Genomic DNA, 56,333 nt, shown 5'->3' on the forward strand with positions numbered 1-56,333 from the left:
AGGGTCACCAAAGCGCTTCGAGACAAAAAACTTTCCCCGCCGCCACAGTGCCATCCCTGCCGGAGCGAAGCGCAGAGCGGGGACCCAGTCACGCACGTGCGACACGAGATCCCGGATCGGCTCGCGCCGTCCGGGATGACACCGTGAAAAAGGTTTTTATCTGGAAGGCTTTGGTGCAGGCTGTGACTGCCCCAAAGGCCAAACTCACTTGTTGGTGGGCGATTTGACGCGACAAATCGCCCGAATACACTGGATGAAGCGGTTGGGTGACCAGAAGGGNTCATCCAGACCAGCCGAACTGGCGACTGGGGCCCTGAAAGGATTTTGCGTCGTGCCCAGCTTGGCCGCTCGCAACGCCCGCTTAGGTATCCTCGCGCAAAAGTCCTTGGACAAAACCGCCCATCCAAGGTTGGCGGGCGCGGCGCATGCGTTCGGCAGCGAGAATGGTCTTGAGGTGGGCATAGCTCTGTTCGAGGTCTTCATTGACCAGCACATAGTCGAAATTCTCCCAGCGGCTGATCTCACCATAGGCATTGGTCATGCGCTTTTTAATCACTTCAGGGCTATCCTGCCCGCGCAAGATGAGGCGGCGCTTCAGCTCAGCCATGCTGGGTGGTAGGATGAAGACTTTGACAACATCTTCCGGCGCAGAGGTGCGCAATTGCAGCGCGCCTTGCCAATCGACATCAAACATCAGATCAAGCCCAGACTGCAGCGTAGCAAAGGCGCTTTCGCGCGGGCTGCCGTAATAATGGTCGTGGACTTCGGCCCATTCCAAAAAGCCATCTTGGGCGCGATGGGCGCGAAACTGGTCTTTATCGACAAAATGATAATGTACCCCGTCGGTTTCGCCGGGGCGGGGCGCGCGGGTTGTCCAAGAGACCGATAAGGCGATGTCGGCATCTTCTTCGACTAAGCGGCGCGACAAGGTGGTCTTGCCAGCGCCAGAAGGGCTGACCAGGGCCAGCATCAAGCCACGACGCTGATGCAGATGGGTCTCACTCGACATTGGCTGCCTGTTCTTTCAATTGATCGACACTGGCCTTTAAATCAAGGCCCGCGCGGGTGAGTTCCAGTGCCGCAGCTTTGGCTGTTAATGTATTGGATTCGCGGTGGAATTCTTGAGCTAGAAAATCAAGCTTGCGGCCGATATCGCCACCTTGCTGCAGAAGCGCACGCGCTTGGCCGCTATGGGCGCGCAAGCGGTCCAATTCCTCACGCACATCGGCTTTGAGCGCCAGAGCAGCGGCCTCTTGCAACAAGCGCTGTTGGTCATAAGGCACATCGCCCAAAAGCTCTGCCGCGCGCTTTTGCACCCGGTCGGCAATGGCCACAACTTGGGCCTCTGCTGCGGCTTCGGCCCGAAGGGTGACCGTCTCAATACGTGTCAACAAGGCTTCAAATAAGGTAAAGAGCCCCTCGCCTTCGCGCTGACGGGCAGCCAAGAGGGCATCCAGCGCGCTTTCAAGACCAATGGCTAAAGCCGCTTCGCGTGCGGCCTTCACGTCATCTGGCTCGACAAAGTCGGCGCTTTCCAAAACCCCGCGCACTTGTAACAGACCGTCCCAACTGGGGCGGGCCACTTTGCCCTGCTCGATCAGGGCTTGGCCTTCTGCGAGATAAAGGGCGATCATCTCGTGATTGACGCGGACCATGGGGCCTATATTGGTGCTGTCGCGCTTGGTGGCGAGCGACACTTGGATCGAGCCGCGCTTAAACCGTTTGGCGCAGCCTTCGCGGATTTTGGTCTCAAAAGCCTCATAGCCGGGCGGCAGTTTGAACTTTACGTCCAGATTGCGACCATTGACGCTGCGGGCTTCCCAAGCCCACGCAACATCGCCTGCTTGGCCCTCCGCACGGCCAAAGCCTGTCATGCCCAGAAGCGGAACCTCCGGCTTCAATCGCCACCGCCTAAGAGACTTTGGCTCTTTTTTTCTTGCTCAGCCCGCCATGCGCGCCAGCGCTGCACATTGCGATTATGCTCTGCATAGGTCTCGGCAAAGACGTGGCCACCCGTGCCGTCGGCGACGAAGAAGATTTCGCGCGTGCGGGGCGGATTGAGGACGGCGGCAATCGCGTCCTTGCCCGGATTGGCAATCGGCGTCGGCGGCAGGCCTTGGATCACATAGGTGTTCCACGGATGGGGGTTTTCAATATCGCTGCGGAAAATCTTGCGGCGCAGCGGTGCCCCCTTGGTGATGCCATATATGATGGTGGGGTCAGATTGCAGCTTCATGCCCAGTCGCAACCGATTGACGAAGACGGCCGCCACACGGGGGCGCTCCTCAGCAATACCGGTTTCTTTTTCCACGATAGAGGCCAAAGTGATGGCTTCTTGCTTGGTAGAAATGGGGAGATCAGGGGCGCGCTTCAACCACAATTGGTCTATCAAGGCCTCATGGCTTTCCTGCATCCTTTTGACGACACTGGCGCGGGTATCGCCGCGCTGGATCGGATAGGTGTCGGGGTTTAAGGTGCCTTCGGGCGGCGGTGGCGGTAGCTTGCCAGTCAGAAACTTATTGGCTTCCAGACGGGCATAAATCTGGCTGACGCTCCAGCCCTCGGGCAGCACGACAACGCGCTTGACCCCTTCCCCGCTGGCCAAGATTTTGGCGATACGAGCGGGTGTCGCGCCGGAAGGAATTTCATATTCAGCGATTTTGAGATCGGCCGCTGAGCCCGTGATCTTAACGGCCAAGCGGAAGCCAAATGCAGACCGAACAAGGCCTTCCTGTTGGAGACGTGCACCCACCGTGCTGGCAGAATCACCTTCTTGCACAATGAAGAAGCTTGAGTCCCCCTCTTTGGCCTTCGGGCCCGGCCCCAACAGGAACAGGCCCGTGCCGATCACGAGGAAAATGGCGGCGAGCCCCAGCCCAACCCAAACACGCTGCCACATGGCCTTAGCTTGAGCCGCCTTTTTGCCACGCACTTTGGCGACAGGATCGGTCATTAGACCGCTTTCAGGACGAGTGCCGCATTGGTGCCGCCAAAGCCAAAGGAATTGGACAACACAGCCTTAGCCACGACTTTCTTTGCTTCCAACGGAACAAGATCAATCTTGGTCTCCACCGAAGGATTGCGCAGATTCAGGGTTGGCGGTGCGATCTGGTCACGCAGGGCCAAGAGCGAGAAAATCGCCTCCACACTCCCTGCCGCGCCCAAAAGGTGGCCAATCGCCGATTTGGTAGACGACATGGTCAAACCCTCGGCATCGGCCCCAAACAAACGCTCAACCGCACGCAATTCGATCTCGTCACCCAAAGGCGTCGAAGTGCCGTGCGCATTGACATAGCCAATGTCGGCCGCATTGAGGCCCGCATCTTTCAAGGCCGATCGCATGGCGCGGAAACCACCATTGCCGTCTTCAGAGGGGGCTGTGATATGATAGGCGTCGCCCGACATGCCATAGCCGGCCACTTCGGCATAAATCTTCGCGCCGCGTGCCTTGGCATGCTCATATTCTTCCAGCACCACAATGCCGGCACCTTCGCCCAAGACAAAGCCATCTCGGTCTGTGTCATAGGGACGCGACGCTGACAATGGGTCGTCGTTAAAGCCATTGGATAAAGCCCGGGCTGCAGCAAAGCCTGCAATGCCAATCTTACAGACGGCAGCTTCACAGCCTCCGGCAATCATCACATCGGCATCGCCATATTTGATGATACGGGCAGCATCGCCAATCGCATGGGCACCGGTCGCACAAGCCGTCACCACCGAGTGGTTTGGCCCGCGGAAGCCGTGTTTGATCGACACATGGCCTGAGGTCAGATTGATCAGGGCAGAGGGCACAAAGAAGGGACTGATCTTCCGGTGTCCTTCTTTCTCCAAAAGCAGCGCATTATCAGCAATGGTGGAAAGCCCGCCAATTCCCGAGCCGATCATGACGCCCGTGCGCTCTTGTTGTTCTTCGGTTTCAGCAACCCAGCCAGAATCGGCAATCGCCTCATTGGCAGCTGCAACCCCGTAAAGAATGAACTCATCGACACGCCGACGATCCCGCGCAGACATGGCGGTTTCAGGATCAAACGACCCTGCAACATCAACCCCGCCGCCGCCGCGCCCTGTCGTCCAAGGGACTTCACACGCATAGCGGACCGGCAGGTCAGACGCATCAAACGCAGTGATGGTGCCCGCCCCGTTTGCACCGGACAGCAGGCTTTTCCAAACGAAATCGGCCCCGACCCCAATTGGGGTGACGAGGCCGATTCCCGTCACGACAACGCGACGCATGCTCTGATCAGCCAGCGTTGGCCGAAATGAACTTCACCGCGTCGCCGACGGTTTGGATCTTTTCAGCAGCATCATCTGGGATCTCAACGCCAAACTCTTCTTCAAAAGCCATGACGAGTTCCACTGTGTCGAGGCTGTCTGCGCCCAGATCATCAATGAAGCTCGCATTTTCAACGACTTTATCCGCATCAGCGTCCAAGTGCTCAATTACGATCTTTTTTACGCGGTCGAAAACGTCAGACATTGTTGGTCCTCGAATCCTGCCGAAATCCCTTCGGCGTTGTTATAGTTACCGTTTTGCCAACATAGCGCCACGGGAGTTGAACGAATTAGCACCTTTGGCTTGAGGCCGCTAGCGCCAAAACAGTATCTAAATCATCGCCATTCCGCCATTTACGTGCAAGGTCTGCCCGGTAACATAGCTGGCTTGATCGGATGCTAGATAGACAACCGCCGCAGCAATGTCATCAGGCTGACCGAGGCGAGCGGCAGGAATAGACTTGGTAATGGCCTCTTTCTGCGCATCATTAAGCGCATCGGTCATAGGCGAGACAATGAAGCCAGGTGCGATGCAATTGGCAGTAATGCCGCGCGAAGCCAATTCTTGAGCGATGGATTTGGTGAAACCAATCATGCCCGCTTTTGAGGCTGCATAATTGGCCTGGCCGGGATTGCCCGTCACACCGACCACGGAAGTAATCGCAATGATCCGGCCTAATCGGCGCTTCATCATGCCCTTTGATGCTGCCCGTGCTAAGCGGAAGTAAGAGCCCAGATTGACGTCGAGAACGCGCTCAAAATCCTCATCCTTCATGCGCAAGAGCAAGCCGTCCTTGGTGATGCCCGCATTGGCCACCAGAATATCCAGACCGCCTAAAGCTTCTTCCGCCCGACCGATCAGGCCGTCGGTTTCATCGGGGTCTGACAAATTGCACGCCAGGGCCACACTGCCGGGCAGTTCTGCACGCAATGCGTCGAGCGCTTCTTGGCGGGTGCCAGACAAAGCAACTTGAGCGCCAGAAGCATGCAAAGCACGCGCAATCGCCCCGCCAATGCCGCCCGTCGCGCCGGTTACAAGCGCCTTTTTGCCTGTTAGATCAAACATTTGCGTTCCTTTTTTCGTCTTAGCTTAAAGAAGCGGCAAAGGCCGCAATTTCATCAGCCCCCGTCAGGGCGATGGACGTGGCCTCGGGCGCAATGCGCTTGGACATGCCGGTCAGCACACTGCCTGCACCTAATTCGACAAACTGAGTGGCCCCTTGGGCTGCAAACCAGCCAATCGATTCCCGCCAGCGGACGCGGCCTGTCACTTGTTCGACCAACAGCTGGGCAATGGTATCGGGGTCTTGGGTCGGTGCCACTGTCACATTGGACAAGACGGGCACTACGGGCTTGTTGATGGTGGTCGCACCCAGGGCTGCGGCCATTTCCTGTGCCGCTGGGGCCATGAGGGGGCAATGAAACGGTGCCGAGACCGATAAAGGAATGGCACGTGCGCCCATTTCTTTGGCCGCCGCAATCGCCGCATCCACGCCTTCTTTCGTGCCCGAGATGACGATATTGCCGGCATTATTGTCGTTGGCCACCACGCATACACCCACTTTAGAGCCAGCCTCAGCAGCAGCCTCTGCCAGAGCCAAATCCACTTTCGGGCCAATCAGGCTTGCCATAGCCCCCAAGCCCGGGGCCACCGCGCGCTGCATGGCCTGGCCGCGCAGGCGCAACAGGCGGGCTGCGTCGCCAATTGAAAAAGCCCCGGCAGCGGTTAGCGCCGAATATTCACCTAAGGAGTGTCCTGCCACAAAGGCTGCCTTGTCGACGCCAATGCCAAACTCTGTGCGCAGGACGGCCACCACAGCCATACTGACGGCCATCAAAGCTGGTTGGGCATTTTCAGTTAGCGTCAAGGTCTCAATCGGACCTTCTGCCATCAGACTTGAAAGCTTTTGCCCAAGCGCATCATCAATCTCTGCAAAGACCTGCTTTGCGGCGGGGAATGCTTCGGCAAGGGCAACACCCATACCGACGCTTTGGCTACCTTGGCCGGGAAATTGGAAAATCAGCATGCTTTGGCGTTAGCCTCGCAGGCCCGTTTAGGCAAGTGGGGCGAAACTTGCGTTAGGTTTGCCCAGCCAGTCCATCCCAAGCCAGCCAAGCCGCAATCGCCAAAAGTGCAGCCGTGAAAAAGAGGTTGAGATAGGTGCGGCGCTTGCCTGCACTCAGCCACGGGCGCAGGCCCCCCGCGGCCAGAACAATCGCCAGATGGACGCTGGTCGCCACCCCAATATGAGTAAGGCCCAACCACAGGCTTTGCAGCCACATGTGCTCGCCCCCCTCCTCTACAAAGCGCGGCAGGAGTGTAACATAAAACAGGGCAGCCTTTGGATTGAGAATATTGAGGGTTAGGCCGCGCATAAAATGCCGCCCCGCACGGGTGGAAGTATCTGCGCCCTTGCCTGTGCCCGCCTCACCACCCTGTTTGGCTTGTTTGGCTTGTTTGGCTTGTTTGGCCTGCTCGATCCAAGGTTCAAAAGCCAAATAGACCAGATACAGCACGCCCAACCAGCGCAAGCCCGCCAAAAGCTGGGGTTGGGCCGCCATGAGGGCACCAAGACCTGCAATCGCCGCGACCAGATAAAGGCATAAGCCCAGTGCGATCCCCAAGACCGCCTGCAACCCCGCTGCCCGACCCTTGTTGAGCGTCAACGTCGCCAGCCACGCCATATTGGGCCCGGGCGTCAGTTCCAACAGCGCCACGACAAGCAAAAACTCTATCCAATTGACTGTCACGTGGCCCGCTGCCTTTCTAAGTGCTTGGCGAACACCTTTGCTGTCCGAAATCCGTTGCGCAAGGCCAGATTATGTTACCTTACTGCGCGCCACCCCTTCCCTTTTCCACAGATAAATGCTTTACGCGCCGCTTCACTGATTGCGGTCCGCCCGCATGAGCGACTTCGTGTGCCTAATGAGCCTGTAAGCACGAGGAAGCTGCGACGCGGAACCATCAGGTGGTTTGGTCCCCGCTAAACCATTTGCCGCAATCGCCTGGGGCGCATCTAACGGAAATGGATTCTCATGCCGTTCTACGAACATATTATTATTTCGCGGCCAGATATCTCGCCGCAGCAAGTTGACGAGCTGGTTGAAGGCATCACCACTTTGATCACCGAAAAGGGTGGCAAGGTTGGTAAGGTCGAATATTGGGGCCTGCGCAACTTGGCTTACCGGATCAACAAAACCCGCAAGGGCCATTATTCGTTGATCAATATCGATGCTCCTGCCGCAGCTGTTCATGAAATGGAACGCCTGCAGCGTATCAACGAAAATGTCATGCGCTATATGACCATTGCCGTTGAAGAGCTCGAAGAAGGTCCTTCGCCTATTTTGGCCCGTCGTGAACGCGACGAAAAGAAGCAGCGCGCACGCACTGAAACCAATGGGATGGATTACTGATCATGACGTCCAAGTTCACCATCTCCAACCTGCCATCGCGTCGTCCATTTGCACGCCGCCGTAAGGTTTGTCCGTTCTCTGGCGATCAAGCGCCAAAGATCGACTTCAAAGACGTGAAGCTGTTGCAACGTTACTTGTCCGAAAAGGGCAAGATCGTGCCATCGCGCATCACGGCCGTCAGCCAAAAGAAGCAACGCGAACTCGCCAAGGCGATCAAGCGCGCCCGCGTCTTGGCTCTTCTTCCCTATCACGTCGTTTAAGGAGACGCCGACATGGACATTATCCTGCTCGAACGCGTCGGCCGCCTTGGCGGTATTGGCGACATCGTATCGGTAAAGCCAGGCTATGCGCGCAACTATTTGTTGCCGCAGAAGAAAGCCCTGCGCGCAACTGAATCCAACAAGAAATTGTTTGAACTGCAACGTGCGGCTCTTGAGACCCGCAACGCAGAAGCCCGTGCGGCAGCCGAAGCTGCTTCTGAAGGCTTGGCAGGTCAGGCATTCGTGCTGATCCGTGCGGCTGGCGAAAGCGGCCAATTGTATGGTTCGGTCGCCGCACGCGACATCGCAGAAGCCGCTAATGCAGCTGGCTTCCACGTAGCCCGCAACCAAGTTCAGCTCGACACGCCAATCAAGGCAATCGGCTATCAGACCGTGAAGATCCGTCTGCACCCTGAAGTCGAAGTTGAAGTCTTCATCAATGTGGCACGCACGCCAGATGAAGCCGAACGTCAAGCCAAGGGCGAAAACGTGATCAATTCGCAATTTGACGAAGATCGCGTCGCAGCAGCCGAACAGGCAGCCGAGATCGCTGAGAACGCGGTTCAATTGGACGGCTACGAAGCCTAAGCATCTGCCCTTTTGGTTTTGGATGAGTTGAAAGCCTCGCAGGTAGTTCTGCGGGGCTTTTTTCTTGGCCTATACTTGCCTACCCCCCAGAAAAAGCACCGGCTACCGCAAGTATAAGGAGAATTTAAGACAATGCCTCTATGTTCGGCGCATGAGCGATAAGCACGCATCCGCCGAGAAGATGGAAGCTGTTGAATTGGTGGCCGTTTACGCCCCGATGGCGCGTGCTTATGCCCTGATTTTAGGCCTTTATTACGTCCTGCTCACTGCGGGTCATCTCTTGGTTTTAAAGGGCACATTGGCTGTCGTGATGGCCTGCCTAGCTGCGACCAGCGGTGCCGTTATCCTAACTTTGCGCTTTACCCTCTTGAGTCAGGTAACGCGGCTGGCACAAATTGGCATTGCCGTATTTGTGGTCAATCTACTTGCCATCACCAATGTGGTTACTCACGCAAGCTATGCTGGCGATGAAATTCAATATGTCTATTTGCTGATGCTGGCCTTTGGCAGCGCGATTCTGGGCCCCACCATGAGGGTCGTGGCGGCCAGTCTGGCTTTGGTTGCCCTAGGTGCAGGCTTCCTAACCCTCACCGGCTCAGAAGCCATGATCGTGAACAAGGTTTTCACCGGCGTGACGGCCGTGGTGGGCAGTTTTGCGGCCTCGATCTTCCTTCATCGTACGGTCCGCAGCCAAGTTGATTTCCGCGTTCAGTCACAAGATTTGCTCGAAATCGTCGAGCGTGAGCGGTTGCGCGCTCAAACCTTGGCGGATGAAGCCGATTTCGCCAATCGGGCCAAGACCGACTTTTTGGCCAATATGAGCCATGAGTTGCGCACGCCGCTGAATGGCGTGGTTGGTATCGCCAATACCTTAGCCACCACCAAACTTGATCCCCATCAAAAAGAAATGGTGGACCTGATTGATGCGTCTGGCCGCACCTTGGCGCGTCTTTTGTCCGATATCCTCGACTTTTCCAAGATTGAAGCCGGCAAGGTTGAGATTGAACGCGCGCCCTTTGATTTACGCGCCGAACTTGATGCCTCTGCCCTCCTCCTGCAAACCCAAGCCGCAGACAAAAAGCTGCAGTTTGATGTCACTTATGGCGAGCATGCCAACGGATGGTTTTATGGCGATGCGACGCGGATCAAGCAGATCGTCGCCAATCTGGTATCCAATGCCGTGAAATTCACCGATCAAGGTGAAGTCCATGTCTTTATCAATTGGTCAGAAGCTTCAGAAATCCTTGAAATCAAGGTTGTTGATACGGGCATCGGCTTTGACAAGGAAACTGGACGGCGTCTGTTCCAGCGCTTCATCCAAGCCGATACGTCCATTACCCGGCGCTTTGGCGGCACGGGCCTTGGACTTGCGATTTGTCGCGGCCTGATTGAGGCCATGGGTGGGGGCATGAATTGGGAATCTGAGCCCGGCGAAGGCTCTACGTTCATCGTGCGTATTCCGCTGGAGCGCGAAGAGGCCCCAACGGGAGCAGTCTCGCCAGAACCCGCTCACGACATGGCGGGGGTTGATCACGAGGCCCCCTTGCGGATTTTGGCTGCGGAAGATCACCCCACCAATCAGAAGGTCTTGCGCTTGATCCTCGAGCCTCTGGGCGTTGATCTTACCCTGTGTGACGATGGTATGGCCGCCTTGAAAGCCTATCAGGCCGGCAGGTTTGATGTGGTCTTGATGGATATGCAAATGCCCGTGATGGACGGCCTCTCGGCAACTCGGGCGATCCGCGAGCATGAAACGGCCTATCATTTGCCAGCCACCCCCATTGTGATGGTGACCGCCAATGCGATGCGCCAGCACCGCGATCAAGCGATTGAAGCCGGCGCCAATAGCCATTTAGCCAAGCCTTTCACGCCCGCATCGCTGATGGAGGCGATTGAGGTGGCACTTGCCGAGGGCCAAGGTCCTGAAGTGCTCGATGCAGCCACGCCAAAAACGGTCGCAACGGCGCATTTGGCATAAGTATCCACAGGTGAAAAATTGCTGGGGATGTTCTAGCCTCGTTCTGCGTCGCACAGGTGATTCGCCGCGCGACACCTGAAAGAGTGCGACATGGCTGATGGAAACCTTACCCCGCTCGATCCCGCCCGTGTGCTGCGCACGGCCCCGCATAATTTAGACGCAGAACAAGCCTTGATTGGGGCTATTCTGGTGGACAACCAAGTCACCAGTCGAATTGGGGACATGCTGAAGCCGTCGCATTTCTATGACCCCGTGCATGGCCGGATCTATGACACCATCACCCGCATGATCCAAAAGGGCTCGCTGGCCGATGGCATCACCTTGCACGCCAAGTTTAGCCAAGACGGGGCCTTAAAGGATATTGGCGGCGCCGCCTATTTGGCGACCCTTGTGGATGCCGCGGCAGACCCTGCAGCGGCGGCTGATTATGGCAAGCTGATCTTTGACTTGGCGGTACGGCGCGATCTGATCCGCATTGGTTCTGAGATGATGGCGGATGCTACTGACCATGAAGATGGGATGGAGGGTGGTGCCCGCCTGATCGAGATTGCCGAAAAGAAGCTTTATACGCTGGCTGAAACCGGACAACTCAATCAGGGCTTCAAGAGTTTTGCGGCCTCTTTGGCTGCAACCATCGATATCACAGCGGCGGCCTTTAAGCGCGATGGTCAGTTGATCGGGGTGCCGACAGGCCTGAATGAAATCGATCGGATGTTGGGGGGCTTGCATAAGTCGGACTTGCTGATCCTTGCTGGCCGTCCATCGATGGGTAAAACCGCACTGGCTACCAATATCGCGTTTAATGCGGCCAAGCGCTATAAGCGCGAAGCGCGCCCTGACGGGTCGTTCCAAACCATTGATGGTGGCGTGGTTGCCTTTTATTCGCTGGAAATGTCGGCCGAACAGCTAACCATGCGTCTGCTTGCCGACTATACCGGCATTGGGTCAGACCGTATGCGGCGCGGCGATCTTGATAAAGACGAATATGCCAAGCTGCGCGAGGCGGCCATCGATCTGCAAAGCCTGCCGCTCTATATTGATGATACAGGGGGCTTGTCCATTTCAGCACTGGCAGCCCGGGCCCGACGCCTGCAGCGCCAGCATGGCCTTGATCTGATCGTGGTCGACTATCTGCAACTGGTGACCACCAGCGGTTCTAAGCGCTCGGACAATCGGGTGCAGGAAGTCAGTGAAATCACCCAAGGCCTCAAAGCCCTCGCCAAAGAGCTGCAAGTGCCGATCATCGCGTTGTCCCAGCTCTCACGCCAAGTGGAAAATCGGGAAGACAAGCGGCCACAATTGGCCGACTTGCGGGAATCAGGCTCGATCGAACAAGACGCGGACGTGGTGATGTTCGTCTATCGCCATGCCTATTATCTCGAACGCCAAGAACCTAAGCCCGGCACGACAGAGCATTTCCAATGGCAAGAAGAAGTCAGCGAGATGCGCAATATCGCCGAGGTCATTATCGGCAAACAGCGCCACGGCCCGATTGGCAAAGTCCGCGTTGGCTTCCAAGCAGAGCTGACCAAATTTACCAACCTGGAGTCCAGCGGACGGTATGAGAGCTTGGATGACTGATCCAGTCACTGCATTTCCACGCCAAAGCCACTTGCGGATTGATTTGGGGGCTCTGGCCCGCAATTGGGCCTTTTTTGCCGAACACGCACAGGGGGCTGAATGTGCGGCAGTGGTGAAAGCCAATGGCTATGGCTTGGGGCTGGCTGAAGTGGCGCAAAGTCTTGCCGATGCGGGGTGTAAAACTTTTTTCGTTGCCCACGCCTATGAGGGTGAAAGAGCCCGCCAAGCTTTGGGGCCAGATCCAGTCATCTATGTGCTTAATGGCGTGATGTCCGATGAAGTTACCGCCTTTCTGGCAACCGATTTGCGGCCGGTCCTCAATGATGTGGGTCAAGTGGAGCTGTGGGCTCAGGCCGGCCTCGGACAGCCTGCGGCCCTGCATATTGACACGGGCATGAACCGCTTGGGCCTCAGCGAGGAAGATTTAGATCGGGTGGAAGAGACCGTTTTCACGCTGAACCTCTCTCTCATCATGAGCCATTTGGCCTGTGCGTCTGACCCGCAACATCCCAAAAATGGCATGCAGCGGGAAGCTTTTGTCTCCCTTGCAGCCCGTCTCCCCCCTGCCCCTTTGTCGCTGGCGGCCTCGGCCGGCATCTTGTTGGACGGTGACTATTGCTTTGACTTGGTTCGCCCCGGCATTGGCCTTTATGGCGGCGGCCCGTTTGACCAAGACCCTGTGCCGCTAGAGCCTGTCGCCACGCTGGAAGCGCCCATCATCCAGTTACGCAGTGTGGGGCCGGGCGATACGATTGGCTATGGCGCAACCTGGCAAGCAGACCGTCGGCGCATGATTGCGACTGTCGCGCTGGGCTATGCGGACGGGTTCTTGCGCGCTGGGTCTAATCGGGGCTTTGCGATTTTGGGTGGAGCGGTGTGCCCCATTGTCGGACGGGTCTCGATGGACTTGATCACTTTGGATGTATCCGGTGCCGGAAGTGCGGCCAAGATCGGGGCAATGGCCCAATTTCTGGGCCGTGCCGCCCCTTTAGATGCCCAAGCCCAAGCCCTCGACACCATCCCCTATGAAATTCTGACCCGATTGGGAGATCGTTTTGAGCGCTCCTATCTGGAAGGCTGATTAGGCATGGCCAAATCCCAATCTGTCTTTGTCTGCCAGTCCTGTGGCGCGGTCCATGCCCGTTGGCAGGGCCGCTGCGAAGCCTGCGGGGCTTGGAACACCATTGTCGAAGAAGCCCGCGAAAGCCCGCAAGCCCTCAGCCCTTCGGCCCGGGCGCGCGGCAAAGGGCCAGGCCTCACGTTTCAAGCGCTAGACGGTGTCGCCCAAGCCCCTCCGCGGCTTGCAACCGGGATTGAAGAATTCGACCGCGTCTGTGGCGGGGGCTTGGTGGAGGCTTCGGCCATTCTGGTTGGGGGCGACCCCGGCATTGGCAAGTCAACCTTGCTGCTACAGGCAGTGGCAAATGCCGCCGCGCGCGGCATCAAATCGGTCTATGTTTCCGGCGAAGAAGCCATCGCGCAAATCCAGGACCGGGCCCGCCGGATGGGGATTGAGAAAGCCCCTGTGCAATTGGCGGCCGAAACCCGCCTTGAGACCATTTTGGAAGCCCTGAAGCACGAAAAGCCCCAACTCGCGATTATCGACTCGATCCAAACCGTATGGACCGAAACGCTGACCGCGGCACCCGGCACCGTCGCCCAAGTGCGCGCCTGTGCCCATGAATTGGTGCGCTATGCCAAAAAGGCCGGCACTGCGATTATCCTTGTTGGCCATGTAACCAAGGATGGCCAGATTGCGGGGCCACGTGTGGTCGAACATCTGGTCGATGCAGTCCTGCAGTTTGAGGGCGAACGGGGCCATCATTTCCGGATCTTACGCGGCCTGAAGAACCGCTTTGGTCCGACCGACGAAATTGGTGTGTTTGAGATGGGCGACGCGGGTCTGCGCGAAGTCACCAATCCGAGCCAGCTCTTTTTGGATAATCGCGGCCATGCCCGCCCCGGCAGCGTGGTTTTTGCTGGGATTGAAGGCACACGGCCGGTTCTGGTGGAAATCCAAGCCCTCGCCTCACCCACGGCATTTGGCGCACCAAGACGGGCCGTGGTTGGCTGGGATACCACACGCCTTGCAATGATCCTGGCTGTATTGGAAACACGTTGCGGCTTGGCCTTTGGCGGGCGCGATGTCTATCTGAATGTGGCCGGGGGCCTTAAAATCAGCGAGCCAGCAGCCGATCTTGCGGTGGCCGCCGCCCTCGTCTCGGCCCTCTTTGACCAAGCTTTGCCGGAAGATTGTGTGGTATTTGGTGAAATTGCGCTTTCAGGCGATGTGCGCCCTGTTAGCCGCGCCGATGCCCGCCTTAAAGAAGCCGAGAAGTTAGGCTTTACTCAGGCCTTCCTTCCGCGCGCGGCTTCGTCTAACACCACGGCAAAGGGTTCAAGCCAAGCCCGCCGACTCGTGGCAGGGCAGACAGGCGTAAAGCATCGTGTGATTGCCACCGCCGGCGATCTTGTGGCGACCATCACAGGGCAGGACTATCCCGAGACGCCTTAGTCTCTTTTGGAGCAGTGTGTATGAACGGATTTGATATCGTCATTCTTGCGATAGTGGCGATCTCAGCTCTTTTGGCCTTTGCACGCGGGTTTGTCCGCGAAGCCTTATCAATGGCGGCCATGTTCATTGCCATTCTCGCGGTCCTCTGGGGCTTTCCGGTTTTCCGCGAACCAATGCGTGGGCTTATTGAGACTGGATGGCTAGCGGATGCGGCAACAGTCGGCGGCATTTTTATCCTGATCTATATTGCCGTGCGCGTGATGACGGGTCGTATCCATGAATGGATCCATGATTCAGAGCCATTAGGGATTTTGGATCGAACTGCAGGCCTGCTTTTTGGTGTCGCGCGGGGTTTTGCCCTTGTCGGTGTTGCCTGTCTGGTCGTGACCTCCATCGCCCCGCCCAGCATGTTGCCGAAATCATTTCAGGAAGCGAAATTCTACCCGATGGTCATGCTAACAGCCGACGCACTCAAGCACTTGGCACCGCAGGCTGGACAAGCCGCAACCAATATGGCCCGAGGTGCCGCTGCCGCGGGTGAAGACCTAGCTCATTCCCGCAAAGGTGATACAGCAAATGTGCTGGATTCATCCGTAGACGGCGAGCCCGTAAAGGCTCAAAAGGCCCCCACTTGGACGTTGCGTCCACATAACTCAGTGACCCCTGACCCGGAGAGCGAAAAATGAACCCTCAGTGCAATGGGCAAGACGCGCAAGCCGGTGCATCCGGCGTCACGGGTGACATTGAAGTTTGGCTGGACCCATATGAAGATCGGCTGCGCGAAGAGTGCGGCGTCTTTGGGATTGCCCATAATGCCGAAGCGGCTGTTCTGACCGCTCTCGGCTTGCATGCCCTACAGCACCGGGGTCAGGAAGGCTGCGGCATTGTTACCTTTGATGGGGCGCTCTTCCATAACGAGCGTCACATGGGCCTTGTCGGCGACCACTTTACCGGCAATGATTTGATGAAGCGCCTGCCTGGCCAAAATGCCATTGGCCATGTGCGCTATGCCACCCAGGGCGGGACGATCCTGCGCAATATCCAGCCCCTATTTGCCGACCTTTCCGGTGGTGGCATTGGCGTCGCCCACAATGGTAATCTGACCAATGCCCGCAAATTGCGCGAGCAATTGGTTGAAAATGGCGCGATTTTCCAATCGACCTCTGACACCGAAGTTATCTTGCAACTGATTGCTCGCTCGCGCGCGCCGCGCATGATTGAGCGCTTTGTCGATGCCCTCCATCAGATCGAAGGGGCCTATGCCTTGGTGGCTTTGACCAATAAGAAGCTGATTGGCGCGCGTGACCCCTTGGGTATTCGCCCACTGGTTTTGGGTGACCTTAACGGCTCACCCGTCCTCGCATCTGAGACCTGTGCTTTGGATATGATTGGCGCGACTTTTGTGCGCGAGATCGAGAATGGCGAAGTCGTGGTCTGTTCTGAAAAGGGTGTGGAAAGCATCAAGCCATTTGGCCAACGGGCACAGCGTCCTTGCGTGTTTGAATTCGTTTATTTCTCGCGTCCGGACTCGGTTGTCGACGGCAAGTCCGTCTATGATGTGCGCAAGCGCATGGGCATGCGCTTGGCACAAGAGACCAAGATTGAGGCCGACGTCGTCGTACCTGTCCCAGATTCTGGTGTGCCGGCCGCTTTGGGTTATTCAGAAGCCTCTGGCATACCCTATGAATTGGGGATTATCCGCAATCATTATGTTGGCCGTACTTTTATTGAGCCGACCCAACAAATCCGCACCCTCGGCGTGCGCCGCAAGCATTCGGCTAATCGTGGTGTCTTAGAAGGCAAGCGCGTCGTGCTGGTGGATGATTCCATCGTACGGGGCACCACCTCACGCAAGATCGTCCAAATGGTGCGCGATGCAGGGGCAAAAGAAGTGCATTTGCGCTCGGCCTCCCCCGCCATTCAATGGCCAGACTTCTATGGCATCGACATGCCCGACCGCGACCAATTGATTGCTGGCCACAAGAGCGTGGCAGAAATGGCTGAGATTTTGGGGGTGGATTCCTTGGGTTTCCTCTCCGTTGATGGTCTTTATTGGGCCTTGGGAGAAGCGACCCGCAACCCCCATGCGCCGCGCTATTCCGATCATTGCTTCACTGGCGATTATCCAACCCGATTAGTCGATTTCGACCGCTCCCAATCGGATAAAGATCACCAATTGTCCTTCTTAGTCGAAGCCTAAGACTCCCACATAGCGAGAATAGTCATGACCGATACGAAAGTCGTCCTAGTAACCGGGGCAAGCCGGGGCATAGGCCGTGCTGCAGCCCTCGCCTGCGCCCGCGCAGGGATGCAAGTTATCGCCACGGGCCGTGCACAAAAGGCCTTAGAAGATTTGGATGACGACATTCGCAAGGCTGGCGGCTTGCCTGCCACCATCGTGCCGATGGATTTGACCGATTTTGACGCGATTGATCGCTTGGGCGGGGCCTTGTTCCAACGCTATGGTCGCTTGGACGGGATGATCCATGCGGCTGCCCATTTGGGGGAGTTGACGCCCGTCGCCCACGCCACTCCGCGTATGGGTGAGCAGATGATTGCTATCAATCTGACCGCAAGTTGGCGTTTGATCCGCTCGATGGAGCCCTTGTTGATCCAAGCCCCTGCAGCGCGCGTGATCTTCTTCACCTCAGGCGTCGCCCATCATCCGCGCGCCCATTGGGGCCTCTATGCGGCCACAAAAGCTGGCGTGGAAGCGCTGGCTAAATGCTGGGCCGATGAGATCGAGTTCAAGAAAGTTGTGGTCACAGTGCTCAATCCGGGTGGTGTGGCAACCATGATGCGCAAAAATGCTTTCCCTGGCGAGGATCAGGCCACCCTGCCCCAGCCCGAACATCTTTCCAGCATGATCTTGGAATTGATGAGCGAAAGCCATACCCAGACCGGGACGACGGTGCATTTCCGCGAGACAGAGCATTTCAAAGCTTGGCAGGCGGCCCACCCACAAAAGGACTAGGCCTAGCGGGGGCTGGGCTGGCCCAACATCCCCCGCCATGTTCCCGCCCAAGTCCCGCCATAGCGGGCGCGCCGCTTGGCATTAAGGGTCACAAGCGCGACCAGATATTTCACTCCATTGACCAAAAGGATTGTGGCGGGGCGATAGGCTAGGCCATATTTGCGCGAAATATAGGCCCGTGACCAAGCTTGGCAGGCGCGCATCAAAAAGGCGGTTTTCAAATTGGGCGTGCTGGACTTGCCACGCAAATGTATAACCACGGCTTCATGCACATAAAGGATCGGATAGCCCTGATCGACAACGCGGCGGCACAAATCATCATCTTCAAAAAATAGGAAAATATTGGGGTCAAAGCCGCCAAGGGTGTGAAACAATTCACGCCGGATCAGCATGCAGGCCCCAGACAACGCCGGCACACACGCATCGCCGCTGGGCACGATCTTGCCGCTGTGCTTGCTTTTCAGATACGTCGAGAGAATGGAACGCGGCTGGAAAAAGTAAGAGCCGTCTTCTTCATAAATTCGCGGGCCAAAAAGGCCTGCATGCGGATAAGTTTCAACAGCTTCTAAGAAGCGCTCAATCGCGTGATCTTGCACCATGGCATCTGGATTGATGAAGAGAAGCCAGTCGGTGGTTGCCGCCTCTGCCCCGCGATTATTCGCAACGCCAAAGCCCAAATTGGTTTCGCTTGCAAGGACGGTTGCCCCCTTGTCACGCGCGATTGTGCGGGTTTGGTCGCGGCTCGCATTATCGACAACTAAAGTGGCCACACCTTGCGCCTCTAGGGCCTCCACGCACGGGCCGATGACGGCCTGGCTATTATAGGTCACGATAATGGCCGTGATGCTGGCTGGACTCATAGCGCGCATAGTTTCGATGGAGGCAAGGCCATGGTGCAAATCCCGTTTCCGAGACCCAATTAGAGCTTGATTTCAGCCTGAATTAAAGGACTAGCGCGTCTTTTTATTGGCGCGTGAGGCATTCTTTCCCAGCTTCTTGCCACCAGTTGGGATGCGGGCCTTGGGGGCGAACGTCGCACTCTTGGGCTTAGCGGGCTTTGGCTTTTCAGCCGCCTTGGGCGCACGGTCAGACGATTGGGCATGTTTGGCTGCTGCTTCACGATTTTTGCGCGACAAGTTAGGCCGCCCGCTGTCATCGCCTGCATAGGGGTTTTTGGGCGCGCGCACCATAAAACGGATCGGCACCGCTGGCATATCAAACGCCTTGCGAATGCCATTGACCAGATAGCGCACATAGGTGTCGGGCAATTGTGCCGCCCGGCTAGCGAGCAAAACAAAGGTGGGCGGACGGGCCTTGATTTGGGCAATATAGCGCGGTTTCACCCGCCGCCCATCCACCGCAGGCGGTGGCTGTTTGGTGACGACTTCTTTCAGCCAGTCATTGAGGTCGCGCGTCTTGACCCGGGCATTCCAGTCCTCATGCACGTCCAGCACTGCCGGCATAAGCTTATCAAGGCCACGGCCCGAGAGGGACGAAATAGGCACCAGAGGCGCGCCCCGTGTTTGCGGCAAGACTTTATCCGCGCGCTCTTGCAAGCTTGCCAAGCGGGCTTGGGTATCTTCGACGCGGTCCCATTTGGCGAGCACATAGACAAGGCCACGGCCCTCGCGCGCCACCAAATCGGCAATCTGCAAATCTTGCTTTTCAAAGGCCTCGTCAGAATCCATCACCAAGAGGCAGATTTCGGCAAAGCGAATGGCGCGCAAGGTATCGGCAACCGACAGCGTCTCAAGTTTTTCTTGGACTTTCGCTTTGCGGCGCATACCGGCGGTATCGACCAAGCGCACGGGGCGGCCGTCCCACACCCAATCTACACCGATGGAATCCCGCGTAATTCCAGCTTCGGGGCCGGTCAACAAACGCTCTTCGCCGATCAGGGCGTTGACCAGCGTCGACTTGCCCGCATTGGGTCGACCGATAACAGCGATGCGCAACGGCAGATTGCTTTCATGCTCTGCCAGATCGCTCCAGCCTAACCCCGCAAAGTCATCCTCATCTTCGACAAATTCACCGGTCTGCGGAGCTTCGTCTTCGGCCTCATCTGCCTCGTCGAACTCATCTGCAACCACCGGCGCTGCGGCGCGATCGCCCATTAAAGTGAGAATGGCCGAATAAAGGTCAGACATCCCTTCGCCATGTTCGCCCGAAATGGGGATCGGCTCGCCAAGACCCAAGCCATAGGCTTCCAGCACACCGGCATCGGCCAATTTACCCTCTGCCTTGTTGGCAGCGAGGATGACGGGCTTGCCAGAGCGACGCAAAATATCTGCAAAGACCTCGTCTATGGGCGTGATCCCCGCACGCGCGTCGATCAAGAACAGACATAAGTCAGACTCATGAATACCCGCTTCCGTCTGAAGCCGCATGCGCGCTTCAAGGCTTTCATCGGCCGCGGTTTCAAAACCTGCCGTGTCGATCAGAGTCAGGTCTAAATCGCCCAGCCGCCCACTGGCTTCGCGACGGTCGCGGGTGACGCCTGGTGTGTCATCCACAATCGCAAGCTTGCGCCCTGCCAAACGATTGAACAGGGTGGACTTGCCAACATTGGGTCGCCCAACGACCGCGATTTTAAGAGGTGGGGCCACGACCTAGCGGAGCGCCACGACAACGCCGTCATGGGTGTAGAAATACAAAGTCCCATTGGCGACGGCAGGGGGTACAAAGATTGGCGCTTTCGCATCCCGGGTGAACAGGGTGGTGCCATCTTCAGGCTTTACCACTTCAATCCGACCGGCCGATGAGGCCAGAACCAAACGCCCGCCAACCATCACCGGGCCAGTCCAGGAAATCAGATTCTTTTTCTTCCTCTCATTGCGATAACTTGGCAATTGTCGGGTCCATTTGATCCCACCCGTCTTGACGTCCATGGCGACCAATTCACCGGTCGTGGAAACCACATAGACGAAGTCGCCCGCTACCCACGGCGTTTGGATAGACGCGATTGGCTTTTCCCAGACGCGTGTGCCAGTGCGCAATTCAATCGCAGCAAAAGTACCAGACTGGCTTGCCGCAAACACGATACCGCCTGAGACAACAGGGCGACCGGCAATATCATTGATGGTGGATAGCGAGTTCGATGAGCCTGCGCGCGTCAAAGCTTCTGACCACAGCCTGCGGCCATTGGCCGACAGATAGGCGATCACTTCACCCGAGGCAAAGGGGGCGACCAAGGTTTCCCCAACCAAGGCCGGGCTGGGGCTGGAGAGCATACGCGCAGATTCCGCAATCGCCGACTGGGTCCATTGGACGCGCCCGGTTGCAGCCTCGACCGCAAACAATTCGCTGTCATTGCTGGTTACAAAAACCCGGCCACCACCTGCCAAGGGTGAGGCATGGATGGGTGAGCCTGCATCTATGCGCCAAATCTCTTGGCCATTATCGGCATTGAGCGCGACAAGATTGCCAAATCCGGTTGCTGCATACAGACGGCCATCCCCAAATGCGATACCCCCGCCAATCGCGGTGCTTTCGTCGCGGCTAAAGAAGCGGCCACGCGCTTTCGAGACTGGCACGAGCGACTTGCGCCAAATCTCGCGCCCATTGGCCTGATCGACCGCATGCACGGTACTTTTGGAATCGAAGACAAACAGCTTACCGTCAGCAATGATGGGAGTTGCCGTGATGGCCCCGCGCGCGCCCGCGCCTTGACCAACCTTCTTGCGCCACACAATCGCCAATGGGCCAGACCCGGCAACATTTTGCGGCGCATTGCTGGCGACGCCACCGGCATTGGGCCAAGATGATAGGTCTTGCGCCTCAGGCACGGTAACAGCCACGCTTTCCAGCGCAGGGTCCTTGGTCAACTGCTCTTCCAGGCCCAAAACCGAAATACGTTCTTTATCCTCAGCAATCGCTGTCTGTGGCTTGTCAGAGCCAAAGGGCCACAGGTTCGAGGCGGTGTTTTGCAAAGAGGCGCAGCCCGAGACCAAGACCAGGGCGCTGGTCGTGGCAAGGCCAAGAGCGCGCAGACGGCGGGGCATAAAGGTCATAGACCATCTCCAGACTTGGGTTGTTCTGCAGGGGCAGGCGCGGCAGGTTCTGCGGCAGGAGCCGGGGCCGTACGGTTTTTCTCAATCTCTTTAATCTGGCGCTGTTGGGCTTCGGTGATCGCCTTTTGCCGCGCCATACTGGCCTGCCGCTCGCGCTCAATCTGGGCCAGAACTTCCGGTGACACCGCACCTCCGGCTTCTTGACCGGCTGGTAGCGGGGTTTCGATCACCCGTACATTGGGGGGAAGCTTGGTGCCGGGCGGCAATTTAACCCCGGGTGGCAAGCGAACAATGCGGGGATTTTCTGGCGTCCCTTCACCTTGGGCTTGACCTTGTGCAGCTTGGGCTTGTGCGGCTTGCATTTGCGCCATTTGCTCTGGCGTCATACCCCCTTGGCCTGCTTGCTCCGGGATGACCATTGGCGTCTTAGAAGCGGTTGCCGCCGCATCAATCACAGCCAAGGCTTGGCCAGCGCGAGCGCGCACGCCTTGTGGGGCTAATGGATCGAGTTGCAACAGCGCATAGGCAGCACGCGCCCCTGCTGCATCGCCTGAAGACCAAGCAACCGCGGCAGCCAGCTCGCGCGCAAGCGGCGCAAACGCGCCTTTGCGGTCAATAATCGGCTTCAGACGCGCGTTCAGCTGATCTTTTGTTTCGCTATCGGCAGCAATATAGGCGGCACGCAGGCGCGCCAGATCGGCCAGATCAGCATCCTTAATCTTCTTGGCCGCTTCTTCATAAGCGACACGGGCTTCTGCAGATTTAGATTGTTCTTGCAGCACAGCCGCCCGTTGGAGCATGGCTTGGGCCGCAAAACCAGCCGGCCCGGTCTTAGCAATTTCGCCCAAGCTTGCAGCCCCGCCGGTCAAATCACCCGCTTGCAGTTTGGCCATGGCCGCATCATAGGCAACGCCGGCCTTATCAATCGCCTTGGCCTGTTCGCTCTGCCAGAATTGCCAGCCCGCACTGCCAGCCAAACCCAAGACAATGGCCCCGATCACAAAGGGGGCTACCCGCTTTGCGAGATTTTCCGCGGTCTCTTTGCGCAGCTCTTCTTCGGCTTCGCGAAATAAATCAGACACGCTCTCTTCTCCATCGATTCTAAAGGCGTCTCAGACATGAGACTTCGTAAGATAACCTGTTGACGCTAAAGGTGGTGGTCGTACAGGGCAAGGTTTGGGCTCGCGCGAAACTGCGACGATTTGAGGGCAAAAGCATTTAAGGGGTGCGTTTTAGCACATAGGTCTCCGCTTCGGCAGGAAATGTCCGTTCGCGCACATCATGCGCATACCGGGCCGCAGCCTGATCAATGACGGTGCCGAGATCGGCATAACGGCGCACAAATTTCGGGGTCCAAGGAAACATGCCCAGCATGTCATCGGTGACGAGAATCTGACCGTCACATTGGGCTGAGGCACCAATTCCGATGGTTGGGGCCCGTACGAGCGAGCTAACCTCGGCAGCAATATCTTCAGCAACGCCTTCAACCACAATGGCAAAGGCCCCTGCCCGGTCTGCGGCTAATGCCTCGCGCAGCACGCGGTCGCGCTCTGCTTTGGTGCGGCCCTTGGCGCGAAAGCCGCCATCCACATTCATCGCTTGAGGGCGAAGACCCACGTGCCCCATCACGGGAATGCCGCGATCCACCAAGAAAGCAATCGTATCGGCAATGCCCTCGCCGCTTTCCACTTTCACCGCTTGGCAGCCGGTTTCCATCATGACGCGGCTGGCCGAGCGCCAAGCCACTTCATGGCTTTCCTCATAAGAACCAAAGGGCAAATCGACGACGACCAAAGCCTGATTAGAGCCCCGCATGACTGCACGGCCGTGCAGGATCATCATATCCAGCGTCACGCCCACCGTAGAATTCAGCCCATGGACAACCATGCCGAGACTATCGCCGACCAACAGCACATCGGCATGGGGGTCAAGCAAACGCGCCACGGGGGCGGTATAGGCTGTTAGACACACAACCGGCGCCTTGCCCTTGCTGCTGGCGATATCGCGCACGGTTTTGCGTTTGGTGGTTTCGGTTTGAGCACTCATGGCTGCGTCTCTACACCGAGGCGCGCGCAGGCTAAAGGCCCCGCGCCCAATCTGCTGCATTTGTCATGACGGCCAAAGGGCGCGCCCCGCCCGTCTTCTAGATATGGATCACGCGCCCATAGGCATCTAGCACCGCCTCATGCATCATTTCCGACAAGGTTGGATGCGGGAAGACGGTTTCCATCAATTGGGCCTCTGTTGTCTCTAAAGTCATGGCGATGCCATAGCCTTGGATCAATTCGGTCACTTCGGTGCCCACCATATGGGCCCCCAACAGCTCGCCCGTCTTCTTGTCAAATACGGTTTTGACCAAGCCTTCCGGCTCACCCAAAGCAATCGCCTTGCCATTGCCGCTGAAGGGGAATTTGCCGACGCGGACATCATAGCCTGCCGCTTTAGCCTTTTCTTCGGTCAAGCCAATGCTGGCCACTTGTGGGTTGGAATAGGTACAGCCTGGAATGCGGGCCACATTGAGTGTATGGGGGTGCAGGCCTGCAATGGCCTCTACACAAGACACACCCTCATGGCTCGCCTTATGCGCCAGCCAAGGTGCGCCAGTCAGATCGCCGATGGCATACAGGCCTTTGACATTTGTGCGCCCAAATGCGTCGGTCACGACATGGGTGCGGTCGATGGCGACGCCTAAATCTTCCAGACCCAGATTTTCCACATTGCCGACAATGCCCACCGCGAGAATGGCGCGATCTGCCTCGATGGTCTCCGCCTTGCCGCCGCTTTCGATCGTGGCGGTGACGGTAGTCGCGCCCGCCTTGAGCCCCTTCACCGAAGCGCCCGTAATCAAACGGATACCGCGCTTTTGGAAGGCCTTGGCAGCAAAGCCTGAAATCTCGGCATCTTCGACTGGCAAGATGCGGTCGAGTGCTTCTACCACGGTGACTTCTGAGCCGAGCGAGCGGAAAAAGCTTGCAAACTCAATCCCTATGGCACCAGAGCCAATGACCAGCAAGCGCTTGGGCATGGTGTCGGGCACCAAAGCTTCGCGGTAGGTCCAGATCAGCTTGCCATCAGGAACAAGGCCTGCGGCAGGAATGGTGCGGGCACGGGCCCCCGTTGCCAGAATGACGTGCTTGGCTTGAAGATTGCGTGTGCCGCCAGAAGCAAGATCGATCGTCACGCCCGGTGCCTCGGTACCCTTGGTGAGGCGGGCGGTCCCGGCAATCACTTCAATCTTATTCTTCTTCATCAAATAGGTGACGCCGCCGGATAATTGCTTGGCAACTTTGCGCGAGCGGTCGACAATCTTCGACAAATCAAAGCTCGCCCCCGTAACCGACAAGCCATAGGCTTCGGCATGCTTGATGTTTTCATAGACATCGGCAGAGCGTAACAAGGCTTTGGTGGGGATACAGCCCCAGTTCAGGCAGATCCCACCCAAATTCTCACGTTCTACAATGGCGGTCTTAAAGCCCAATTGGGTTGCCCGTATGGCCGCGACATAGCCTCCAGGTCCAGATCCAATGACAACGACATCCACAGTATCCACGGCCATCCAAAACTCCCACTCCTAGAGCGCTTTTGTCTTTAGCCTGCTTTTGGCCTTGCGTGGAAGGCCTTGAGCTACCCGATACCGAATGCCCCCTTTACGCCATCGACGATGAACTGGGCGGCTAGGGCAGCCAGAATAATGCCGAAGATCCGCGTAATCATGGCTGCAACCGTTGCGCCCATGATCTTGGTCAAAGGTCCGGCCAATAAAAACCCTAAGAGGCACAAGATCAAATTGGCTCCAGCGCCAGCCAAGACCATGCTCTGTTCTGTCAAACTATTGGTCTCAGAAAATAAAAGCATGATGGACGCAATCGCACCCGGCCCTGAGATCAAAGGGATGGCAAGCGGGAATACCGAGACATCTTCAAAGCGTTCTGGATGCTTTTGGGCTTCGGCCAGAACCTTCTCATTGCGCTCTTCGCGCCGCTCTGTTCGCTTTTCAAACAGCATGTCGACGGCAATCAAGAACAAAAGCACGCCGCCGGCCAAGCGGAACGCGTCGAGCGAGACATGCAGCTTGCCAAGTAGCCATTGGCCGCCAAAGGCAAAGCCCACCAGGACCAATGTCGCCACACCAACCGATTTGAACGCCATCTTTTGTTGCCACGCCCGCGTCGTGTGCTGGGTTAAGGTGGCAAACATGGGCGCGACCCCTGGCGGGTCGATCACCACGAAAAAGGTCACAAAAGCGGCGAGAAACAGTTCGAGCATGGGTGACCTCTAACCCGCTTTGGGGCTGGGGTCATCCTCTAGCAGACAGTTATCGCACCCCTGCCCTAGCGGCGGGGATCATCAAAGTCGCGGCGGCGTGGACGCGGCTCCGGCAATGGTGAAATCGGCCCCCGCCGGTCAATGAGCGTCGCGCGCGCATAGCTGTCGCGCTCTGGCCCCAAAAAGCGGACCGCAGGCTTTTTCTGCCCGCGGCCTCGCGACCCCCCAAACCCAAACCAACCCATATCCGGAATCTCCGCTCCGATTGCTTTTTATGGGTGTAGCTTAATCGAGATTGGTTAATTCGGCCCCAGAGATCGTGGTTAAATAAATGTTGCAAAACAACACTTGACCCAACTCTGGGTCTCGGTGTCATATCTAGCAAGAATACATCACACTAATCAAAGTATTCACACCCGCGGGAGGCGTTTGAAACATGTCAAAATTCGAGACTTATGAAGCCAAAGACGGTTTTCGTTGGCGCTTTAAGGCGACCAATGGGAATATTTTAGCCGATTCTAGCGAAGGCTATTCCTCAAAAGCCGCACGGGACAATGGGATTGAACTGTGTCGCAAAGGTGAGCTGAAGTATGAGGTCTTTGAATCCAAGGGCCAATATTATTGGCGCGCCAAGTCAAAGAATGGCAATATCATCGCCGATGGCAATGAGGGCTATCAGGCTAAAGCCAGCTGCGAAAACGGCATGGAATCCTTCCAACGCCAAGCACCAGACGCACCGGTCGTTGAAGTCGACTAAAAGCACAAAGCGTGTAAGGCAGGCCCCGCCTGCCTTACAGCATCAGGCCGATTGGCTCTTCAATCAGGCTCTTAAAGGCGGCTAACCAAGCCGAACCAATCGCGCCATCGACCACACGGTGATCGCAGGTCAAAGTCACGCTCATCACCGTCGCAATGGCCAGCGCGCCATTTTTGACAACGGGGCGCTGCTCGCCAGCCCCAACGGACAAGATGCAGCCTTGAGGCTCGTTGATGATGCTCATGAAGCTTTTGATCCCCATCATGCCCAGATTGGAGATGGAGAAGGTGCCACCGGCATAATCCTCTGGCATTAGCTTCCGATTGCGCGCTTTATCGGCCAAAGTCTTCATTTCGTCTGAGATAGCTGCCAGGCCTTTGGTTTCGGCTTTGCGGATAACTGGCGTAATCAAGCCGCCGTCAATGGCAACCGCCACGGCAATATCGGCATGATGATGGATCAAAATCCCGTCGGGCGTATAGGATGCATTGGCCTCGGGAACCCGCTTACAGGCAAGCGCGGCGGCCTTGATGACAAGGTCATTGACCGACACTTTGGCATTTTGAGCGGCACCGACTTGATTGAGCTGCTTGCGCAATTCCAGCAATTTGTCGATTTCCAGATCAATGGTGAGCGGGAAATGCGGCACGTCGCGGAAGCTCTCGGTCATGCGGCGCGCAATGGTCCGGCGCATGCCGTCCAAGGGTACCACATCATAGGTGCCTTCGGCATAGGGCAAGGGGCTGGGCGCGCGCGGTGCGGCAGAGGGGGCTGGGGCTGGGGCTGGCGTGGCGGCGGCGGGCGCCACTTGTGCCGCGCTTGCACCTGCCTGAGGCGTTTTCCCGCGAGCGGCTTCCACATCTGCCTTCACAATGCGGCCATTAGGACCGCTACCCTGAATGTGGGCAAGATTGATCCCGGCAGCTTCTGCGATGCGTTTGGCCAAGGGCGAAGCCATAATGCGGCCGCCGTCAGCGGCTGCAACCGGGGCTGCGGCTGTTGCAACGGGGGCTGCGGCTGGTGCCGGGGTTGGCGCTGGTGCGGCAGCAAGAGGTGCTGGTGCAGCAGGCGCGGTCGAGGGTGCATCGCCCTCACCTTCGATGCGAGCGATCACCGCATTGACCTTCACACCTTGGGTACCTTCGGCGACCAAAATCTCCAGCACTTTGCCTTCATCCACCGCTTCAACTTCCATAGTGGCTTTGTCGGTCTCAATCTCGCACAGGATGTCGCCCGACTTCAGCACGTTGCCAACTTTCACATGCCACTTTGCCAAAACGCCCTCTTCCATCGTTGGGGACAAAGCGGGCATCAAAATATCGATAGCCATGGGCAAATTCCTCAGCGATTGGTGACGGCGCGGGCAGCCGCGACGATATCTGCCGCATTCGGCAAGGATAATTTCTCAAGATTGGCGGCATAGGGCAGCGGCGTGTCTTTTTGGTGGACCCGCAGAGGGGGGGCATCAAGCCAATCAAATGCCCCATCGATCACGCAGGCGATGACTTCGGCACCCACGCCCATCGGGCCCCAGCCCTCTTCGGCCGTGACCAAGCGATTGGTCTTTTTGACCGAAGCAATAACGGTTTCGGTATCCAGCGGACGCAGGGTGCGCAAATCGATCACTTCGGCAGATATCCCCAAAGCAGCCAGTTCCTCTGCCGCCTGCAGCGCAAAGCCTACCATGCGCGAATGGGCGGTGATGGTAAGATCGGTGCCTTCGCGGCGCACTTTAGCCTTGCCGATGGGCACCACCCAATCATCGCCCTCTGGTACATCAAACTCAATCCCGTAAAGAAGCTCGTGCTCGAGGAAGACCACGGGGTTTGGATCGCGGATCGCGGCCTTCAGCAAACCCTTTGCATCAGCGGCATCATAAGGCGCGATGACTTTCAGACCCGGCACATTGCCATACCAGCTTGAATAATCATGGCTGTGCTGAGCGCCCACGCGCGAGGCAGCCCCGTTTGGACCCCGAAACACGATTGGTGCGCTGATCTGTCCGCCCGACATGTAATGAACTTTAGCGGCGGAATTAATAATGTGGTCAATGGCTTGCATCGCGAAGTTCATGGTCATGAACTCCACAATCGGCTTAAGGCCTGCCATAGCAGCGCCCACGCCCATGCCGGCAAACCCATGTTCGGTAATCGGGGTATCAATCACGCGGCGGTCGCCAAATTCTTCCAACAGGCCACGGCTGACTTTATAGGCACCCTGATATTGGCCGACCTCTTCGCCCATGAGGAAGACGTCCGGGTCGCGGCGCATTTCTTCGGCCATGGCATCGCGAAGTGCATCGCGCAAGGTTACTTTGACCATGGGCGTGCCCGGCGGCACTTCTGGATCTACCAGTACCACAGAGGCCGGTGCGGCACTTGGTGCGGGCGCCATAACAGGTGCAGGTGCCACTGGCGGTGGGGCAGAGGCTGAAGTGGTGGCGACCTCATCGCTGGAAATGCGGGCAATCGGCGTATTGACCTTCACACCTTGGCTGCCGGCTTCCACCAACAAGGCTTCGACCACGCCTTCATCGATGGTTTCAACTTCCATCGTGGCCTTATCGGTTTCGATCTCGGCAATCACATCGCCTGATTTGACCGTGTCACCGACCTGCACCAGCCATTTGGCCAAAGTGCCTTCCTCCATGGTTGGAGAGAGTGCGGGCATGAGGATTTCAATCGACAAGGCAGGCTCCATATTTTTTGGATCAGTTTGGGCCTGCCCGTGGCAGGCCCGCGCTATTCGGTATGTGCCACAACGGGGAAAACCAACGCCGCAGCCAAAAACCCATAATGGGTTGCTTATTTCTTCTTCGCCTTTGGGGCCGGTGCCTTTGGTGGCGGGGCTTTCTTGGCAGCTGGGCGACCCATTTCGGGAGGGGCCAACAAACCACCTGGCTTCTGGTGCTCGTTCAATTGGAAGCGAACCGCAGCATATTCTTTTTCAAAAGCTGTTTTGCTGGGTTGGAAGACCGTATTCACCCCATCTTGGACAACTTTTTGGATGACTTCATAATCCTCTTGGCCATTTTCGCCCCGGCAGGTGCGCACTTGATTGATGCGGTCAGGCATGGCGCGCAACTCGTCCAACAGGGCGTTAAAGCCATTGCGGGTGTTTTCGGTCGCAAATGCCTCTGGCGTCAGAGAGGCCAAAGCTGTTGGGCAGGCCGAAGCATATTGGGGTTGGGCAGCCGACCCTGACAAGGTGCCAACGAAACGGCCTGTTGGTGCGGTCCAAGCCGATAAGGCGGCTTGGGGGGCTTCCGCCACGGCAGGCTCATTCTTCCGCTTGGATTGCTTAGGCGGTGGCAATTTGCCAATCCGCTCGATATTGGCGGTTGCAGCGGCGTTTAGGCTGTTAAAGGTTTTTGCTTCTTCATTGGCGGTATTGGACAAATAGTCGCCCAAATTGATCCGAATGGCCTCGATGTCGCGACGCGCATTTTCAATCAAGCAATCCTCATAAGCATCCCACTTTTCGCGCACAGCTTCAAAGCGACGCTTCTCGCCCTCAACAAAGCTGCGGCTCGTGCTTTCTTGGATCGCGGCGGCATCCATATCAAACTTAAACGCAGGACAGCTTGGGGTATAGGTCAGGGCATCGACCTTGCCACCACTGAAATTACCAGGATGGACGGGGATATTGCTGGTGGCGGGGGCTGCTGCAGGGGCTGCGGTTTGCGCGAAGGCAGGCACGCCGCCCACTTGGGCCCCGACGGCTGCGACAAGGCCGATAGCGGCAGTGGCAATGAGTGTGGTCTTCATGGCTTTCATTTTGTTTTCTCCCACAAGGGGCCTGCCTTTAGGCTTAGGCCTCAACATAAATGTGACGCATCAGTTCCGATGGATCGGGTTCTGGGCTTGTTTGAGCGAAATCAGCCGCATCGGCTACAATTTCTTTCACGTCCCGGTCGATCGCTTTCAGGTCCTCTTCGGTAAACAGCCCATGCTCAAGACCATAATGGCGCATGTGCTCGATGGGGTCGCGGGTATCGCGTACCTGTTTTGGCTCATCTTTGGGGCGATATTTAGCCGGATCGGACATGGAATGGCCACGATAGCGATAGGTCTTCATTTCTAACAGGAAGGGGCCTTTGCCAGAACGCGCATGCTCTAAGGCGCGCTCTGCAGCTTTGCGCACGGCCAAAACATCCATGCCATCGACTTCCTCGCCGACGATTTCAAAGCTGATACCGCGCTTGAACAATTCGGTTTCTGCTGAAGCTCGCGCCACACTGGTGCCCATGGCATATTGGTTGTTCTCGATCACATAGACGACCGGCAACTTCCACAGGCTGGCCATGTTGAAGCTTTCATAGACTTGGCCTTGGTTGGCCGCGCCGTCGCCAAAATAAGCGACCGAGACCGACTCATTGCCACGATAGCGATTGGCCAGTGCAAGGCCCGTCCCCAAAGCGACTTGGGCACCCACAATGCCATGGCCGCCATAGAAATTAGCCTCTTTCGAGAACATGTGCATCGAGCCGCCCTTGCCGCGGGAAGAGCCGCCAATGCGCCCGGTCAATTCAGCCATAATCTCACGCGGGCTCATACCACAGGCCAGCATGTGCCCATGGTCGCGATAGCCCGTGATGACTTGATCGCCCGGCTTTTGGGCTGCCTGCATGCCGACAACAACGGCTTCTTGGCCAATATACAGATGGCAAAAGCCTGCAATCAAACCCATACCATAAAGCTGGCCAGCACGCTCCTCAAAGCGGCGGATCAACAGCATGTCGCGGTAATAGGCGAGCGCCTCGTCCCGATTGACTAAGTTAGATGGAGAAACAAGAGCGGACCCGGATGATTTCTTGGCAGCCATCGATGCGTACAACCCTTCTCAGAACACGATATCCATAGGCAGAAGCGCACGATACGTCCAGTTGCGTTCACGGATTGGGGGTCTGCGAAGATGCAGAAGATGGTGTGGCAACTGCTGTTTTTGGCAGAGACAAGGCAATATCGTCTGGTCCTGCAAGCCCCAATTGGGACATGGCGCGCTCTTCCACATAATCCGAATCAACTTGGCCTGCCCGGTAGCGGGCAAGCTTTCGCTCAAGCTCGGCGCGTTGCTTCACCAACACATCCCGCTCTGCCATCAAACGGTCGGCGGTTTGGGCATAGGAATGCCACGACAGCACCCCTTGTTGGCCTATAAAAAAGTGCACCGCAAAATAGACCAACACCCCTGAAAACAGGAAGGTTGAAATCCGTATGCCCTTTAAGAATGCCATACCCACAAAGCCTTTTGGTGGCGTGGCCGCTGGTTGCTAAGCCCATGCCATCTTGTGCCTAAACTTGGTAAACCAAGTGTTAGCAAATCACCCGCGGGCGATCTTCAACGCACCGTGCCCCGCAAAGACGGCTTGGCCTTCCAGCATTTCTTCAATGCGGATCAATTGGTTATACTTGGCGGTGCGGTCAGCGCGGGCCAGAGAACCCGTCTTGATCTGCCCACAATTGGTCGCCACCGCCAGATCGGCAATGGTTGCATCCTCAGTCTCGCCAGAGCGGTGCGACATCACCGACGTATAGCCATTGCGGTGCGCGATCTCGACCGCATCTAACGTCTCCGAAAGCGTACCGATTTGGTTGACCTTCACGAGGATGGAATTGGCCAAACCATCGCGAATACCTTGTTGCAGGCGCGCAGGATTGGTCACGAACAAATCATCGCCAACCAATTGGCACTTCTTGCCCAAAAGCTGGGTCAGCGCAGCCCAACCCACAAAATCATCTTCCGACATGCCATCTTCGATGGAAACGATGGGGAATTTGCTGACGAGGCCTTCGAGGTAGCGGGCCATATCGTCTGGGGCCAAAGTCTTGCCCTCGCCTGTCATGGCATATTTGCCGTCCTTGAAGAATTCAGTGGCCGCACAATCAAGCGCCAAAGACACATCTTCGCCGGGCTTATAGCCTGCCTTTTCAATGGCTTTCATGATGACGCTCAAGGCTTCTTCAGCCGACGACAGGTTTGGCGCAAAGCCGCCTTCATCGCCCACATTGGTGCTATGGCCCGCATCCTTCAACAACTTTTTGAGCGTATGGAAGATTTCAGATCCCATGCGGACCGCTTCGCCAAACGTATCAGCGCCCAGCGGCATGATCATGAATTCTTGGATATCGATGGGGTTATCGGCATGAGCCCCACCATTGATAATATTCATCATCGGCACAGGCAGCACGCGGGCATTGACGCCGCCCACATACTTATAGAGCGGCTGGCTGGCTGCCTCTGCAGCAGCTTTTGCCACGGCCAAAGAGACACCCAAAATGGCATTTGCCCCCAAGCGGGACTTATTTGGCGTACCATCCAACTCGATCAAAATATCGTCAATATGGCGCTGATCTTCAGCCTCAAAGCCTTCAAGCGTCTCAAAAATCTCGCCATTGACGGCTTCCACCGCGTCCAGAACGCCTTTGCCCAAATAGCGGGCGCTGTCGCCATCGCGCTTTTCAACCGCTTCATGCGCGCCGGTGGATGCGCCAGATGGTACCGCAGCGCGGCCAAAAGAGCCGTCTTCGAGAATAACATCGACCTCCACAGTCGGATTGCCCCGGCTGTCGAGGATTTCACGGCCAACGATATCGATAATTGCGGTCATAGGAAGCTCCACCTCACTGGCTGCAGCGTGCGGCAATCCATCCGCTGCGTTCGCCAAGCGGGTTAGCGCGACCGCGCGCGCATTGCTAGGCTAAAGACGCACCTAGCCTATGCTAGACTGCAAGCTTAAGCGGGTGAACCTTGGGCTTCAGGCTCGCGCGCATCAACATCATGGCGCTGGCAAATAGGATTGCCCCAAGGCCCTGGTGTGCAACGCCGAGAAGAACCCCCTCGATTTGCGGAGGAGCCCATCGGCCAAATCCAATCAAGGTCGAAATGCCCAACAGCATTTGGCACGCCACCAAAATCGCCACTGCATGGCCCCAGAGCACGATATCGCGCTGACTCGACTTGCGCGTTTGCAGCCAGACCAACACCATAAAAATACCAATCCCATAGGCTCCCAGGCGGTGGTTGAATTGGATGGTGGAGGTATTTTCCACAAAATTGCGCCAAATCGGGCTGAGGGCTGCATAATCCTTTGGATAGAGCCCGCCTGCAAAGGTCGGCCAATCATTATTGACAAGGCCTGCATCGGTTCCCGCCACAAAGGCTCCCAGAACGATTTGAACAGCCAAGAAAATAACAAAGCCAATCGCCCAAGGCGCCACTTTCGCATCACCCTGATGGGCCTGCTTGGGCGTCAACAGGTCGAGCGCCGTCCACAATGCCAAACTCATCAGCAGGATGGCTAAGGACAGGTGGGTTGCCAGGCGATAGGCAGCCACATCCAATCGGTCGCCACTGAGGCCAGAACTTACCATCCACCAGCCGATAAAGCCTTGCAGGCCACCCAAAGCAAACATACCAATCAGCCAAGGCGTCATGCTGGGGCGCAGGTGCCGCATCACCGCAAACACAATCAAGGGGATGGCAAAGGCCAAACCAACCACGCGGCCGAGGAGTCGGTGGGCCCATTCCCACCAGAAAATGAACTGAAACTCACCCAGACTCATGCCTTTGTTTTGCAGCTGATACTCAGGGATTTGCCGATAGAGCGCAAATTCTTGTGCCCATTGCTCTGCATTCAAGGGGGGGATTGCACCATGGATAGGCGACCAATGGGTGATCGAAAGGCCTGAATCTGTCAGCCGCGTTGCCCCACCAACAATCACCATGCACAGAACCAAAAAAGCAATAAACAACAACCAGGTGCCCACACGCACATCATAGAGGCGTTGCCGCTGCTCGGGCAAAGTTACGTCACGTCGCAAATTGGAAACAGGCAATGCATTGGTCATGGCAGCTTGGCGTCCTAAGTAGCGCTACAGTTAGTTGGCCAACTGCCCAAGGCAAGGCCGAAAGGTGGACCAGCGGACCGCTCACAGCGACGTGGTTTGCAGCGCGGTCTGCTTACAGGTTAAAGAGACCAAGGATCAAGGGAGAAGCATGTGAAAGCGACGCATCGACGCGCCATCGGAATTTGCCTGACATTGGTTGTCTTGGTGGTTTATTCTTTCTTTGCAGCTTCAGTCGGTGCTTTGTTTGCAGACAAGCCTTGGTACGCGCAAATCACCTATTTTGCGATTGCAGGCCTGATCTGGGTAGTGCCGCTCTATCCGGTTTATATGTGGATGCGTAAACCTGATCCAGACGAAGATGCCGCAGAGAAGCCCCCCGAAGCGGCGGCCGTGCGCAAGCGGGGCTAAACCCTCTGTTGGAAACTTTGGGGTGAAATGGTCGGAGCGGCGGGATTCGAACCCACGACCCCTTGTCCCCCAGACAAGTGCGCTACCAAGCTGCGCTACGCTCCGACCTTTGTTCGCAGGCAGGTGACTGCTGCGAGGCAGCGGCTATAGACGGCCAAAGTGTTGGCGGCAATCGCTCTTGTCAGAGATTTCTCACACAAGGCCACCTGCCGTGAAGTCGAGCCTCAATCTTGATCGAGATTCTTGGCAAATTCCAGCAAGATCAGGTCATGGCCGCGCGTCATCAATGGGTCGGAATGAATATCAGACATGGAGACGCGATGGCCGGTAGCGGCATATCCGCGACGCGCATAAAAGGCGATCAACTCTTGGCGGCCTTCAATCACCGTCATCACCATGCGGGTTGCCGCAAATGCGCGGCGCGCTTCAGCTTCGGCAGCCTGCATGAGGACTTTGCCCACCCCCCCGCCCTGAAGCGTTGGTTCAACCGCAAATTTCCCAAAGCTGCAGGTTTTAGGTGTTAAGGTGAGCTGCTCGATATCCGCGCACCCGATTAATTGGCCTGCTTTATCTTCTGCGATCAAAAAGCGGTGATGGGGGCTTTCCACCACCTGATCAATTGCTCCTGGCGTAATCCGTTCGCCATCAATCAGATCGGCCTCTGAGGTCCAGCCCTGTTTGCTCTCCTCACCGCGATAGGCGCGCTGCATCAAGGTCACAATCGCGTCGCGATCTGCGGGCGTGGCAAGTCGAATGGTGAGAGCAGACATGAAAACAGCCCTTAAGACGCGATCAGGAAGCGCGGCGCTGAAAGGCGGCGACAGCAGATAAAATCGCCTCGGCCCGTTCCAACTTTTCAAGAGCCGCCCGCAAGCGTGTTTGATCGGCTTGGCTAGGGGCCTGTGTTGCCGCTGTTGGTGCCTCTGCTTCGGCTGTGACGGGTGAAAGCGGATAGACAGGCCCGCGGGCCGCAGCCCCAAGCGCCAAAACTTCCGGATCTGGCTTGATGGGTGGCAAGACATCGCCCTGTGTGCCAGCCCCACGTGACCGCACAAAAGCAACGCCCTGGTCCTTCAAAACCTTTTGAACACCTTTGAGCTGATAGCCGTCTTCTTGCAGAAGCGCGCGGATGCCGCGCAACAGGGCCATATCTTCTGGCCGATAGTGCCTGCGCCCCCCGGCCCGCTTGAGCGGCCGCAATTGGGGGAATTTCCCTTCCCAGAAGCGCAAGACATGGGCAGGCACATCCAAGAGCTCAGCAGCCTCGGTAATCGTCCGAAAGGCCTGTTCCCCTTTTTCGATGCCTGCCACCTTTACACTCAGCCTTTTTCAACCCGCTCCCGCATGATTTGGGAAGCTTTGAAACTTACCACACGGCGCGCAGAAATGGTTGCTTCAACGCCTGTCTTTGGGTTTCGCCCGATTCGGGGGCGCTTGGCTCTAACACTGAAATTGCCAAACCGCGCAAGCTTTACCAATTGGCCGCGTTCAAGCGTCTTGGCCAAATGCTCCAGCATGGATTCAAGTAAATCTGAACAATCATTCCGCGACAAACCCACTTCACGCCCTAAAGCGTCAATCAAATCTGCGCGAGTTAGCGTTTTACCCACGTCTTGCCCCCCTTATTGGCTTGCTAGAACAACGCCCACTTTGTGGTGCATCCATCCAGTCTCCACTTTAGCTACAAGCTCATTAAACCCCTATTTTACAATACGTCCAGTCCCCCTACAGCCGGATCAATGACGCACCCCACGTAAATCCACCGCCCATGGCTTCCAAAAGCACCAAATCACCCTTTTTGATGCGGCCATCTTGGCGCGCGACTTCAAAAGCCAGGGGCACAGAGGCCGCAGACGTATTGCCATGCTGGGTTACGGTGGTGATCACTTTGTGGTCATCCAAGCCCATGCGGCGGGCGACCCCTTCCAAAATGCGCCGGTTGGCTTGGTGGGGCACAAACCAGTCAATATCGGCCACTTCCACGCCAGCCTTGGCGCAACATGCTGCAATTGCTTCAGAAATATTGCCAACAGCATGACGAAAAACCGCTTGGCCTTGCATTTTGAGTTTGCCAATGCGCCCACCTTGGGAAGCGCCGCCATCAACATAAAGCAAATCGGCATGGCGCCCGTCGGCCCGCAGCGCATGGGCAAGGACGCCCCGACCACCCGCTTCTTCAGCCGGCACCGACCCCAGAATCATCGCCCCGGCCCCGTCGCCGAATAAAACGGCCGTTGTGCGGTCAGACCAGTCCAAGATACGGGAAAAAGTCTCTGCCCCGATAACAAGTGCGGTTTTTGCCTGCCCGGTTTGCACCAGCGCGTCGGCAACTGACAGCGCATAGACGAATCCTGAGCAGACGGCTTGGACATCAAAGGCAATCGCAACCGGAATTCCCAGCTCAGCATGAATCAAGGTCGCGGTCGCTGGAAAGGTGCGATCAGGTGTAGAGGTGGCACACACGATCAGATCAATATCTTCGGGCTTTAACGTGGCATCGGCCAAGGCCCGCCGGGCTGCTTCAGTCCCCAAACTTGCCGTGGTCTCAAGGGGTCCTGCGACCGCGCGCTGGGCAATGCCGGTGCGCTCTTGAATCCACGCATCACTGGTGTCGACCATGGTTTCAAGTTCGGCATTGGTCACAATGCGTTCTGGCGTCATCGCGCCACTGCCCAAAAAGACCGATCGCATCAGACCAGAAGCATGTGCCATGGCTATTCCGCCTCCACCACCGGCGAAGGCGCGCTGGATTGCGCCGCAGCCCGTACGGCCGACAGCCGCAACAAATTATCGGCCACTTGGGTCATGTAAGAGCTTGATGCCAAGCGCGCGCCCACCGCCATCGCATTAGCAAAGCCGCGCGCATCGGTGCCGCCATGGGATTTGATAACAAGACCATTCAGGCCCAAGAACACCCCACCGTTTGAATTGCTGGGGTCCATGCGGGCTTTCAATTTTTTCAAGCCAGACGAGGCCAAAAGCGCGCCAGCCATGGCCAGCGGGCTTGAGGTCAATGCCTCTTTCAGAAAGGCCCCCACCAAGCGGGCCGCCCCTTCGGCCGTCTTCAAAGCAATGTTGCCGGTAAAGCCATCGGTGACGACCACATCGGTCTTGCCCATGGAAATATCATTGCCTTCAACGAAACCGTGGACGTCCAAATCCAGCGTCGCGCCGTACAGACGTAATAGGCGCATGGCCTCGCGAATGTCGTCATGGCCCTTCACTTCTTCCGAGCCAACGTTCAATAGACCAATTTTCGGCCGATCCAACCCGTAGAGCGCCTTGGCAAAAGCCTCCCCCATAATGGCAAAATCCACCAATTGGTTCGGGTCAGAATCAACGTTTGCGCCCACATCCAGCACCACACAATGGCCTTTTGGCGTGGGCCAAGAAGCGGTAATGGCCGGGCGATGCAGGCCTTCCATGGTGCGCAATTGCAAATGCGCGACGGCCATCAAAGCACCCGTATTGCCCGCAGATACGACAGCCGCAGCCTCGCCCGCCTTTACCGAGGCGATGGCATTCCACATGCTGGTGCCTTTTTTGCGCATGGCTTGGCTGGGCTTGGCATCCATCGGCACAATCTCGGCTGTGTGGCGAACCTCGCTAGCCGATGCCGCGTCGGGAAGGCCCGCCAATAGGCGATCAAGGGCCGCCTGATCGCCGTGTAAAATAAAGCGCGCGCCAGGGTTTTCGTGCGCAAACAGGTCCACCCCCTTCAGGATTGCATCTGGTGCGTGATCCCCGCCCATGGCGTCGATCGATAGCGTTAAGCCACTTGTCATCCCGTCTCCTTGGGCGTTTGCCTCTGCGCCTTCGCCGACGAAGCCGTCAGCACTGCGAGGCGGCATTACCCACACACTTGGCGAAACTCCATGACATTATTCAGACGATTCTGGTCAAATCGCTGCAGTTTCCATGGCTTTTCAGCGTGGCAGGGGCAGTTCGCCCCGGAGAAGAGTGTCGTCTGCAACCCCTTGCAGGTCAAGCGTCCAGTCACGGATGCGTGAGGCCAATTCAGCAGCAAAGCCTTGTGCTGCAGGGTCTTTCTCCAGCACATGGACGCCGATGGCTTCGGCCAGAACGCCCATTTGTTCGCCCTCGGGCAATTGCAGGGCACCGGTATAGATCGCCATACGGCCATAAAAGCTTTCCGCCAGCTTTCTGATTCGCTTGCCCACCGACAGATCACCCACGCCTAATTCGCGTAAAGCATGATCGAGGGCCGAAAACATGATGTTGAAGACCTCTTGCGAGGTCTCTTCGGCTTGATCGCCGCGCTTGGACAGGCGGGCAAACAGCACCGAGGCATGCAAAGCCAACAGCTCAAACCGGCCATCGGGGCTATCGGGGACGCGGCCTTCCCCATAGAGATCGGGGTCGCGGGCGGCTAAACTCAACTGATCATAAAGCGCGCGGGCTGCCTGTTTGATGGGCTTTTTGCGAAACAGGCGAGAGATCAAATTTGTGGGCATAGGGGACCTGTACGGGGAGAAACCAACCGCCCACACACCTGTGGGTCGGCTCTAAACACTTCAAGATGAAGCTGGAACGTGAACCTTAGGCTTGAACCTTACATTCCGGCGGGCTAGGTCAAGGCAAGCACTGCGGGCTTTGCCATATTTTTGGCTCAAGGTGCAGAGACATCTACAGCGCTGTGACAGGTACAGCATCAATTCTTTGGCATTTTTGCCATAATTTGTTGCCAATTGCGCGTTATGGGCAGGCAAAGCACGAAGCAAGCACCCCAATGGGGCCGGCTTAAATGGGATACACACGATGCGCGGAAGAAATTTGGTTGCTGTTGCTCTGCTCTGTGGCACCTCGCTTCTAGGGGCTTGCACTGGCGTGATTGACCGGCGCGGTTTCCTTGCAGACGAAAGCCAAACGGCTGCCTTCCAAGACGGGGTGGACACCAAGGAGACCGTGTTGAGCCGAATGGGCAATCCGTCGCAGACCGGCACCTTTGACGAGCAGACGTGGTATTACATTTCCTCCATCCAAAAGCAGACGGCCTTCTACCGCCCCCGTACGATGGAACGCACCATTGTTGCCATCTCGTTTGATGACTCAGACAAGGTAGCAGGTGTGCGCAAATACAGCCTCGCCGATGGCCGCGTGATTGATTTCGACACCCGCCGCACCCCGACCCGCGGCCGCGAAGTCACCTTCCTTGAACAAATCTTCGGCTCCATCGGCCGCGCCCCCGTCCAACTCCCCGGCTCTGACCCCAATCTGCCGACTTCTGCGGGTGGTCCCCGCCGGAATTAGGGGTGAGCGGTAGCCGCGCTCAAGCCGCCTGCGACACAACCTTATTCCGCCCGCTGCGCTTGGCCACATAGAGGGCTTCGTCGGCACGTTTGAGGACGGATTCGTAGTCGAGCTCGCTGTTTTTGGCGACCGCGACGCCAACTGAGCAGGTTACTTCCAAAGTGTCGCGGGCCGCACCAATGAAGAAAGCGGCCTCTTCGATGGAGGCGCGCAAACGCTCTGCAATCATATTGGCGTCGTTGGCATTGGTTTCGGGCATAATGACCACGAATTCTTCCCCGCCATAACGGCAGGCTAAGTCGCGCGGCCGGAAGTTCGAGGCCAAGCGCGCGGCAAATTCGCGGATCACATTGTCGCCAGCATCATGGCCGAACAAGTCGTTGACACGCTTAAAATGGTCGATGTCGGCAATCAGCACCGAGACGGGCGGGCCACCGCGCGCGGCGCGGGCCAGCAAGGACTTGAGCTGGCTTTCCATATAGCGGCGATTGTGCAGGCCGGTCAGTTGGTCAGTCACGGCCAATTCCATGCTCGAATCCACCGTCAAGCGCAGTTGATCAATATGACGCTTGCGTTTGATTAGGGTTCGGGTGCGGGCCAACAATTCTTCATCATCAATTGGGCGATAGATGAAGTCGTTCACGCCCACTTCGAGCGCGCGCAGCGCTTTGACTTTTTCTTCCGGCTCGCAGATCGCCAAGATGGGTAAGCTGCGGGTGCTTTCTTGGCCGCGCACATGGGCGGCAAGGCGCAGGCCGTCAAAGGATGCACCCGCGGCGGAGATAATCATCAATTCGACGGTCGATTGCCCCATCGGCCCCAATTCGTTGGAATCCTGCATCAACATGGGGCGCTGCTCGACTTCGAGTGTGCGCTTTAAGCGCGCAGCCCGGCGGGGGTCATCTTCCACGATCAGGATACGAGCATTGAGGCCCAATTCGCGATTAGCCCCGCCTTCAATCACGCCCATGCGGCGACCGGCGGCTTCACGCAATCGCAATTCGTCAGCCACAGCCTTAAAGCGGGCGAGCGATTTAACCCGCGCAAACAGGGTAATGTCATCAATCGGCTTGGAGAGGAAATCATCGGCCCCGACAGCAAGACCCTTAACCCGGTCCTCGCGCTGGTCGAGTGCGGTGACCATCACCACGGGAATATGGCGTGTGGCGGGATCTTCCTTCAGCCGCTTACAGGTCTCAAACCCATCAAGGCCCGGCATCATCACATCGAGCAGGATGACATCGGGATTTTCACGATTGGCTTTGACGATGGCATCTTCGCCCGAATTAGACGTGATCACCGTATAATATTCATGCTGAAGCTTGGCTTCGAGCAAGCGAACATTGGGTTCGACATCATCCACAACAAGAACACGTGCCGTCATTGGTCTATCCTATGAACTTACGCACAGCGCCAATGAAGGTGGCCACAGAAATGGGCTTCGAGAGATAATCTTGGCAGCCGCCCTCACGAAAACGCTCTTCATCACCCCGCATGGCAAAGGCGGTTACGGCAATGATTGGGATACTGGCCAATTCATCATCGGCCTTCATCCAACGCGTGATGTCGAGGCCAGAAACTTCTGGCAATTGAATGTCCATCAAGATGAGATCGGGTTTTTCAGCGCGCGCGAGATCCAGCGCCATCAGGCCGTCGCGCGTTTCCACCGTGCGATAGCCAAAGGCTGCTAAAAGATCACGGAACAGCCGCATGTTGAGTTCATTATCCTCAACAATCATCACGGTTTTTTGCGCCTTTGGCTCGGCCAAAGGCTGTTCCGTTTCTTGAGTTGCGACCGACGCCGCCATACTCCGCTCCAATCTTTTTGCTTAGAGTGACCCCAAGCTTGAAATGTGCTTGTATCGCATGGGAGTTAATCGAGCCTTGCCAAGTCTATGCCGCGATTGTTTTTATCAGGACGTATCTCAGGGTAGCGAACAGGCGTTGCGCTGCCCAAAATGCGGCTCGAGACGGCAAATCAGCCACAAAAACCTGCAAAGCTTTTCTATTGCCCACATTGATTGCGATGCCTTTTATGCAGCAATCCACAAGCGCGATCAGCCCGACTTGCGCGATAAGCCCGTCATTGTCGGCGGTGGGCGGCGCGGGGTGGTGGCAACTTGTTGCTATCTTGCGCGGGCTTCGGGTGTGCGCTCGGCCATGCCTATGTTTAAAGCCCTGAAACTCTGCCCAGACGCGACCGTGATTTCCCCCAATATGGCCTTGTACGCCAAGGAGGGACGCGCCATTCGTCAAGCCATGCAGGCCCTGACGCCCCTGGTGGAGCCTGTTTCAATTGACGAGGCCTATTTGGATTTATCCGGCACGAGCCAAATGCATCAGGGTGCCCCTGCCCGGACTTTGGCGCGCTTTCAGCACAAGATTGAGAGCGAGATGGGCCTGACTGTCTCGATTGGCCTTTCGTGCAACAAGTTTCTCGCCAAAACAGCCAGCGACCTCGACAAGCCACGCGGCTTTGCGATTTTGGGGCCAGAAGATGTGGCCGAGATTTTGTGGCCAAGGCCTGTGGGTTTTCTCCATGGCGTAGGTCCCGCTTTTGCCAAGGCCCTGAACCGGGATGGTTATCAGCTGATAGGTGACCTTGCAGCGGCAAAACCTGAAGATCTGACCCGTCGTTATGGCGATGGCGGCACGCGGCTGGCTCATATGGCGCGCGGCATCGACCACCGTCGCGTAGAACCCGATAGCGAGCGCAAGTCCATCTCGTCAGAAACGACCTTCCATCATGATTTGAAGACTCTCGACGAATTAGAACCGATCTTACAGCGCCTGTGCGCCAAGGTCGGCGAGATCAGCCGTGCCAAAGGCCATGCGGGCCGGGTCGTAACGCTGAAGCTCAAGACATCCGGCTTTAAACAAGTGACGCGGCGGCTAACCTTGTCAGAACCCACGGCGACGGGCCGGGTTGTGTTTGATGCAGCGCGGCCCTTGTTAAGCGCGGAAATCGCAAAAGGCCCGTTCCGCCTGATCGGGGTTGGGCTGTCAGACCTCAGTGCGCTGGAGGGTGCGGATCAAGGTGATCTGATAAATACCCAAGCGCCTAAGCGCGCGGCCCTAGAGCGCGCCCTCGATTCAGTGCATGCGCGCTATGGCAAGGGCGTCGTCAAGACCGGCATGTGACGCATCCAGACTGCAACCAATCGGGCCTGCACTGCGTAAAGAGGCCCAGAGGAGATTATCATGGCCAAGCCCGCCCGCTTCAAAGTTGAAAAGACCGATGCCGAATGGAGAACGATCCTGACGCCCGCTCAGTTTCAGGTCGCCCGCCAAGAAGGCACAGAGCGCGCCTTTACCTCGCCCCTCAATGATGAAAAGCGCAAAGGCACCTTCCATTGCGTTGGCTGTGGTACCGCTTTGTGGGCGAGCGAAGACAAATTTGACTCCGGCACGGGTTGGCCCAGCTTCACAAGGCCGATCTCAGCCGAAGCGGTTGGAACCAAAACCGACTGGAAGCTGTTATATCCTCGCACCGAATGCCATTGTGCCACTTGCGGGGCCCATCAAGGCCATGTGTTCCCCGATGGTCCAGCTCCAACCGGTCAACGCTGGTGCATCAATGGCGTGGTTTTGGTGTTCCAAGCCAGCGACGATCAGGCTGGCTGATCGGCTAATTTAGCTTCCAAGCCCAATAGGCACTGGCGGATAAAGGCAGCGTGCAGCACAATGCCGATTTCCAAACGCTCATCGGTCAAAACCACTTGTTGGGCCAAGAGCCCGGCGACGAATTGTGCTTCGTGAAAATCGCGTGCGCCCACCCGCTTGCGCGCGCGGTCTGACATATAGACTGGGCCGCCGGAATTGCGGGCAAAGACGGCAAAATCCATCAAAAAGGTTGGAAAATCAGCGCTGGGCCACAAGGGGTAAGACGCAACCCTTCCGGCCCGCAGGATCGGAAAACCAATTTCATTGGCCGATAAGCCACGGGGATAGCCCAAAGCCAGCATTTCATCGCCGGGCTGCACATCATAGGACTTAAGGGCCTCATCATCGGCCAATTGATCAAAGCCAATCGCCCAATCATGGGCATGGGCAGGCGGGTTAAGGTCTAAAGCGGCGATATCGCGATCCGCATGGCGATGCCACAAAGGCGCACCAGTCCGATCACGAATGCGGACCGGGGCGGGTTCGCGATGCCAACGCCCTTCGTCATCCCTACGACGCCAATGGATAGAGGCCTGCTCTTGCTGCATCCGGTCCAACACATGGCCTGCTGTGACCAGCGCCAATCGCCCGTCCACACCAGGCAATCGCACAAGCCAGCCCGTGCCAACGGTCGTCGCACCATCATCTTGACGCTGATCCAGCTTAAACGTCGCCCGCATCAAGGCCATATTCAGATCCATGTCCGGGGTCCTTTTCAGGGGGCTTTCATGGGCGGCGGAGTGCCAATTTGAAAGCTAAAGGCTTGGCGTGCTTTTGGAAATAGGCCGGACATGGCCATGGGCTGCGTAAAATCGAGCTTGCACGAATTTTTTCAAACGTGACGCATGCGTCAGGGGGTGACAAGCGCCGCAAAATGTGGCCCCATGCAGGTAATGAGCATCGCGTAAAAAGATCTCGATCTTGGGAGAACTTCTATGGCCGACGGCAATTTCAACCCTGCAGAGTTCAAATCGGTGCAAGAGCACCACGCCAAACGGGCTTGGTCTATTCCCTTGGAAGAGATTGATGTCGCCCTGCCCGAACTCTGGACCCATGATTGCCACTGGCCCTATTTTGAGCGCCTGCGCAAAGAAGACCCGATCCATTGGTGCGTTAGTCAGGAAGAAGGGGTCGGCGGCTATTGGTCCGTAACACGCTATAAGGACATTATGGCGGTGGATACCAACCACCATCAATTTTCCTCCGACGCTTTTTTGGGCGGCATCACCATTGTGGGTTTCGATGACGATTTCATCCTGCCCATGTTCATCGCGATGGACCCGCCCAAGCATGATGCCCAGCGCAAAGTCGTCCAGCCCATCGTGGGCCCAGACAATTTAGCAAAAATGGAACGCACAATCCGTGAGCGGGTCAATCTGATCTTCGACGAGTTGCCGATCGATCAAGAATTTGACTGGGTGGATAAGGTCTCGGTCGAACTGACCACCCAAATGCTGGCCACCCTATTTGACTTTCCGTGGGAAGACCGCCGCAAGCTGACCCGATGGTCAGACATTGCCACCGCTCAACCCATTCCAGGCGGGATTATCGAAACTGAAGATCAGCGCCGGGCAGAGCTTTTTGAATGCCTCGCCTATTTCACCAATTTGTGGAACGAGCGGGTCAATAATAGCGGCGGCAATGATTTGATCTCCATGCTCGCCCATGGCGAAGCCACCCGTAATATGGAGCCATTGGAATATCTGGGCAATCTGATCTTGCTGATCGTGGGCGGCAATGACACCACACGCAATTCCTTGACAGGCGGGCTTTATGCGCTTTCGAAAAACCCTGAGGAATTCAAGAAACTACGCGCCGATCCTTCCATCATTCCGAACATGGTGTCTGAAATCATCCGCTGGCAAACCCCGCTTGCCCACATGCGCCGTACCGCCCTGGAAGATGTGGAATTGGGTGGCAAGCTCATAAAGAAGGGCGACAAGGTCGTCATGTGGTATGTCTCGGGCAATCGGGATGAGGAAATGATTGAGCGGCCAAATGATTTCTGGATCGACCGGCCCCGTGCACGTAACCATTTGTCCTTTGGCTTTGGCATCCATCGCTGTGTCGGCAATCGCTTGGCCGAAATGCAACTGCGGATTGTTTGGGAAGAGGCTTTAAAGCGTTACTCCGACATTCAAGTTGTCTCAGAACCCACCCGCATCCGCTCTTCCTTTGTGAAGGGCTATGAGTCCATGCGCGTGATCTTGCGGAAGTGAGGTGCATGCAGGTGATGGCGAAATCCCCCCTCACCCGCGTCAGCCGATCTTTGGTTGTGCTGAGCCTAATGTGGCTTGGCGCTTGTGCAGCCGCATCCTCCCAGACAGAACTCAGCGCTTCAACGCCATCATGGCGGGCCATCTGCCAAGCGGCAGAGCCTGACATATTGCCCAATAGCCCGATCCTGACCACGTCCATCCAGTTCGCCGATGGTCGTGGCAGTGGCAATGAAGTGACCGAGGCGATGCGCACGGGGTTTGGCCAAGCAAGCTTTCAAACCACATCAGAGGCTCTCGCAGAAGGGGCAGCCTTACCGGCCCAGGATAGCCGCCGCTGGAACTTAGTGCCGCTGAGTGGTCAAGCAGGCCCTGTAACCTTTGTACTGGCGCCTGTTGGTACCCCGGCCTGCAACGGGTTTGAGCGTGAGATCGCCGCCCAACGGACCACGCAAAGCACCGGCGATCCGATGCGCTTTTACACCGACCGTCGCCTCCCACCCGCACCGCCTGGTGGACGCAATTGGTGTGTCGCAAGCCTCATCGGCGCAGATCCCGAAGCCGTGGTTTACCGCCGGAAAGTCGATCTAATGGCTGTGCCGCGCGCCCATGTTACCCGCATCGTCGAAACTCTCGAGCAAGCCAATGACAACCCGGGCGAGCCCGCAAGAATCTTAGCCCGTCGTACCTTCTTGCAAAAGGTCGCCCTCGACAAAAAAGGTTTCGAGACGGGAATGGGCAAGGATTGTGCGGGTAAGGCCAGCGCGCCCCAGCCTGCCTTGGTTGGTGTGAACGGGATTGCGCTTCGCCCCTTAAACCCGCCTAATCTTGTGACCGCCCCAACGGCCAAGGCAGGTTGAGCTGGGCGTTGATTTCATCAGGCAACACGATTTCACGACCATCATGGCCGAGGAGAATCGCAGCGCCCTAAACCCCACTTGGCAGGACGACCCTTGGTGAGCAAGGTGACAGGGCTTGCCCGCCTTTCCCAGCTAAACTGGCAAAGGAGTGGCGGGGATGGGCGGCGCTCACACAGAACGCGAGGCCAAGCGCCTCTAAAAAGGCTTATGACTGTGCTCTATCAGCCACGAGCAGGCCAATATGGGATAGGAACATATTTATTCAGCAGCAGGCGGGTCTAAAGCTGCCACCCACTGTTGAGTTCTTTTCATCTTTCCCCTATAGCCCCGCCTTCATGAAATCTCATGCGCCGCCTGCATCATGTAGGCGGCGCAGTTTTTACACACCAACGAACGGAGACCGGGGATGACCGGCATCGTGATCAATGTTGAAGTGCGGGAACGCACTGGTACCGGTGGCGCTCGCCAGACCCGCCGTGAAGGCCTTGTGCCCGGCATCCTTTATGGCGGCAACAAAGAGCCTGTGGCGATTGCCGCTTCCAGCAAGGAATTGCTGAAAGCGATCCGCTCTGGCAAATTCTTGGCCCACATGGTTGATTTGCACCACAGCGGCGAAAGCCAGCCTGTGATCCCACGCGACGTGCAGTGGGACCCCATCACCGACATGCCTGTCCACTTTGACCTGTATCGGGTTGAAGAAGGCTCGGTGATCTCGGTGGATGTGCCTGTGCACTTCCAGAACCAAGACACCTGCCCCGGCATTAAAAAGGGCGGCACGCTGAACGTCGTTCGCCACACGGTGGCTCTGGACGTGCCAGCTGGCAAAATCCCAGAAGAATTGGTCGTTGACTTGGCTGGCCGCGACATTGGCGATGTGATCCACATCTCAGCCGTGCGCATGCCAGACGGCGCACGCCCAAGCATCCGCGACCGCGACTTCACTGTTGCGACCATCATCGGCCGCGGTGGCAAGCAAGACGAAGCAGCCGAAGAAGCATAAGCTTTTTTGGATGTTTGTGATAAAAGCCCCGGCATCGTCCGGGGCTTTTTTATTGTGATCATGAGGTGATCAGATGTTTCTATTGGTTGGGCTCGGCAATCCCGGTGCCAAATATGCCAAGAACCGGCACAATATTGGCTTCATGGCCGTGGATGAGATTGCGCGGCGCTATCAGTTTGGTACCGAACGCAACCGCCTACAGGGCTTGGCGCGCGAAGGCCTGATTGAGACTGAGGCCGGCCCGCAGAAAACCATCATCGTTAAACCTCAGACTTTTATGAATGAGAGTGGCCGGTGTGTGGGTGGCTTTATGACGTTCCATAAAATCCCCATCGCTAAGGTCATTGTGTTTTATGATGAAGTCGAACTCGCGCCGGGTAAGTGTCGGGTCAAAATTGGCGGTGGCACAGCGGGGCACAATGGCTTGCGGTCTATTGTGGCCCAATCGGGTTCTGACTTCAAACGCGTCCGCTTGGGTGTTGGCCATCCCGGGCGCGAAAAAATGCTGAGCCATGTGTTGGATGATTTCTCAAGCGCCGAAATGGTCTGGGTCGACAGCTTATGCGATGCCATTGCCCGCACGACCCCCCTTTTGTTGGAGGCCAAGCACGACCACTTCCAAACAGAAGTCTCTAAACTCTCCCCTGCCCCACCGATTCCAGCCTGGCTGCGCGGTGGCACGGGTGACGGAAACTAGGCCAGTTCTAGGGCGCATAAACCACGTCTTGCAGAATAAAGCCTAGGTTGTATGAGTCTCCTATCCCATACTTGAGGATAGCGAGCCCGATGCCCCTTCTGATTCTTTCCTTTGTTATTCAGGTCACTTTGATCATTCACGTCCTGCGAACAGGGCGACCCTTTTGGTGGATATTCTTCATTCTGTTTGCGCCCGGTATCGGCTCAGCCGTTTATGTTGTGCTTGAGATCCTGCCCCATACAGGCCTCTTTTCCATCATGCGCAAAGCCGAGCGCCAGGTGAGTAACGCTTTAGACCCGACGCGGGAATTGCGGGCGGCGCAAGAAGCCTTTGACCTGACACCGACGATGGGCAACCGCCTACGCTTGGCCCATGCCAGCGCCGAAATCGGCGACTTTACCAATGCCGAAAGGCTTTATCGGGACTGCCTTGAAGGCCAATTTGTCGACGACCATGCAGCCCTTTTGGGCCATGCCCGCGCCTTTGTAGACCTTGGCCGCCACCAAGAAGCTTTAGACCGCATCAACCGTTTGCGGGATTTGGGCCATGAGGGGCCAGCAGAAGCCCTTATCTTTGCACGCGCTGCAGAAGCCTTGGGCCAGAATGAGGAGGCAGAAGAGGCCTATGCCTTTGCCGCACCGCGCATCCCAACGCTGGAAGCCCACGCCCGCTATATTCGCTTTCTGCGCCACATGGGCAAAGACGTCGACGCCACGCGTGAGTTACAGGAATTCGATGTGCGCCTGTCACGCGTACCGCGCCATTTCCAATCCGATGCGCGAAAGTGGCGCACCTTGGCGGTTGCGTAAGCCCTGCCATTGATGGGTGCTTTTGGACGGCAAACTGTCTAAGACACGGCACGCTTTTCTCGCGCAATCATCGCGCGCGCCACCTCAGTTACGGAAGACCTCCATCATGGGATTCAAATGCGGCATCGTGGGCCTGCCCAATGTTGGCAAGTCCACATTGTTTAATGCTCTCACCAAGACAGCCGCCGCACAGGCTGCCAATTATCCCTTCTGCACGATTGAACCCAATGTGGGCGAAGTGGCGGTACCAGAGCCGCGCCTGAACGCCTTAGCTGCGATTGCAGGCTCTAAAGAAATCATCCCAGCGCGCATGAATTTCGTCGATATTGCAGGCCTTGTGCGCGGTGCTTCCAAAGGAGAAGGCTTGGGCAATCAGTTTCTAGCCAATATCCGCGAATGCGATGCCATCACCTATGTGACCCGCTGCTTTGTCGATGAGGACATCACCCATGTCGAGGGCCGCATCGACCCCCTCGCCGATCTAGAGACCGTCGAAACCGAACTTATGCTGGCTGATTTGGAAAGCTTGGAAAAGCGCATCCCCAATCTCGAAAAGAAAGCCAAACAAAGCGACAAAGACGCTAAATTGACGTTGGAATTATGTCTTGAAGCCAAAAAGCTCTTGGATGAAGGCAAGCCCGCCCGCCTGTTTGTGCCGGCCAAGGAAGACCAAAAAGCCTATGACATGTTGCAGTTGTTGACGGCAAAGCCGGTCCTTTATGTCTGCAATGTGGATGAAGCCTCGGCTGCGACCGGCAACGAATATTCGGCCAAAGTAGAAGCCTATGCCCAAGCCCATAAAGCGACAGCCGTTGTCATTTGCGCACAAATGGAGGCAGAGCTTGCGGCCCTTAATGATGAAGAGGCCGCAGAATATCTTGAGGCCGCTGGCCTTGATGAGCCGGGCCTCAATAAGCTGATCCGATCTGGCTATAGCTTGTTGGGCCTACAAACCTATTTCACTGTCGGCCCTAAAGAGGCGCGCGCCTGGACCATCCATCGTGGTTGGACTGCGCCCAAGTCTGCTGGCGTCATCCATGGCGATTTTGAAAAAGGCTTTATCCGCGCCGAGACCATTGCCTATGATGATTATGTTGCCTTCAAGGGCGAAACTGGCGCGAAAGAAGCGGGCAAAATGCGCCTAGAAGGCAAGGAATATGTGGTAAAGGACGGCGATGTGATGCATTTCCGCTTCACGTCCTAGCGCATCGCTTCGCGGGCGCGATCTGCCGCAATTGCGCCAACCAATATGTCGCGCCAAACCCGATACCCCGCTTCGGATGGGTGCAGGCCGTCATAGAATAAGGTGCTATTCTGGCTTCCTTCTGGATTAAGGAAATGGGGATAGAGATCGACAAAGGTTAGATAGGCCTTTTGCTTATCCTGTTCGGCAAAGGCCTTAAGTTCGCGATTGACCGGGATCACAATATCGCGGGTTCGCGCCACTTCTTGGGTCGGCAGCAAGGATTGCAGAATGATCCGGGCCTTGGGTTGGCGGGCATGGACGCTGGCGACCAATGCTTTCACCCCTGCGACAATGCTGGCATCGGCCGGTGTCTCACTGGCCCAAGAATTATTGATCCCGGCCAGAATGACCACATAATCCGGCTTCAACCCCTTATGATCCAGTTGGCCGAGGCCGCCTTGGGCTTTGGGCTGAATACGGTAAAGCATATGCTCAAGGCGGTCGCCAGAAATGCCCAGATTGATCGCCTTGAGGGCCGGGTCTTGGCCCGCAAAAGTCGCATCCCAAACCGCCCGACCATTCGTGACACCGGGAAACCACAAATTCTCGCCCATCAGGAAAAAGTCGGTGATGGAATCGCCCAAGAACACAAGCCGATAACTCGATAAGCCTTGTTTATCCGCCAATTGCGCTTCCATGGAGGCTAAGCGGGCTTGCCAATATTCAACCCGGGCTTGCGGTACCTCTGCCTTAAACTGGGCTTGGCTCTCGCCAGGAAAAACCAATAATAGCAGCGGGATACACAGGACAGCACAGAAGCGGACGAAACAAAATTGGCGGCGAGTGCCGGCAGGATCTGTCAAGATATTATCCCTTTTATCGGGCTAGCCCCGATATATATTGGTTTGACCACCAACGAGGTTTGAGAGCAACTGCAGCTCTACCTCACGACGGCGATAGTCAACCACCAAAGTCTCAACCTGGCTTAGAATATCCATTCCCACCAGCATGGCGGGGGTGTTTTCAAGGCCCCAAAGCTTAAACACGGGCGCATCAGCGGCCACCACGGTTAAGCGGCGAATAATGAGGCCGATAAGGTTAAACTCTGGCAGATTGGCCCACACCCCATTGAGTTGTTGGTTGGTGACCCCGAGTATGACGGGGGCTTCTTCAGGGCGGGTTCGCCTTCTGGCGCGCGCGCTGAGTGCGTTGAGCATGGCCATATTGACGATGGTGGTATCTCCGCCCGTGTCCAAAATGCATTTAGAGCGAAGATTGCCCACCCGCCCCTCTGCTTCAATCAACAAACCATGACGCAATTTGACCCCAACCGATATGGGCAGTCTTCGTGGACGCCGTGAGGTCGCAGGTTCCAGATCGACCGTTTTGCGGCTGAAGTTGAACCGCACCCGCCGATTAGCAAACATGTCCATGCCAAGGATACCATCCAGCTTGTCTAAGGCGGGGGCATCGATAATGGCGACGGTGAGGTTGTTGGAAACACTCCGCCCGGTTTCAATCTGGGCGATTTTGGCAAAATGGGCCTGACTAGAGCCGGTGACACCATGGACGGTGCGCATCGGCAATTCTGCCAATTCTAGAGCCTTGGCAACCCGCGGACTTAAAACAGATGTGTTCGACCCGGTATCGACAACAAATTTGAACGGACCTTGACCGTTTAGCTTCACTTCGGCGGTTGGACGGCCATAGAGATCAATCCATGTCTGCAATGTCACGATCGGGGTCTGGCCGGTTACCGTGACAGTTTCACTTGCCGCAGGCGGGGCTTTTTGCGCCCAAACAGGGCCAGAAAAACCAAAACCTATCAGACCGGTGACTAGGTCGCGACGCTTGAGTGCCATGCCTTACCCCTTTGGTTCGCCACAGACGAGACACAGGGATCATGGACCAGATTTTCGAAAAGGAAAGCCCGAATTTCCTTCTCCCTGCCAAAGGCTTAACTCAGGGCCCGCCGACCAAAGCCCCCGTTAGCAGGCAGGGGCTGGCCAAACCTTAGCCCGTTTGCCCGCCCAGTTTCAGATGCAGGTGCCGGCTCGATTCGCAGCATCAAGACAGGATTGGGGTCAATCATCCCCCTATCGCGCAGCCGCACCCGCACATAATCATGGTCTGGCACATAAAGTGGCATGTCATCACGAATTGGCGGCCCATGCAGGATCAAAAAATCCGTCACAGCCAAGACCCGCTTTTCAATCTCAGCGCGCGGCAGAATGGAGGGAACGGTTTCGAGTTCACGGCCAAAAAAGGGTGCAAGGCCCTTGGAATGATAAATCAGGCTGGGCATGCCTTGGGGACTCAAGGGCCCCTCGACCACGTGCCAAGTCAGCCAATGGCCTACTTTGATTTCAGGAATAGTGAGGCGCAGGGCGGTGCGTTGAAAGGCTTGAGGTTCAATACTGACATGGCCGGTTTTCCAGATCACTTCTTCTACCGGCACGATCGAGATCAAGGCCGAGGTTACCATGCTAACAGCGGCGGCTACGGCGAGCGCCTCGGCTGGATGGTGGGCATCTTGTTCAGAACGCACCACGACATGGGTGTGAATCTTAGGGTGGGAGTCGCGCAAGCCAAACCAAGCCGGACATAAGGCATCTAAATCCTCGCTTTCCGCCAATTTAGGTGGTCCCGGATAGAGATGGACGGAAATTACATTTGGGCCAACCGACAAAAAGCAGGGTCCACCCTCGCCGCCAGCGGCAAAACCGCCTGGACGCACAACGCCCAATTTGGACGTCAGCGATGGAAACAAGCCACTCAACCTCGCCAAGATTTGATCATGGGCAAAGTCAACGCTATGGGTCAGAGGCAATAGTGCGACAAAACGTTCATGCATTTCGATGGCTCCCACGTGCACAGTGAACCAAAAGGTTCCTTCGCGAAGTGGGTTGGATGATGACTTAAGCCCCGGTCGTCATCCCAACCAGTCAACACTATCGCCACGGCCACTTACAAAGGTCCTAAAGCCCCTCATAAAATGCCATGTAAACGGTGGGAAACCCCGAATTTCTGGGGCCTTTTGCAGTATGGGCCGCTCTAAGCCAACGCAAGGCCCAATTGGTCAATGTCGGCCAGCTTTTGGTGAAAGCCAGACCAGTCGTCTTGTTCAGCGATGCGAGCCCATAAAGCTTCCACCTCTTCAATCACCAGACTGGCTGGTTCTGCTGTTTGGAAATAGGCATGGCTCAAACGCTCTGGCCGCTCTGGCGCGAACTGGTCTAGCCAGGTCACCCAAGCCTTAAAGTCTTCCCCTTGATAGAATGTCGCCCGCGGCCCGGCCATGGCGCGCGCCTCGCTGGCAAGGCCGCCAAACCAGTCATGGAAAAAGCCGTCCCAAGACACGCCAGATCGGGCCATAAAGGCAAACATGGCATCCAACATGGTTCGGCTGTCTTCAGCCTTAGGCGAAACCTTCAGGCCAAGACGACGTAGGAGGGCTGCCTGTTGGGCGTGCGCGAAGGCCGGTGGATAGGCGCGAACGGCTTCGGTCAGGCTCTCAAGCTCGCCAATCGGGGTTAAGGCGCCGGCCAATTGCTTTAAGTTCCACAGCCCCGCTTCAGGCTGGCGGCCATAGGCATAAAGGCCAGTCTGATCGAAATAAGCGGCGGTGAAATTGCCGTCTGCAACTGGCAAGAAGCGCCACGGGCCATAATCAAAGCTTTCGCCCGTCACATTCATATTGTCGGTATTAAGGACCCCATGCACAAAGCCCGCGGCCATCCAGCCAGCCACCATCTCTGCCGTGGCCAAAGCTACTTCTCGGACAAGGGCTGCAGCGCGCGCTGGCCCCTCCAAGTCCTGAAGGTGCGGATAATAGAGCGCGACACAATGGTCGACCAAAGCGGTCAAGCGCTCGGGTGCGTCGAGAAAGGCGTGACGCTGGAATGTGCCAAAACGCACATGGCTATGCTGCAATCGTACCAAGACGGCAGAACGTGTCGGCGATGGCTCGTCCGAGCGGATGAGGTTTTCGCCGGTCTCAATTAGGCTTAAAGCCTTCGACGTGTTGACGCCCTGGGCTTCTAACATGCGGGCGGCCAAAACCTCCCGCACGCCCCCCTTAAGGGTCAGACGACCATCGCCTTGCCGCGACCAAGGTGTCTGACCAGAGCCCTTGGTGCCCAGATCCAACAGCCGCCCGTTTTGATCGCGAAGCTGACCAAACAAAAAGCCCCGCCCGTCGCCCAATTGCGGATTATAGGTGCGAAACTGATGGCCGTGGTAGCGCATGGCCACTGGCGGCTGGGCCATATTCGGCAAGCTCTCGAAACGACCAAAATGGGCAACCCATTCCGCATCACTTAACGTGTCTAAGCCTACACGCTGCGCAGCACGTTGGTCGCGCCACACCAGGCGATGCATGGGAAATTCTGCCACCTCAACCGGATCGCCAAACTCTGGCCCTAAGCCATAAAAGTGCGGATCGGGCTGATACGTGCTGGAGACCGGCATTAGAGGCTAGGCCCAGCGACACCGGCTTCGGCGAAGGTTGCCATCCCGGCATGGCACGCAACAGCCGACTTGATGATTTGAACCGCCAAGGCTGCCCCGGTGCCCTCCCCCAAAGCCATGCCGAGGTCTAAAATCGGCTTTTTGCCTAAACGGGCCAAGAGCGCGCGATGGCCGGGCTCGGCCGAGACATGACCCACGATACAATGATCGAGCGCCTCAGGGTTCATGCGGTGTAAGACGGCTGCGGCGGCAGCCACCATAAAGCCATCAAGAACAACCGGAACCCGTTGCAGACGGGCGGCAAGGATTGCGCCAGCCATGGCGGCAAATTCGCGCCCACCAACACGGGCCAGCACCTTCAGCGGATCATCGCGATCCTCGCCCAAGCGCGCCACGGCCGCTTCCACCACCTCGCGCTTCGCGGCTAGGGCTTTGCCCTCAACGCCCGTACCGGGCCCTGTCCAGGCGCCCGCCTCGCCCCCATAAAGGGCCAATGCCAGGGCGGCAGCAATTGTGGTGTTGCCGATGCCGACCTCACCCAGAACCAAGAGGTCGGTTCCTTCTGCCAGCACTTCCATGCCATAAGCCATGGTCGCCACACATTCCTGCTCGCTCATGGCATCGGCTTCAACAATATCGGGTGTGGGTTTGCCGACCGCCAGATCATAGACCTTCAGGCCTGCCCCGGCTTGCTGGGCCAGAACCGAAATAGCCGCCCCACCAGCGGCCATGGCGTCAATCATCTGCCGCGTAACTTCTTGGGGATAGGCAGAGACACCGCGCGCGGCAACGCCATGGTCGCCCGCAAAAACCGCAACAATGGGACGCGTGACTTGCGGCGGGCTCTTGCCCGTCCAAGCTGAAAGCCAATTCGAAATATCCTCTAAGCGGCCCAACGCCCCCGGTGGTTTGATCAATTGGCTTTCGCGCCACGCGGTGCGGGCACTGGCCTCTTCATCGCGGCCGGGCAAGTCGTGAAGCAGGGCTCGGATATCGTCGAAGGGCTGTTTGGGAGCTGCGCAGGCATCATGGGGCATGGGTGTGATCTAGCGCGCAATCGGTTGGCAATAAAGGCCAAGGCGGGCGGGAAAAAACAGCCCGCCCTGTCGATCCTCAGTGCGACTTCGGCGCCACAGTGTGTCAGGTTCGATCAGCCATTAAGTATTATCATCTCGAAATTTCAGACTGTTCGTCTACAAGATCGAAAAGTTGTTCCCACAAGATGAGCCAAAGTTGAGTCGCGCCATGCGCATTATTGATGACGCCAGAATTTGCTTGATATTCTTTA

Annotated in this window: 59 protein-coding genes and 1 tRNA gene (1 of these 60 running past the window's edge); 23 read left to right on the forward strand and 37 right to left on the reverse strand. The window is 56.9% G+C overall.

All coding sequences use genetic code 11. The features are described 5' to 3' along the window. Positions 1-227: hypothetical protein (locus tag B7364_RS18110; protein ID WP_232780825.1), on the forward strand; the 227-nt coding region annotated here is incomplete at its 5' end. A 134-nt stretch (positions 228-361) separates the two neighbouring features. Here B7364_RS18110 and gmk read toward each other — a convergent pair. The 8 genes from gmk to B7364_RS06090 all read right to left on the reverse strand — a co-directional run bounded on the left by gmk (position 362) and on the right by B7364_RS06090 (position 7,023). Beyond that, positions 362-1,009, reverse strand: a complete 648-nt coding sequence (gmk, locus tag B7364_RS06055) for a guanylate kinase (RefSeq protein WP_085339042.1) — start codon at positions 1,007-1,009, stop codon at positions 362-364. Next, entirely contained in the window at positions 999-1,901 is a 903-nt protein-coding gene (locus B7364_RS06060; RefSeq protein ID WP_232780826.1) for a YicC/YloC family endoribonuclease, read from the reverse strand. Before B7364_RS06060 ends, gmk begins: the two co-directional genes overlap by 11 nt. Further along, the gene (mltG, locus tag B7364_RS06065) at positions 1,898-2,953 is read right to left on the reverse strand and encodes an endolytic transglycosylase MltG (RefSeq protein WP_085339044.1); all 1,056 of its coding nucleotides are present in this window, start codon (positions 2,951-2,953) and stop codon (positions 1,898-1,900) included. The genes B7364_RS06060 and mltG overlap by 4 nt, the downstream gene beginning before the upstream one ends. Continuing rightward, the gene (gene fabF, locus B7364_RS06070; RefSeq protein WP_085339045.1) at positions 2,953-4,233 is read right to left on the reverse strand and encodes a beta-ketoacyl-ACP synthase II; all 1,281 of its coding nucleotides are present in this window, start codon (positions 4,231-4,233) and stop codon (positions 2,953-2,955) included. The genes mltG and fabF overlap by 1 nt, the downstream gene beginning before the upstream one ends. Positions 4,234-4,240: 7 nt before the next feature. Then, a complete protein-coding gene (locus B7364_RS06075) occupies positions 4,241-4,477 on the reverse strand; it encodes an acyl carrier protein (RefSeq protein ID WP_085339046.1) in 237 nt (78 codons plus the stop codon). A 126-nt stretch (positions 4,478-4,603) separates the two neighbouring features. Beyond that, complete coding sequence (gene fabG / locus B7364_RS06080; protein WP_085339047.1) at positions 4,604-5,338, reverse strand: 3-oxoacyl-[acyl-carrier-protein] reductase; 735 nt, start codon at positions 5,336-5,338, stop codon at positions 4,604-4,606. 19 nt (positions 5,339-5,357) lie between these two features. Beyond that, positions 5,358-6,299 (reverse strand): ACP S-malonyltransferase, encoded by a 942-nt coding sequence (gene fabD, locus B7364_RS06085; protein ID WP_085339048.1) that lies wholly within the window; start codon positions 6,297-6,299, stop codon positions 5,358-5,360. 52 nt (positions 6,300-6,351) lie between these two features. Next, positions 6,352-7,023 carry a LysE family translocator gene (locus tag B7364_RS06090; protein WP_085339049.1) on the reverse strand — a complete coding sequence of 224 codons (672 nt, stop codon included), beginning with the start codon at positions 7,021-7,023 and terminating at the stop codon, positions 6,352-6,354. A gap of 285 nt (positions 7,024-7,308) precedes the next feature. On the opposite strand from B7364_RS06090, the gene rpsF reads away from it, so the two are divergent. From rpsF to B7364_RS06140, 10 genes are all read left to right on the forward strand, one after another. Further along, complete coding sequence (gene rpsF, locus B7364_RS06095) at positions 7,309-7,686, forward strand: 30S ribosomal protein S6 (RefSeq protein ID WP_085339050.1); 378 nt, start codon at positions 7,309-7,311, stop codon at positions 7,684-7,686. 2 nt (positions 7,687-7,688) lie between these two features. Continuing rightward, positions 7,689-7,946, forward strand: coding sequence for a 30S ribosomal protein S18 (rpsR, locus tag B7364_RS06100; RefSeq protein WP_085339051.1), 258 nt, complete (start codon positions 7,689-7,691; stop codon positions 7,944-7,946). A 12-nt stretch (positions 7,947-7,958) separates the two neighbouring features. Continuing rightward, complete coding sequence (gene rplI, locus B7364_RS06105) at positions 7,959-8,534, forward strand: 50S ribosomal protein L9 (RefSeq protein ID WP_085339052.1); 576 nt, start codon at positions 7,959-7,961, stop codon at positions 8,532-8,534. A 151-nt stretch (positions 8,535-8,685) separates the two neighbouring features. Beyond that, the gene (locus B7364_RS06110) at positions 8,686-10,512 is read left to right on the forward strand and encodes an ATP-binding protein (protein WP_085339053.1); all 1,827 of its coding nucleotides are present in this window, start codon (positions 8,686-8,688) and stop codon (positions 10,510-10,512) included. 90 nt (positions 10,513-10,602) lie between these two features. Next, entirely contained in the window at positions 10,603-12,093 is a 1,491-nt protein-coding gene (locus B7364_RS06115) for a replicative DNA helicase (RefSeq protein ID WP_085339054.1), read from the forward strand. After that, positions 12,086-13,174 (forward strand): alanine racemase, encoded by a 1,089-nt coding sequence (gene alr, locus B7364_RS06120; protein WP_157893534.1) that lies wholly within the window; start codon positions 12,086-12,088, stop codon positions 13,172-13,174. Before B7364_RS06115 ends, alr begins: the two co-directional genes overlap by 8 nt. Positions 13,175-13,180: 6 nt before the next feature. Then, positions 13,181-14,608, forward strand: coding sequence for a DNA repair protein RadA (gene radA / locus B7364_RS06125; RefSeq protein ID WP_085339056.1), 1,428 nt, complete (start codon positions 13,181-13,183; stop codon positions 14,606-14,608). 20 nt (positions 14,609-14,628) lie between these two features. Further along, positions 14,629-15,294, forward strand: coding sequence for a CvpA family protein (locus B7364_RS06130; protein WP_085339057.1), 666 nt, complete (start codon positions 14,629-14,631; stop codon positions 15,292-15,294). Beyond that, complete coding sequence (gene purF, locus B7364_RS06135; RefSeq protein ID WP_085339058.1) at positions 15,291-16,808, forward strand: amidophosphoribosyltransferase; 1,518 nt, start codon at positions 15,291-15,293, stop codon at positions 16,806-16,808. The genes B7364_RS06130 and purF overlap by 4 nt, the downstream gene beginning before the upstream one ends. Before the next feature lie 24 nt (positions 16,809-16,832). Continuing rightward, the gene (locus B7364_RS06140) at positions 16,833-17,582 is read left to right on the forward strand and encodes an SDR family NAD(P)-dependent oxidoreductase (RefSeq protein ID WP_106407574.1); all 750 of its coding nucleotides are present in this window, start codon (positions 16,833-16,835) and stop codon (positions 17,580-17,582) included. Positions 17,583-17,584: 2 nt separating this feature from the next. Here the strand turns inward: B7364_RS06140 and B7364_RS06145 are convergent, their stop codons facing one another. From B7364_RS06145 to B7364_RS06175, 7 genes are all read right to left on the reverse strand, one after another. Further along, a complete protein-coding gene (locus tag B7364_RS06145; RefSeq protein WP_157893535.1) occupies positions 17,585-18,442 on the reverse strand; it encodes a glycosyltransferase family 2 protein in 858 nt (285 codons plus the stop codon). 90 nt (positions 18,443-18,532) lie between these two features. Further along, the gene (gene der, locus B7364_RS06150; RefSeq protein WP_085339061.1) at positions 18,533-20,188 is read right to left on the reverse strand and encodes a ribosome biogenesis GTPase Der; all 1,656 of its coding nucleotides are present in this window, start codon (positions 20,186-20,188) and stop codon (positions 18,533-18,535) included. A 3-nt stretch (positions 20,189-20,191) separates the two neighbouring features. Beyond that, positions 20,192-21,592 (reverse strand): outer membrane protein assembly factor BamB family protein, encoded by a 1,401-nt coding sequence (locus B7364_RS06155; RefSeq protein ID WP_085339062.1) that lies wholly within the window; start codon positions 21,590-21,592, stop codon positions 20,192-20,194. After that, positions 21,589-22,674: a tetratricopeptide repeat protein gene (locus B7364_RS06160; RefSeq protein ID WP_157893536.1), complete on the reverse strand. Its 1,086-nt coding sequence runs from the start codon at positions 22,672-22,674 to the stop codon at positions 21,589-21,591. The genes B7364_RS06155 and B7364_RS06160 overlap by 4 nt, the downstream gene beginning before the upstream one ends. A gap of 136 nt (positions 22,675-22,810) precedes the next feature. Then, positions 22,811-23,638, reverse strand: a complete 828-nt coding sequence (gene panB, locus B7364_RS06165) for a 3-methyl-2-oxobutanoate hydroxymethyltransferase (RefSeq protein WP_085339064.1) — start codon at positions 23,636-23,638, stop codon at positions 22,811-22,813. 97 nt (positions 23,639-23,735) lie between these two features. Continuing rightward, on the reverse strand, positions 23,736-25,148 hold the full coding sequence (gene lpdA, locus B7364_RS06170) for a dihydrolipoyl dehydrogenase (protein ID WP_085339065.1): 1,413 nt from the start codon (positions 25,146-25,148) through the stop codon (positions 23,736-23,738). 68 nt (positions 25,149-25,216) lie between these two features. Further along, the gene (locus B7364_RS06175; protein ID WP_085339066.1) at positions 25,217-25,858 is read right to left on the reverse strand and encodes a MarC family protein; all 642 of its coding nucleotides are present in this window, start codon (positions 25,856-25,858) and stop codon (positions 25,217-25,219) included. 436 nt (positions 25,859-26,294) lie between these two features. Here B7364_RS06175 and B7364_RS06185 point away from each other — a divergent pair, with 436 nt between their 5' ends. Next, complete coding sequence (locus B7364_RS06185; RefSeq protein WP_085339068.1) at positions 26,295-26,615, forward strand: YegP family protein; 321 nt, start codon at positions 26,295-26,297, stop codon at positions 26,613-26,615. Positions 26,616-26,649: 34 nt separating this feature from the next. Here the strand turns inward: B7364_RS06185 and B7364_RS06190 are convergent, their stop codons facing one another. From B7364_RS06190 to B7364_RS06220, 7 genes are all read right to left on the reverse strand, one after another. Next, entirely contained in the window at positions 26,650-27,945 is a 1,296-nt protein-coding gene (locus B7364_RS06190; RefSeq protein WP_085339069.1) for a pyruvate dehydrogenase complex dihydrolipoamide acetyltransferase, read from the reverse strand. Positions 27,946-27,956: 11 nt separating this feature from the next. Continuing rightward, entirely contained in the window at positions 27,957-29,285 is a 1,329-nt protein-coding gene (locus B7364_RS06195; RefSeq protein WP_232780829.1) for a pyruvate dehydrogenase complex E1 component subunit beta, read from the reverse strand. 134 nt (positions 29,286-29,419) lie between these two features. Then, positions 29,420-30,391 carry a hypothetical protein gene (locus B7364_RS06200; protein WP_085339071.1) on the reverse strand — a complete coding sequence of 324 codons (972 nt, stop codon included), beginning with the start codon at positions 30,389-30,391 and terminating at the stop codon, positions 29,420-29,422. A 34-nt stretch (positions 30,392-30,425) separates the two neighbouring features. Further along, entirely contained in the window at positions 30,426-31,439 is a 1,014-nt protein-coding gene (pdhA, locus tag B7364_RS06205) for a pyruvate dehydrogenase (acetyl-transferring) E1 component subunit alpha (RefSeq protein ID WP_085339072.1), read from the reverse strand. Between the two features lie 67 nt (positions 31,440-31,506). Then, the gene (locus B7364_RS06210; RefSeq protein ID WP_085339073.1) at positions 31,507-31,851 is read right to left on the reverse strand and encodes an FtsB family cell division protein; all 345 of its coding nucleotides are present in this window, start codon (positions 31,849-31,851) and stop codon (positions 31,507-31,509) included. Between the two features lie 87 nt (positions 31,852-31,938). Continuing rightward, the gene (gene eno / locus B7364_RS06215; protein ID WP_085339074.1) at positions 31,939-33,225 is read right to left on the reverse strand and encodes a phosphopyruvate hydratase; all 1,287 of its coding nucleotides are present in this window, start codon (positions 33,223-33,225) and stop codon (positions 31,939-31,941) included. A 112-nt stretch (positions 33,226-33,337) separates the two neighbouring features. After that, positions 33,338-34,465 carry a COX15/CtaA family protein gene (locus B7364_RS06220; RefSeq protein WP_085339075.1) on the reverse strand — a complete coding sequence of 376 codons (1,128 nt, stop codon included), beginning with the start codon at positions 34,463-34,465 and terminating at the stop codon, positions 33,338-33,340. A gap of 150 nt (positions 34,466-34,615) precedes the next feature. Between B7364_RS06220 and B7364_RS06225 the strand changes: the two genes are divergently transcribed. Further along, the gene (locus B7364_RS06225; RefSeq protein WP_085339076.1) at positions 34,616-34,873 is read left to right on the forward strand and encodes a DUF2842 domain-containing protein; all 258 of its coding nucleotides are present in this window, start codon (positions 34,616-34,618) and stop codon (positions 34,871-34,873) included. Positions 34,874-34,901: 28 nt separating this feature from the next. Here B7364_RS06225 and B7364_RS06230 read toward each other — a convergent pair. From B7364_RS06230 to B7364_RS06260, 7 genes are all read right to left on the reverse strand, one after another. Then, positions 34,902-34,978 (reverse strand) — tRNA-Pro (locus tag B7364_RS06230). Between the two features lie 119 nt (positions 34,979-35,097). Further along, positions 35,098-35,643: a GNAT family N-acetyltransferase gene (locus tag B7364_RS06235; RefSeq protein ID WP_085339077.1), complete on the reverse strand. Its 546-nt coding sequence runs from the start codon at positions 35,641-35,643 to the stop codon at positions 35,098-35,100. A gap of 22 nt (positions 35,644-35,665) precedes the next feature. Continuing rightward, positions 35,666-36,184 (reverse strand): MerR family transcriptional regulator, encoded by a 519-nt coding sequence (locus B7364_RS06240; protein WP_332835074.1) that lies wholly within the window; start codon positions 36,182-36,184, stop codon positions 35,666-35,668. 8 nt (positions 36,185-36,192) lie between these two features. Continuing rightward, positions 36,193-36,483 (reverse strand): integration host factor subunit alpha, encoded by a 291-nt coding sequence (locus B7364_RS06245; RefSeq protein ID WP_085339078.1) that lies wholly within the window; start codon positions 36,481-36,483, stop codon positions 36,193-36,195. Between the two features lie 115 nt (positions 36,484-36,598). Beyond that, positions 36,599-37,585: a beta-ketoacyl-ACP synthase III gene (locus tag B7364_RS06250; RefSeq protein WP_085339079.1), complete on the reverse strand. Its 987-nt coding sequence runs from the start codon at positions 37,583-37,585 to the stop codon at positions 36,599-36,601. A 2-nt stretch (positions 37,586-37,587) separates the two neighbouring features. After that, on the reverse strand, positions 37,588-38,724 hold the full coding sequence (gene plsX / locus B7364_RS06255; protein ID WP_332835075.1) for a phosphate acyltransferase PlsX: 1,137 nt from the start codon (positions 38,722-38,724) through the stop codon (positions 37,588-37,590). A gap of 75 nt (positions 38,725-38,799) precedes the next feature. Continuing rightward, on the reverse strand, positions 38,800-39,348 hold the full coding sequence (locus tag B7364_RS06260; protein WP_085339080.1) for a ubiquinol-cytochrome C chaperone family protein: 549 nt from the start codon (positions 39,346-39,348) through the stop codon (positions 38,800-38,802). Positions 39,349-39,652: 304 nt separating this feature from the next. Here B7364_RS06260 and B7364_RS06265 point away from each other — a divergent pair, with 304 nt between their 5' ends. Then, positions 39,653-40,144, forward strand: a complete 492-nt coding sequence (locus tag B7364_RS06265; RefSeq protein WP_085339081.1) for an outer membrane protein assembly factor BamE — start codon at positions 39,653-39,655, stop codon at positions 40,142-40,144. Between the two features lie 19 nt (positions 40,145-40,163). Here the strand turns inward: B7364_RS06265 and B7364_RS06270 are convergent, their stop codons facing one another. Together B7364_RS06270 and B7364_RS06275 are read right to left on the reverse strand one after the other, a co-directional pair. After that, positions 40,164-41,528, reverse strand: coding sequence for a PleD family two-component system response regulator (locus B7364_RS06270; RefSeq protein WP_085339082.1), 1,365 nt, complete (start codon positions 41,526-41,528; stop codon positions 40,164-40,166). Between the two features lie 4 nt (positions 41,529-41,532). Beyond that, a complete protein-coding gene (locus B7364_RS06275; RefSeq protein ID WP_085339083.1) occupies positions 41,533-41,952 on the reverse strand; it encodes a response regulator in 420 nt (139 codons plus the stop codon). A gap of 76 nt (positions 41,953-42,028) precedes the next feature. Here B7364_RS06275 and B7364_RS06280 point away from each other — a divergent pair, with 76 nt between their 5' ends. Continuing rightward, the gene (locus B7364_RS06280) at positions 42,029-43,285 is read left to right on the forward strand and encodes a DNA polymerase IV (protein WP_232780827.1); all 1,257 of its coding nucleotides are present in this window, start codon (positions 42,029-42,031) and stop codon (positions 43,283-43,285) included. A gap of 60 nt (positions 43,286-43,345) precedes the next feature. Next, a complete protein-coding gene (gene msrB / locus B7364_RS06285; protein WP_085339084.1) occupies positions 43,346-43,768 on the forward strand; it encodes a peptide-methionine (R)-S-oxide reductase MsrB in 423 nt (140 codons plus the stop codon). On the opposite strand, the gene B7364_RS06290 is transcribed toward msrB, so the two are convergent. Further along, positions 43,756-44,508 carry a S1 family peptidase gene (locus B7364_RS06290; RefSeq protein ID WP_085339085.1) on the reverse strand — a complete coding sequence of 251 codons (753 nt, stop codon included), beginning with the start codon at positions 44,506-44,508 and terminating at the stop codon, positions 43,756-43,758. The two genes, msrB and B7364_RS06290, sit on opposite strands and share 13 nt — an antisense overlap. Positions 44,509-44,742: 234 nt before the next feature. Between B7364_RS06290 and B7364_RS06295 the strand changes: the two genes are divergently transcribed. From B7364_RS06295 to ychF, 6 genes are all read left to right on the forward strand, one after another. Further along, positions 44,743-46,026, forward strand: a complete 1,284-nt coding sequence (locus B7364_RS06295; RefSeq protein WP_085339086.1) for a cytochrome P450 — start codon at positions 44,743-44,745, stop codon at positions 46,024-46,026. A 14-nt stretch (positions 46,027-46,040) separates the two neighbouring features. Continuing rightward, positions 46,041-46,883 carry a hypothetical protein gene (locus tag B7364_RS06300; protein WP_157893537.1) on the forward strand — a complete coding sequence of 281 codons (843 nt, stop codon included), beginning with the start codon at positions 46,041-46,043 and terminating at the stop codon, positions 46,881-46,883. Between the two features lie 406 nt (positions 46,884-47,289). Then, positions 47,290-47,883 (forward strand): 50S ribosomal protein L25/general stress protein Ctc, encoded by a 594-nt coding sequence (locus B7364_RS06305; protein ID WP_085339089.1) that lies wholly within the window; start codon positions 47,290-47,292, stop codon positions 47,881-47,883. Positions 47,884-47,956: 73 nt separating this feature from the next. After that, positions 47,957-48,580: an aminoacyl-tRNA hydrolase gene (pth, locus tag B7364_RS06310; RefSeq protein WP_085339091.1), complete on the forward strand. Its 624-nt coding sequence runs from the start codon at positions 47,957-47,959 to the stop codon at positions 48,578-48,580. Positions 48,581-48,669: 89 nt separating this feature from the next. Continuing rightward, on the forward strand, positions 48,670-49,389 hold the full coding sequence (locus B7364_RS06315) for a hypothetical protein (protein WP_085339093.1): 720 nt from the start codon (positions 48,670-48,672) through the stop codon (positions 49,387-49,389). A gap of 106 nt (positions 49,390-49,495) precedes the next feature. After that, complete coding sequence (gene ychF / locus B7364_RS06320) at positions 49,496-50,593, forward strand: redox-regulated ATPase YchF (protein WP_085339095.1); 1,098 nt, start codon at positions 49,496-49,498, stop codon at positions 50,591-50,593. Here ychF and B7364_RS06325 read toward each other — a convergent pair. From B7364_RS06325 to cobT, 5 genes are all read right to left on the reverse strand, one after another. Next, positions 50,590-51,438 carry a GDSL-type esterase/lipase family protein gene (locus tag B7364_RS06325; protein ID WP_157893538.1) on the reverse strand — a complete coding sequence of 283 codons (849 nt, stop codon included), beginning with the start codon at positions 51,436-51,438 and terminating at the stop codon, positions 50,590-50,592. The genes ychF and B7364_RS06325 overlap by 4 nt on opposite strands. Before the next feature lie 21 nt (positions 51,439-51,459). Beyond that, the gene (locus B7364_RS06330; RefSeq protein WP_085339099.1) at positions 51,460-52,437 is read right to left on the reverse strand and encodes a retropepsin-like aspartic protease family protein; all 978 of its coding nucleotides are present in this window, start codon (positions 52,435-52,437) and stop codon (positions 51,460-51,462) included. 95 nt (positions 52,438-52,532) lie between these two features. Continuing rightward, positions 52,533-53,429, reverse strand: a complete 897-nt coding sequence (locus B7364_RS06335) for a hypothetical protein (RefSeq protein ID WP_085339100.1) — start codon at positions 53,427-53,429, stop codon at positions 52,533-52,535. 200 nt (positions 53,430-53,629) lie between these two features. Beyond that, entirely contained in the window at positions 53,630-55,045 is a 1,416-nt protein-coding gene (locus B7364_RS06340) for a protein adenylyltransferase SelO (protein WP_085339101.1), read from the reverse strand. Then, a complete protein-coding gene (cobT, locus tag B7364_RS06345; protein ID WP_085339103.1) occupies positions 55,045-56,082 on the reverse strand; it encodes a nicotinate-nucleotide--dimethylbenzimidazole phosphoribosyltransferase in 1,038 nt (345 codons plus the stop codon). Before cobT ends, B7364_RS06340 begins: the two co-directional genes overlap by 1 nt. A 208-nt stretch (positions 56,083-56,290) precedes the next feature. Between cobT and cobS the strand changes: the two genes are divergently transcribed. Beyond that, on the forward strand, positions 56,291-56,333 hold the 5' end (the start) of the coding sequence (gene cobS, locus B7364_RS06350) for an adenosylcobinamide-GDP ribazoletransferase (RefSeq protein WP_157893539.1). 746 nt of this gene lie beyond the right edge of the window; 43 of the gene's 789 nt are visible here — the first part of the coding sequence; it begins with the start codon at positions 56,291-56,293; the stop codon falls past the right edge of the window.

Origin of the sequence: Aquidulcibacter paucihalophilus (assembly GCF_002105465.1) — a bacterium.
Taxonomy (GTDB): domain Bacteria; phylum Pseudomonadota; class Alphaproteobacteria; order Caulobacterales; family Aquidulcibacteraceae; genus Aquidulcibacter; species Aquidulcibacter paucihalophilus.

What these genes read in the sequence shown, in the direction of transcription:
- B7364_RS06175 (WP_085339066.1), bottom strand. Translation starts at nt 25,858, where the DNA reads ATGCTCGAACTGTTTCTCGCCGCTTTTGTGACCTTTTTCGTGGTGATC.
- B7364_RS06235 (WP_085339077.1), bottom strand. Translation starts at nt 35,643, where the DNA reads ATGTCTGCTCTCACCATTCGACTTGCCACGCCCGCAGATCGCGACGCG.
- B7364_RS06250 (WP_085339079.1), bottom strand. Translation starts at nt 37,585, where the DNA reads ATGGCACATGCTTCTGGTCTGATGCGATCGGTCTTTTTGGGCAGTGGC.
- fabG (WP_085339047.1), bottom strand. Translation starts at nt 5,338, where the DNA reads ATGTTTGATCTAACAGGCAAAAAGGCGCTTGTAACCGGCGCGACGGGC.
- alr (WP_157893534.1), top strand. Translation starts at nt 12,086, where the DNA reads ATGACTGATCCAGTCACTGCATTTCCACGCCAAAGCCACTTGCGGATT.
- B7364_RS06200 (WP_085339071.1), bottom strand. Translation starts at nt 30,391, where the DNA reads ATGAAAGCCATGAAGACCACACTCATTGCCACTGCCGCTATCGGCCTT.
- fabF (WP_085339045.1), bottom strand. Translation starts at nt 4,233, where the DNA reads ATGCGTCGCGTTGTCGTGACGGGAATCGGCCTCGTCACCCCAATTGGG.
- fabD (WP_085339048.1), bottom strand. Translation starts at nt 6,299, where the DNA reads ATGCTGATTTTCCAATTTCCCGGCCAAGGTAGCCAAAGCGTCGGTATG.
- purF (WP_085339058.1), top strand. Translation starts at nt 15,291, where the DNA reads ATGAACCCTCAGTGCAATGGGCAAGACGCGCAAGCCGGTGCATCCGGC.
- B7364_RS06220 (WP_085339075.1), bottom strand. Translation starts at nt 34,465, where the DNA reads ATGACCAATGCATTGCCTGTTTCCAATTTGCGACGTGACGTAACTTTG.
- B7364_RS06075 (WP_085339046.1), bottom strand. Translation starts at nt 4,477, where the DNA reads ATGTCTGACGTTTTCGACCGCGTAAAAAAGATCGTAATTGAGCACTTG.
- eno (WP_085339074.1), bottom strand. Translation starts at nt 33,225, where the DNA reads ATGACCGCAATTATCGATATCGTTGGCCGTGAAATCCTCGACAGCCGG.
- rpsR (WP_085339051.1), top strand. Translation starts at nt 7,689, where the DNA reads ATGACGTCCAAGTTCACCATCTCCAACCTGCCATCGCGTCGTCCATTT.
- pdhA (WP_085339072.1), bottom strand. Translation starts at nt 31,439, where the DNA reads ATGGCTGCCAAGAAATCATCCGGGTCCGCTCTTGTTTCTCCATCTAAC.
- mltG (WP_085339044.1), bottom strand. Translation starts at nt 2,953, where the DNA reads ATGACCGATCCTGTCGCCAAAGTGCGTGGCAAAAAGGCGGCTCAAGCT.
- radA (WP_085339056.1), top strand. Translation starts at nt 13,181, where the DNA reads ATGGCCAAATCCCAATCTGTCTTTGTCTGCCAGTCCTGTGGCGCGGTC.
- B7364_RS06210 (WP_085339073.1), bottom strand. Translation starts at nt 31,851, where the DNA reads ATGGCATTCTTAAAGGGCATACGGATTTCAACCTTCCTGTTTTCAGGG.
- pth (WP_085339091.1), top strand. Translation starts at nt 47,957, where the DNA reads ATGTTTCTATTGGTTGGGCTCGGCAATCCCGGTGCCAAATATGCCAAG.
- lpdA (WP_085339065.1), bottom strand. Translation starts at nt 25,148, where the DNA reads ATGGCCGTGGATACTGTGGATGTCGTTGTCATTGGATCTGGACCTGGA.
- plsX (WP_332835075.1), bottom strand. Translation starts at nt 38,724, where the DNA reads ATGCCGCCTCGCAGTGCTGACGGCTTCGTCGGCGAAGGCGCAGAGGCA.
- B7364_RS06315 (WP_085339093.1), top strand. Translation starts at nt 48,670, where the DNA reads ATGCCCCTTCTGATTCTTTCCTTTGTTATTCAGGTCACTTTGATCATT.
- ychF (WP_085339095.1), top strand. Translation starts at nt 49,496, where the DNA reads ATGGGATTCAAATGCGGCATCGTGGGCCTGCCCAATGTTGGCAAGTCC.
- B7364_RS06340 (WP_085339101.1), bottom strand. Translation starts at nt 55,045, where the DNA reads ATGCCGGTCTCCAGCACGTATCAGCCCGATCCGCACTTTTATGGCTTA.
- B7364_RS06330 (WP_085339099.1), bottom strand. Translation starts at nt 52,437, where the DNA reads ATGGCACTCAAGCGTCGCGACCTAGTCACCGGTCTGATAGGTTTTGGT.
- B7364_RS06260 (WP_085339080.1), bottom strand. Translation starts at nt 39,348, where the DNA reads ATGCCCACAAATTTGATCTCTCGCCTGTTTCGCAAAAAGCCCATCAAA.
- B7364_RS06130 (WP_085339057.1), top strand. Translation starts at nt 14,629, where the DNA reads ATGAACGGATTTGATATCGTCATTCTTGCGATAGTGGCGATCTCAGCT.
- B7364_RS06190 (WP_085339069.1), bottom strand. Translation starts at nt 27,945, where the DNA reads ATGGCTATCGATATTTTGATGCCCGCTTTGTCCCCAACGATGGAAGAG.
- B7364_RS06265 (WP_085339081.1), top strand. Translation starts at nt 39,653, where the DNA reads ATGCGCGGAAGAAATTTGGTTGCTGTTGCTCTGCTCTGTGGCACCTCG.
- cobT (WP_085339103.1), bottom strand. Translation starts at nt 56,082, where the DNA reads ATGCCCCATGATGCCTGCGCAGCTCCCAAACAGCCCTTCGACGATATC.
- rplI (WP_085339052.1), top strand. Translation starts at nt 7,959, where the DNA reads ATGGACATTATCCTGCTCGAACGCGTCGGCCGCCTTGGCGGTATTGGC.
- B7364_RS06335 (WP_085339100.1), bottom strand. Translation starts at nt 53,429, where the DNA reads ATGCATGAACGTTTTGTCGCACTATTGCCTCTGACCCATAGCGTTGAC.
- B7364_RS06270 (WP_085339082.1), bottom strand. Translation starts at nt 41,528, where the DNA reads ATGACGGCACGTGTTCTTGTTGTGGATGATGTCGAACCCAATGTTCGC.
- B7364_RS06185 (WP_085339068.1), top strand. Translation starts at nt 26,295, where the DNA reads ATGTCAAAATTCGAGACTTATGAAGCCAAAGACGGTTTTCGTTGGCGC.
- B7364_RS06140 (WP_106407574.1), top strand. Translation starts at nt 16,833, where the DNA reads ATGACCGATACGAAAGTCGTCCTAGTAACCGGGGCAAGCCGGGGCATA.
- B7364_RS06115 (WP_085339054.1), top strand. Translation starts at nt 10,603, where the DNA reads ATGGCTGATGGAAACCTTACCCCGCTCGATCCCGCCCGTGTGCTGCGC.
- B7364_RS06195 (WP_232780829.1), bottom strand. Translation starts at nt 29,285, where the DNA reads ATGCCCGCACTCTCTCCAACCATGGAGGAAGGCACTTTGGCCAAATGG.
- gmk (WP_085339042.1), bottom strand. Translation starts at nt 1,009, where the DNA reads ATGTCGAGTGAGACCCATCTGCATCAGCGTCGTGGCTTGATGCTGGCC.
- B7364_RS06300 (WP_157893537.1), top strand. Translation starts at nt 46,041, where the DNA reads ATGGCGAAATCCCCCCTCACCCGCGTCAGCCGATCTTTGGTTGTGCTG.
- panB (WP_085339064.1), bottom strand. Translation starts at nt 23,638, where the DNA reads ATGAGTGCTCAAACCGAAACCACCAAACGCAAAACCGTGCGCGATATC.
- B7364_RS06155 (WP_085339062.1), bottom strand. Translation starts at nt 21,592, where the DNA reads ATGACCTTTATGCCCCGCCGTCTGCGCGCTCTTGGCCTTGCCACGACC.
- msrB (WP_085339084.1), top strand. Translation starts at nt 43,346, where the DNA reads ATGGCCAAGCCCGCCCGCTTCAAAGTTGAAAAGACCGATGCCGAATGG.
- B7364_RS06305 (WP_085339089.1), top strand. Translation starts at nt 47,290, where the DNA reads ATGACCGGCATCGTGATCAATGTTGAAGTGCGGGAACGCACTGGTACC.
- B7364_RS06295 (WP_085339086.1), top strand. Translation starts at nt 44,743, where the DNA reads ATGGCCGACGGCAATTTCAACCCTGCAGAGTTCAAATCGGTGCAAGAG.
- rpsF (WP_085339050.1), top strand. Translation starts at nt 7,309, where the DNA reads ATGCCGTTCTACGAACATATTATTATTTCGCGGCCAGATATCTCGCCG.
- B7364_RS06275 (WP_085339083.1), bottom strand. Translation starts at nt 41,952, where the DNA reads ATGGCGGCGTCGGTCGCAACTCAAGAAACGGAACAGCCTTTGGCCGAG.
- B7364_RS06290 (WP_085339085.1), bottom strand. Translation starts at nt 44,508, where the DNA reads ATGGATCTGAATATGGCCTTGATGCGGGCGACGTTTAAGCTGGATCAG.
- B7364_RS06110 (WP_085339053.1), top strand. Translation starts at nt 8,686, where the DNA reads ATGAGCGATAAGCACGCATCCGCCGAGAAGATGGAAGCTGTTGAATTG.
- B7364_RS06145 (WP_157893535.1), bottom strand. Translation starts at nt 18,442, where the DNA reads ATGAGTCCAGCCAGCATCACGGCCATTATCGTGACCTATAATAGCCAG.